General features: G+C 54.7%; 49 protein-coding genes (1 of these 49 cut by a window edge). 28 read left to right on the top strand and 21 right to left on the bottom strand.

The genetic code is table 11. The features are described from left to right. Nucleotides 1-286 carry the final stretch of a nicotinate phosphoribosyltransferase gene (locus FE784_RS26745; RefSeq protein ID WP_139605315.1) on the top strand. The gene continues 1,163 nt to the left of window position 1, outside the view, so only the last 286 of its 1,449 coding nucleotides appear in the window; its start codon lies beyond the left edge, outside the window; the stop codon is at nucleotides 284-286. A gap of 46 nt (nucleotides 287-332) precedes the next feature. Here the strand turns inward: FE784_RS26745 and FE784_RS26740 are convergent, their stop codons facing one another. After that, the gene (locus FE784_RS26740) at nucleotides 333-1,172 is read right to left on the bottom strand and encodes an SDR family oxidoreductase (RefSeq protein WP_139605314.1); all 840 of its coding nucleotides are present in this window, start codon (nucleotides 1,170-1,172) and stop codon (nucleotides 333-335) included. Nucleotides 1,173-2,184: 1,012 nt separating this feature from the next. Between FE784_RS26740 and FE784_RS26735 the strand changes: the two genes are divergently transcribed. Then, complete coding sequence (locus tag FE784_RS26735) at nucleotides 2,185-3,444, top strand: MFS transporter (protein WP_139605313.1); 1,260 nt, start codon at nucleotides 2,185-2,187, stop codon at nucleotides 3,442-3,444. Nucleotides 3,445-3,619: 175 nt separating this feature from the next. Next, entirely contained in the window at nucleotides 3,620-4,345 is a 726-nt protein-coding gene (locus FE784_RS26730; RefSeq protein WP_139605312.1) for a hypothetical protein, read from the top strand. A 44-nt stretch (nucleotides 4,346-4,389) separates the two neighbouring features. Here the strand turns inward: FE784_RS26730 and glsA are convergent, their stop codons facing one another. After that, nucleotides 4,390-5,328, bottom strand: a complete 939-nt coding sequence (gene glsA, locus FE784_RS26725; protein WP_139605311.1) for a glutaminase A — start codon at nucleotides 5,326-5,328, stop codon at nucleotides 4,390-4,392. Between the two features lie 473 nt (nucleotides 5,329-5,801). On the opposite strand from glsA, the gene FE784_RS26720 reads away from it, so the two are divergent. From FE784_RS26720 to FE784_RS26695, 6 genes are all read left to right on the top strand, one after another. Beyond that, entirely contained in the window at nucleotides 5,802-6,665 is an 864-nt protein-coding gene (locus tag FE784_RS26720) for an ABC transporter permease (protein ID WP_246132196.1), read from the top strand. A gap of 24 nt (nucleotides 6,666-6,689) precedes the next feature. Further along, a complete protein-coding gene (locus FE784_RS26715) occupies nucleotides 6,690-7,583 on the top strand; it encodes a carbohydrate ABC transporter permease (RefSeq protein ID WP_139605309.1) in 894 nt (297 codons plus the stop codon). Between the two features lie 39 nt (nucleotides 7,584-7,622). After that, entirely contained in the window at nucleotides 7,623-9,248 is a 1,626-nt protein-coding gene (locus FE784_RS26710; protein ID WP_139605308.1) for an extracellular solute-binding protein, read from the top strand. 318 nt (nucleotides 9,249-9,566) lie between these two features. Next, a complete protein-coding gene (locus FE784_RS26705) occupies nucleotides 9,567-11,135 on the top strand; it encodes a response regulator (RefSeq protein WP_139605307.1) in 1,569 nt (522 codons plus the stop codon). Between the two features lies 1 nt (nucleotide 11,136). Beyond that, a complete protein-coding gene (locus tag FE784_RS26700; RefSeq protein ID WP_139605306.1) occupies nucleotides 11,137-12,861 on the top strand; it encodes a sensor histidine kinase in 1,725 nt (574 codons plus the stop codon). A gap of 174 nt (nucleotides 12,862-13,035) precedes the next feature. Continuing rightward, nucleotides 13,036-14,292: a glycoside hydrolase family 18 protein gene (locus FE784_RS26695; RefSeq protein ID WP_139605305.1), complete on the top strand. Its 1,257-nt coding sequence runs from the start codon at nucleotides 13,036-13,038 to the stop codon at nucleotides 14,290-14,292. 265 nt (nucleotides 14,293-14,557) lie between these two features. Here FE784_RS26695 and FE784_RS42085 read toward each other — a convergent pair whose 3' ends face one another. Together FE784_RS42085 and FE784_RS42080 are read right to left on the bottom strand one after the other, a co-directional pair. Then, the gene (locus tag FE784_RS42085) at nucleotides 14,558-15,298 is read right to left on the bottom strand and encodes a sodium:solute symporter family transporter (RefSeq protein WP_246132194.1); all 741 of its coding nucleotides are present in this window, start codon (nucleotides 15,296-15,298) and stop codon (nucleotides 14,558-14,560) included. Continuing rightward, nucleotides 15,205-15,822 carry a sodium:solute symporter family transporter gene (locus FE784_RS42080; protein WP_246132193.1) on the bottom strand — a complete coding sequence of 206 codons (618 nt, stop codon included), beginning with the start codon at nucleotides 15,820-15,822 and terminating at the stop codon, nucleotides 15,205-15,207. Before FE784_RS42080 ends, FE784_RS42085 begins: the two co-directional genes overlap by 94 nt. Nucleotides 15,823-17,286: 1,464 nt before the next feature. Between FE784_RS42080 and FE784_RS26685 the strand changes: the two genes are divergently transcribed. Genes FE784_RS26685 through FE784_RS26675 form a run of 3 tightly spaced genes read left to right on the top strand, consistent with a single transcriptional unit; the run spans nucleotide 17,287 to nucleotide 20,278 of the window. Beyond that, nucleotides 17,287-18,210: a dihydrodipicolinate synthase family protein gene (locus FE784_RS26685; RefSeq protein WP_139605304.1), complete on the top strand. Its 924-nt coding sequence runs from the start codon at nucleotides 17,287-17,289 to the stop codon at nucleotides 18,208-18,210. Nucleotides 18,211-18,267: 57 nt separating this feature from the next. After that, the gene (locus FE784_RS26680) at nucleotides 18,268-19,344 is read left to right on the top strand and encodes a sialidase family protein (RefSeq protein ID WP_139605303.1); all 1,077 of its coding nucleotides are present in this window, start codon (nucleotides 18,268-18,270) and stop codon (nucleotides 19,342-19,344) included. Further along, nucleotides 19,328-20,278, top strand: coding sequence for a hypothetical protein (locus tag FE784_RS26675; RefSeq protein ID WP_139605302.1), 951 nt, complete (start codon nucleotides 19,328-19,330; stop codon nucleotides 20,276-20,278). Before FE784_RS26680 ends, FE784_RS26675 begins: the two co-directional genes overlap by 17 nt. A gap of 197 nt (nucleotides 20,279-20,475) precedes the next feature. On the opposite strand, the gene FE784_RS26670 is transcribed toward FE784_RS26675, so the two are convergent. The 4 genes from FE784_RS26670 to FE784_RS26655 form a co-directional block, all read right to left on the bottom strand. Further along, nucleotides 20,476-21,309, bottom strand: coding sequence for a carbohydrate ABC transporter permease (locus tag FE784_RS26670; protein ID WP_139605301.1), 834 nt, complete (start codon nucleotides 21,307-21,309; stop codon nucleotides 20,476-20,478). Nucleotides 21,310-21,320: 11 nt separating this feature from the next. After that, on the bottom strand, nucleotides 21,321-22,268 hold the full coding sequence (locus tag FE784_RS26665; protein WP_139605300.1) for a carbohydrate ABC transporter permease: 948 nt from the start codon (nucleotides 22,266-22,268) through the stop codon (nucleotides 21,321-21,323). 78 nt (nucleotides 22,269-22,346) lie between these two features. Further along, nucleotides 22,347-23,672, bottom strand: a complete 1,326-nt coding sequence (locus tag FE784_RS26660) for an ABC transporter substrate-binding protein (protein WP_139605299.1) — start codon at nucleotides 23,670-23,672, stop codon at nucleotides 22,347-22,349. Nucleotides 23,673-23,924: 252 nt separating this feature from the next. After that, entirely contained in the window at nucleotides 23,925-25,010 is a 1,086-nt protein-coding gene (locus FE784_RS26655) for a phage baseplate protein (protein ID WP_139605298.1), read from the bottom strand. Nucleotides 25,011-25,605: 595 nt separating this feature from the next. Between FE784_RS26655 and FE784_RS26650 the strand changes: the two genes are divergently transcribed. Both FE784_RS26650 and FE784_RS26645 read left to right on the top strand, forming a co-directional pair. Next, nucleotides 25,606-26,397 carry an IclR family transcriptional regulator gene (locus FE784_RS26650; RefSeq protein ID WP_139605297.1) on the top strand — a complete coding sequence of 264 codons (792 nt, stop codon included), beginning with the start codon at nucleotides 25,606-25,608 and terminating at the stop codon, nucleotides 26,395-26,397. 96 nt (nucleotides 26,398-26,493) lie between these two features. Beyond that, entirely contained in the window at nucleotides 26,494-27,465 is a 972-nt protein-coding gene (locus tag FE784_RS26645) for an N-acetylmuramoyl-L-alanine amidase family protein (RefSeq protein ID WP_218103818.1), read from the top strand. A 618-nt stretch (nucleotides 27,466-28,083) separates the two neighbouring features. Here the strand turns inward: FE784_RS26645 and FE784_RS26640 are convergent. The 6 genes from FE784_RS26640 to FE784_RS26615 all read right to left on the bottom strand — a co-directional run bounded on the left by FE784_RS26640 (nucleotide 28,084) and on the right by FE784_RS26615 (nucleotide 31,557). After that, a complete protein-coding gene (locus tag FE784_RS26640; RefSeq protein ID WP_139605296.1) occupies nucleotides 28,084-28,758 on the bottom strand; it encodes a hypothetical protein in 675 nt (224 codons plus the stop codon). 272 nt (nucleotides 28,759-29,030) lie between these two features. Beyond that, nucleotides 29,031-29,708: a hypothetical protein gene (locus FE784_RS26635; RefSeq protein WP_139605295.1), complete on the bottom strand. Its 678-nt coding sequence runs from the start codon at nucleotides 29,706-29,708 to the stop codon at nucleotides 29,031-29,033. 137 nt (nucleotides 29,709-29,845) lie between these two features. Next, entirely contained in the window at nucleotides 29,846-30,283 is a 438-nt protein-coding gene (locus FE784_RS26630; RefSeq protein WP_139605294.1) for a LytTR family DNA-binding domain-containing protein, read from the bottom strand. Continuing rightward, nucleotides 30,280-30,399 (bottom strand): cyclic lactone autoinducer peptide, encoded by a 120-nt coding sequence (locus FE784_RS26625; protein ID WP_139605293.1) that lies wholly within the window; start codon nucleotides 30,397-30,399, stop codon nucleotides 30,280-30,282. The genes FE784_RS26630 and FE784_RS26625 overlap by 4 nt, the downstream gene beginning before the upstream one ends. 2 nt (nucleotides 30,400-30,401) lie before the next feature. Beyond that, on the bottom strand, nucleotides 30,402-30,920 hold the full coding sequence (locus FE784_RS26620; RefSeq protein WP_139605292.1) for an accessory gene regulator ArgB-like protein: 519 nt from the start codon (nucleotides 30,918-30,920) through the stop codon (nucleotides 30,402-30,404). Beyond that, a complete protein-coding gene (locus FE784_RS26615; protein WP_139605291.1) occupies nucleotides 30,913-31,557 on the bottom strand; it encodes a hypothetical protein in 645 nt (214 codons plus the stop codon). Before FE784_RS26615 ends, FE784_RS26620 begins: the two co-directional genes overlap by 8 nt. 507 nt (nucleotides 31,558-32,064) lie before the next feature. Between FE784_RS26615 and FE784_RS26610 the strand changes: the two genes are divergently transcribed. Continuing rightward, nucleotides 32,065-33,153: a Gfo/Idh/MocA family protein gene (locus FE784_RS26610; RefSeq protein ID WP_139605290.1), complete on the top strand. Its 1,089-nt coding sequence runs from the start codon at nucleotides 32,065-32,067 to the stop codon at nucleotides 33,151-33,153. A 70-nt stretch (nucleotides 33,154-33,223) separates the two neighbouring features. Beyond that, nucleotides 33,224-34,192: a sugar phosphate isomerase/epimerase family protein gene (locus tag FE784_RS26605; RefSeq protein ID WP_139605289.1), complete on the top strand. Its 969-nt coding sequence runs from the start codon at nucleotides 33,224-33,226 to the stop codon at nucleotides 34,190-34,192. A gap of 84 nt (nucleotides 34,193-34,276) precedes the next feature. Here the strand turns inward: FE784_RS26605 and FE784_RS26600 are convergent, their stop codons facing one another. Next, nucleotides 34,277-35,101 (bottom strand): AraC family transcriptional regulator, encoded by an 825-nt coding sequence (locus tag FE784_RS26600; RefSeq protein WP_139605288.1) that lies wholly within the window; start codon nucleotides 35,099-35,101, stop codon nucleotides 34,277-34,279. Nucleotides 35,102-35,388: 287 nt separating this feature from the next. Between FE784_RS26600 and FE784_RS26595 the strand changes: the two genes are divergently transcribed. Next, on the top strand, nucleotides 35,389-36,402 hold the full coding sequence (locus tag FE784_RS26595) for a permease (RefSeq protein ID WP_176706540.1): 1,014 nt from the start codon (nucleotides 35,389-35,391) through the stop codon (nucleotides 36,400-36,402). Nucleotides 36,403-36,429: 27 nt separating this feature from the next. After that, nucleotides 36,430-37,461 (top strand): TIGR03943 family putative permease subunit, encoded by a 1,032-nt coding sequence (locus FE784_RS26590; RefSeq protein WP_139605287.1) that lies wholly within the window; start codon nucleotides 36,430-36,432, stop codon nucleotides 37,459-37,461. A gap of 835 nt (nucleotides 37,462-38,296) precedes the next feature. Here the strand turns inward: FE784_RS26590 and FE784_RS26585 are convergent. Further along, complete coding sequence (locus FE784_RS26585) at nucleotides 38,297-39,292, bottom strand: CobW family GTP-binding protein (RefSeq protein WP_246132191.1); 996 nt, start codon at nucleotides 39,290-39,292, stop codon at nucleotides 38,297-38,299. A 580-nt stretch (nucleotides 39,293-39,872) separates the two neighbouring features. Here FE784_RS26585 and FE784_RS26580 point away from each other — a divergent pair. The 5 genes from FE784_RS26580 (at nucleotide 39,873) to FE784_RS26560 (ending at nucleotide 45,675) form a co-directional block, all read left to right on the top strand. Beyond that, on the top strand, nucleotides 39,873-40,880 hold the full coding sequence (locus FE784_RS26580; RefSeq protein WP_139605286.1) for a radical SAM/SPASM domain-containing protein: 1,008 nt from the start codon (nucleotides 39,873-39,875) through the stop codon (nucleotides 40,878-40,880). A gap of 131 nt (nucleotides 40,881-41,011) precedes the next feature. Further along, the gene (locus FE784_RS26575; protein WP_139605285.1) at nucleotides 41,012-41,362 is read left to right on the top strand and encodes a DUF1002 domain-containing protein; all 351 of its coding nucleotides are present in this window, start codon (nucleotides 41,012-41,014) and stop codon (nucleotides 41,360-41,362) included. A 491-nt stretch (nucleotides 41,363-41,853) separates the two neighbouring features. Then, nucleotides 41,854-43,068, top strand: coding sequence for a GTP-binding protein (locus tag FE784_RS26570; RefSeq protein WP_139605284.1), 1,215 nt, complete (start codon nucleotides 41,854-41,856; stop codon nucleotides 43,066-43,068). Nucleotides 43,069-43,325: 257 nt separating this feature from the next. Beyond that, nucleotides 43,326-44,024, top strand: a complete 699-nt coding sequence (locus tag FE784_RS26565) for a GntR family transcriptional regulator (RefSeq protein WP_139605283.1) — start codon at nucleotides 43,326-43,328, stop codon at nucleotides 44,022-44,024. Nucleotides 44,025-44,247: 223 nt separating this feature from the next. Continuing rightward, entirely contained in the window at nucleotides 44,248-45,675 is a 1,428-nt protein-coding gene (locus tag FE784_RS26560) for a HEAT repeat domain-containing protein (protein WP_246132190.1), read from the top strand. Between the two features lie 593 nt (nucleotides 45,676-46,268). Here the strand turns inward: FE784_RS26560 and FE784_RS26555 are convergent. The 4 genes from FE784_RS26555 to FE784_RS26540 form a co-directional block, all read right to left on the bottom strand. Further along, nucleotides 46,269-46,880 (bottom strand): TVP38/TMEM64 family protein, encoded by a 612-nt coding sequence (locus FE784_RS26555; RefSeq protein WP_139605282.1) that lies wholly within the window; start codon nucleotides 46,878-46,880, stop codon nucleotides 46,269-46,271. Nucleotides 46,881-47,116: 236 nt separating this feature from the next. Then, the gene (locus FE784_RS26550) at nucleotides 47,117-48,052 is read right to left on the bottom strand and encodes a dihydrodipicolinate synthase family protein (RefSeq protein ID WP_218103817.1); all 936 of its coding nucleotides are present in this window, start codon (nucleotides 48,050-48,052) and stop codon (nucleotides 47,117-47,119) included. Further along, nucleotides 48,049-49,464: a hypothetical protein gene (locus FE784_RS26545; protein ID WP_139605281.1), complete on the bottom strand. Its 1,416-nt coding sequence runs from the start codon at nucleotides 49,462-49,464 to the stop codon at nucleotides 48,049-48,051. The genes FE784_RS26550 and FE784_RS26545 overlap by 4 nt, the downstream gene beginning before the upstream one ends. A gap of 50 nt (nucleotides 49,465-49,514) precedes the next feature. Then, nucleotides 49,515-50,855: an extracellular solute-binding protein gene (locus FE784_RS26540; RefSeq protein WP_139605280.1), complete on the bottom strand. Its 1,341-nt coding sequence runs from the start codon at nucleotides 50,853-50,855 to the stop codon at nucleotides 49,515-49,517. A 281-nt stretch (nucleotides 50,856-51,136) separates the two neighbouring features. On the opposite strand from FE784_RS26540, the gene FE784_RS26535 reads away from it, so the two are divergent. The 5 genes from FE784_RS26535 (at nucleotide 51,137) to FE784_RS26515 (ending at nucleotide 56,302) form a co-directional block, all read left to right on the top strand. Further along, entirely contained in the window at nucleotides 51,137-52,000 is an 864-nt protein-coding gene (locus FE784_RS26535; RefSeq protein ID WP_139605279.1) for a helix-turn-helix transcriptional regulator, read from the top strand. 93 nt (nucleotides 52,001-52,093) lie between these two features. Next, nucleotides 52,094-52,519, top strand: a complete 426-nt coding sequence (locus FE784_RS26530) for a VOC family protein (protein WP_139605278.1) — start codon at nucleotides 52,094-52,096, stop codon at nucleotides 52,517-52,519. Between the two features lie 152 nt (nucleotides 52,520-52,671). Next, nucleotides 52,672-54,621, top strand: a complete 1,950-nt coding sequence (locus FE784_RS26525; protein ID WP_139605277.1) for a stalk domain-containing protein — start codon at nucleotides 52,672-52,674, stop codon at nucleotides 54,619-54,621. A 77-nt stretch (nucleotides 54,622-54,698) separates the two neighbouring features. Further along, on the top strand, nucleotides 54,699-54,902 hold the full coding sequence (locus FE784_RS26520; protein WP_139605276.1) for a hypothetical protein: 204 nt from the start codon (nucleotides 54,699-54,701) through the stop codon (nucleotides 54,900-54,902). 500 nt (nucleotides 54,903-55,402) lie between these two features. Continuing rightward, nucleotides 55,403-56,302: a LysR family transcriptional regulator gene (locus tag FE784_RS26515; RefSeq protein WP_139605275.1), complete on the top strand. Its 900-nt coding sequence runs from the start codon at nucleotides 55,403-55,405 to the stop codon at nucleotides 56,300-56,302. Nucleotides 56,303-56,808: 506 nt separating this feature from the next. Here the strand turns inward: FE784_RS26515 and FE784_RS26510 are convergent. After that, nucleotides 56,809-57,552: an ABC transporter ATP-binding protein gene (locus FE784_RS26510; protein ID WP_139605274.1), complete on the bottom strand. Its 744-nt coding sequence runs from the start codon at nucleotides 57,550-57,552 to the stop codon at nucleotides 56,809-56,811. Between the last annotated feature and the right edge of the window lie 119 nt (nucleotides 57,553-57,671).

Raw genomic sequence — 57,671 nt, 5'->3', positions numbered from 1 at the left:
TCTCGGGAAGCGGATCAAGCTGTTCGATCCGGTACATCCGTACATTCACAAATATGTGGAGAATTACGATGCCATTCCGCTGCTGCAGCCGGTGTTCGAAGACGGGGAGCTCGCGGGCGGATTGCCGACGCTTGCGGAAATTCGCGAATATCATCGCAAGCAGCTGGAGCTGTTCTGGCCGGAATATTTGCGTAAGCTGAATCCGGAAACGTATCCGGTCGATTTGAGCGTCGCCGCTTGGGAATTGAAAATGAGCCTGCTTCATCGGTATACGAAGCAGGAATAGTGCAACGCAGGCCCTCCGGTATCCGGGGGGCCTGCTCGTCCGGCTCTCAGAGGCCGACTTCGCGCTCGCTCCATGCCCACAGCCGCTTGGCCGATGCGGCATCCCGGGCGTTGGCCGAGATGGGGGCGGATTTGCCGTCATAGAAGTACTGTCCCGTCATTCCGGTTACTTCATCCGACGTTGCCAAATAGATGGCGGTTGCGGCACCTTCGGCCGACGTCCGGAAAAAAGGACGGAGCATCTTATAGACCGATCGGCCGAATCCGGTTCGGCGGTCTACCCCGAAATTGGTGGCGACGGCTCCCGGATGAACCGCGTTCACGGTGACCGTGCCGCCCTGCAGCCGTTCGGCCAGTTCGCGCGCGAACAGCACATTGGCCAGCTTCGACTGGGCGTATCCTTTGACGGCATTGAACCTCCGGGTAAGATGCGGGTCCTCGAAATGGATTTTCCCCGCCTTATGCGCCCCGGACGACACGACGACGATACGGCCTTGCGGAGAACGACGGATAGCGGGCAGCAGCAGATTCGTCAGCAGGAAATGGCCCAAATGGTTTACGCCCATCATCGCTTCGAATCGATCCGAGGTCGTATGCCGTTTGACCGTAATGACTCCCGCATTGTTGACCAACACGTCCAGCACGTCGTGGATGGCGAGAAACCGCTCCGCGAACTGCCGGATGGCGCTCAAGGAGCCAAGATCGCAGCTCATCAATTCGATATCCGCGCTGCCGCTCTCGCGGATCGCTTGCTGCCGGGCCGCTTCGCCGCGTTCCAAGCTTCTGCACGCCATGACGACGCGATATCCGCGCCGCGCCAGCTCGGTTGCCGTCGCGAGTCCCATTCCGGAATTGGCGCCGGTGACAAGCGCCGTTTTACGTGACATGACCATCCCTCCCTCTTCCTAATCTCTATTATATAAGCTGAACGTACGAACTTCTATCGGGCTTGTCTCATGCCGAATCATGCAGCGAACCGCCGGAATGACGGCAAAATTGCGGATTGCGGCGTCTCTGTTCCATTTCTCGACAATGTTCTCCGGCCGCAAAAAAATAGTTCGACGGTACCGGAATTCGGGAATGTCGAATCCGTTGTCGGACCGGGATCGTCAAAATGACCGGGCGGGTGCGTTGCGACCGACATTCGGGCGACTTGAAGAATCTTCAATATGGAAAAAGTTCGACATGAATCGAGCGTTTTTTGCGCTTTCTGTTATGTCCTGACGCATGGACGTTTCCCAGTCGCGATCCGGGCACCCGATGCGGGAAGGTTGTCGGCAGGGATGTGCGCCAAACCGATATATTTAGACAAATATCCTTCTATGATCCTAGTTCTTTGGATGCGAAAGCGGTCCGATTCGCTAGTTCGGGTAAGCTGAAATCATAAATCCTGTAGGGCTTGATGCGCAAAAATTAAAGAATTCTTAGTGTAATTTTATATGAAAATTTAAACAGGACTTCGACATGGTTTTACAGCATTCACATGCCGTTCATGCGATAACTAATGCATGGGAATTTTTCCCGTGGGAATGGAGGGATTAATTGGGATGAAGGAAGCAGCAGGGAAGGTGCTCCTCGATATCCGGGTCATTATGGTGCAATTGGGCATGAAGCCCGATCACGGAGTAGAAGCCGCAAAATTGGAAACTGTAAAAGCCGGATAGGAGGCGAGTGAAGGAAGTTTACATATGGAATAATAGTCAACATACAGAGGGGGCTTGTAAGAGGCTTTTACATCCGGCATGTGCGTTCGCTAACATGATATTGCGTCGTCCTGGAGACGGACGTTTATATAAAAAATGGTTTTAATTGAACCTTCATTTGCGTAATGCGGAAACGATCGGTATGCTGGAAGGTGTGATTTTCCGCAAGACGGATTTACGTGAAATGGGGGATAGTATGACAACTGCGGCACCGAAAACTTCGATGGCGGACCTGTTCCGCAATCGGGTCGTACGGACCATTCTGATGTCCGCTTTGTTTCTGCAAATCGGCATATGGGTGCGCAATTATTCGATTTTATTGTATGTGATGGAGCAAACGAACGAAGATCCGGTCGCCGTGTCGCTGATCTCGGTCGCCGAATTCGCGCCGATCTTCTTGTTCTCGTTCATCGGAGGAACGTTTGCCGACCGGTGGCGGCCGAAGCGGACGATGGTCTGGTGCGATCTGCTCAGCGCCGTATCGATCTTCGTCGTGCTGCTGACGCTCATGCTGGGCAGCTGGAAGGTCATTTTCTTCGCGACGCTAGTCTCGTCGATCCTGTCGCAGTTTTCCCAGCCTTCCGGGATGAAGCTGTTCAAGCTGCACGTCTCGGATGAGCTGATGCAGATGGGGATGTCGGTGTACCAGACGCTATTCGCCCTGTTCATGATACTCGGCCCGGTTATCGGGACGTTCGTGTACCAGCACTTCGGCATTAACGTATCGATCGGGATTATGGGAGTCGCTTTTATTTTGTCGGCGGCGGTACTCGTCTTGCTGCCTCCGGATAGACGCGAGGAAACGAGCAAGGAGAAGAGTACCATTTGGCAGGAAATGAAGGACGGGATCCGTTATGTGCTGAGAAGCCGCTCGCTCACTTCTCTCGGCGGATGCTTCGCGGCGGCCGGGCTCGCGATCGGCTTGACGCAGCCTCTCGCCGTGTTTCTCGTAACCGAGCGGCTCGGCTTGCCGAAGGAGCAGTTTCAATGGCTGATGGCGGCGAACGGAATCGCCATGATCGTCGGAGGCGGGCTCGTGCTCACGCTGGCCAAGAAGGCGGCTCCGCAAAATCTGCTCGTCCTCGGCATGTCCGTCAGCGCGCTGGGCTTTCTGGTCATGGGGCTGTCGACCAATCTGTGGCTGACCTTGGCGGCGGAATTCTTGTGCGGACTCGTCATGCCGTGCATCCAGATCGGGATCAACACGATGATTTTGCGCAATACGGAGGCCGATTACGTAGGGCGCGTCTCCGGAACTCTGACCCCGCTCTTTATGGGAGCGATGGTCATTACGATGAGTTCGGCGGGCGCGTTGAAAAAAGCGTTCTCGCTCGTCGCGATTTACGAGATCGCGGTCGTGCTGTTCATCGTCGGCATTGTGGTGATGCTTCCGCTGCTGAAGCGGTCATCCGATAAGACAGGCGGGAACAACGAGCCGGGAGAAATGGCAAGCTGAAGCTGAATGGAGAAGGACGTCTGCCGTGCGCGGGCGTCTTTTTGTTCGATAAGAGACGGATTCATCGGCGTTTGAGGGCGGCATCGGGCGGTCGTCCGGCAACCTTTCGCGCTCGGGAAGCGTCTATAGGGGGAATAACGGCAGTGCAGGTTGCCGCATCCGGGAGGAATGGATCATGAAAAGGTTCGGTTCCAGCACTTTATTCGGCATAGGAGCGGCCGTCCTGCTGGTCGTCATGGCCGGTTGCGCGGACTCGCCGGCCAAGCAGCCCCAAGATCAAACGGATGGAAGGGCGCCTACGGAGCAAACGCCGACGAAACCGGACGGCAACGGCAACGGGTCCCAGGGTCAATCGAATGGGGGACAGCCCGACAAACAGCCGGAGAAGCCGGCGGCACCTGCCGTCGAGGAGCAAGGGAAAGCCGCCGTGCAGGCGTTGAAGGATAAAGACATGAACAAGCTGGCCCAGATGGCGCATCCGGACAAAGGCATCCGCATCTCGCCGTACGGATACGTGGATACGGATAAAGATTTGACGTTCAAGCCGGCCGCGGTCGGTAAGCTGTTGACGGACGACAACGTATACGAATGGGGATCGTACGACGGCTCCGGCGAACCGATCAAGCTGAAATTCGCGGACTACTACGCCAAGTTCGTTTATGACGCCGATTTCGCCAAAGCGCCGCAGACCGCGGTCAACAAGACGACCGGCAAGGGCAACATGGCGAATAATATGGGCGAGGTTTATCCCCCGGAACGGTACGACTTCGTCGAGTATCATTTCAGCGGATTCGATAAAAAGTTTGAAGGGCTGGATTGGAAAAGCTTGCGGCTCGTCTTCGAAAAAGACGGAGGCCGGCTTCTGCTGGTCGGCATCGTTCACGATCAATGGACCATTTGAAGGAAGCCGGCTTGTCCGGGGAGTGCGGGACGCTTGTATCGTTTCTAAAACATGCTCCAGTCGTACTGCTCGGACAAACGCTTGAGCAGGTGGACGCCGGCGGTGCTGTTGCCCTTGTCGTTGAGGGCCGGCCCGATGATGCCGATGCCGAGCTCTCCGGGAACGACGGCCAGAATTCCTCCGGCGACGCCGCTCTTCGCGGGAATGCCGACCTGGATGGCGAACTCGCCGGAGGCGTTGTACATGCCGCAGGTGACCATGAACGATTTGGCGATGCGCACGTATCGTTTCGGCAGCAATTCCCGTCCCGTCGACGGATCTACCCCGTCGTTCGCCAGTACGAGCCCCATGCGGGCGATATGGGCGCAGGTCACTTCGATGGCGCATTGCTTGAAATATACATCAAGCGTCGGCTCCACGTCTTCGTCCAGCACCTTGTTGTCTTTCAGAAAATAGGCGAGCGAGCGGTTGCGGTTGGCCGTCGCCGCTTCGGACCGGTACACGCTTTCGTTGAACGAAGGGCGGTCGTCTCCGGCCAGCTCGCGGATAAAGCTTAAAATGCGCCCGGACTTCTGTTCGGGCGTATCTCCGCGTATGAGCGAGGAGATGACGATCGCTCCGGCGTTGATGAGCGGATTGAACGGCTTGCCCGGTTGGACGAGCTCCAGCTTCAGCATCGAGTTGAATACGTCGCCCGTCGGCTCCATGCCGACCTTCTCGAATACGGCTTGCTCGCCTCGATCGATCAGGGCGAGGAGCAGCGTGAACACTTTGGATATGCTTTGCAGCGTAAAGGGCATGCCGCAGTCGCCGGCGGACGCGGTGAGGCCGGACTTATGGTGCAGCGCTATGCCGAGCGCCTGCTGCGGCGCGTGGGCCAGCTCGGGTATGTAGGTCGCGACTCGGCCGTCGGCGGCGTATGCGCGGCATGCTTGCACCCAGTCGGGCAGCTGTTCGGACAAATGGCGGAAATCGGTCGGCATCGGGTTAGGTCTCCTTTATCGGACGGGTTGTGAACATTTGCCTGTAGTGCAAACGGTCAGGGTACAATGGGTTAAATTCGCGGAAAAATTGCTGCTGAATCGCGGTCTCGCTGTCGCTCATCCAATAAAATACGCCGATGGACGTTGTTCCTATTATACACCAGTCTGTCGCCCGGAGTGAATCCGTGCCGTGCCGCCGACCGAAAGCTTCGGCTGCCTGCGGCCCGCCATAATCGCGACGATTATGGCGGGCTTTTCGAGTTGTAGAGGGCGCTGCCGCGACAACTTCTTTGCAAAGTAACATTTTTCGTTGGACGGTCTCGTAGAATGGAGCGGGTGCACGCCGGTATGATGAATACGGGAAGGTGATGCGTTTGAGGTCGGAAACGGTTGAAGGCGGAGAGGCGCGAAAAACGGGCGGGGCCAGCAAGTCGGTCTGGAGAAGGCTGGCCCGGCAATGGGACGTCCAGCTGATGGTCGTGCCGGCGCTGCTCTTCATATTCGTGTTCATGTACATTCCGATGTACGGCATCCTGATGGCATTCCAGGATTACGACTTGTTCAAAGGGTTTTTCGGCAGCCCGTGGGCCGGGTTCAAACATTTCCGGATGTTCTTCGAAGCGCCGGAGTTTTGGAGCGTCATGCGCAATACGGTCGTCATCAGCGCGCTGAAGCTGCTCGTCGGCTTTCCGGCGCCGATCGTCCTGGCGCTCATGCTGAACGAAGCGCGCCATATGGCGTTCAAACGGATCGTGCAGACGATCAGCTATTTGCCGCATTTCTTGTCGTGGGTCATCGTCTCGGGGCTCGTCATCTCTCTGCTGTCGGTCGACAGCGGCAGCTTGAATATCGCGCTGCAGAAGCTGCGTCTGATCGCCGAGCCGATCAACTTTTTGTCCGTCCCCGACTATTTTTGGGCGATTCTCATTACGACCGGCGTCTGGAAGGAGGTCGGATTCGCCGCCATCGTCTATTTGGCCGCGATCGCCGGAGTCGACCCGCACCTGTACGAGGCGGCGGCCATCGACGGAGCGAGTCGCCTGCAGCAAATGATTCTCGTGACGCTTCCGTCGATCTCGCCCGTCATTATCATCTTCTTGATACTCGCGGTCGGGAATGTGCTGAATGCCGGCTTCGAGGACATCCTGCTGCTCGCCCGCAATCCGGCGCTGCGGGACGTTTCCGACGTCATCGACACGTACGTATACCGGGTCGGCATTCTCGGCTCGCGGTATTCGTACGCGACGGCGGTCGGCTTGTTCAAGGCGGTTATTAGCGTCGGCCTGCTGACGATCGCCAACGGCATCGCCAGAAAGTTCGGCACCAGCTTATGGTGATCCGCATAAGGAGGTGAGTTCCGCATGAAGCCGAGCCGGGGGGACCGGATGATGCAGGCATCGATTTACGCGCTGCTGGCCGCGTTCGGGGCCGCCACCCTGTATCCGTTCTGGAACGCGCTCGTCATCTCGTTCAATACGGGCGCGGATACGGCATTGGGCGGGCTGACCGTATGGCCGCGGCAGTTTACGCTGGAAAATTACGCGATCGTCTTTCAGGACAAACGGCTGTCGAACGCATTTCTCGTCTCGGCGACGCGAACGGTCGTCGGCACGGCGCTTTCGATATGGTTTACGGCGATGTTCGGCTACGGCATGTCGGTCCGGGGGCTGATCGGCAAAAAAGGGTATATGGTGTTTTGCATCGTCACGCTGTATTTCAGCGGCGGGCTCATCCCGTTTTTTTTGCTGAACCGCGAGCTCGGCATGATGAACAGCTTCTGGGTAATGATCGTCCCGTCGTTGATCAGCGTCTGGAACATGATCGTATTCCGCACGTTTTTCGCGGCGCTTCCGGCCGGTCTCGAAGAGTCGGCGAAAATCGACGGTTGCGGCCATTTCGGCATTTTTTTCAAAATCGTCGCTCCGCTCTCCGGCCCGGTCATCGCCACGCTATCGCTGTTTACGGCGGTGTATCATTGGAACGATTGGTTTACGGCCGGCATTTTCATCTCGACGCCGGAGCTGCTGCCGATCCAGACGGTGCTTCAGCAAATCATGAACTCGAACATTATGTCCGAGCAACTGATGCAGACGAACGCGGCGGCCCAGGAGCATATGGCGAGAATGGCGGGCGTCACGACGAAGTCGCTGACGATGGCGACGATGATGGTCGCGACGATTCCGGTCGTCCTCGTCTATCCGTTTCTGCAAAAATATTTCGTCAAAGGCGTGCTCGTCGGCTCGTTGAAGGAGTGAATTTTATAATTGCGGGAATTTGCGATTGGAGGGAACGGCATGAACGTCTCGAACGGCAAATCCGCCCTGCTCGCGGCGGCGCTCGGCCTCGCCGTGGCCGCAGCCGGCTGCGACAAAGGGGACGGCGGGGACACCGGGCGGTCGGACAATGCGGAAGGCAAGTTCGCGTTCGGCGAAACGCCGCTATCGTTCAGCTTTTACGGCAGCTATGACTGGTACACGATGCAGCCGTGGGGGGGAGATATGGCGACGAAATGGATCAAGGACAACAAGAAGGTGAACGTGACCGCCATTCCGTCCGGCGGCGCGGCGGCGCAAAAGCTGAACACGATGATCGCCGCAGACGAGCTGCCGGACGTCATTTTCACCGAGCGGGGACCCGATGTGGAACGGCTGCGCAAAGCCGGCAAGCTCGTGGCGCTCGATCCGTATTTGGAAAAATACCCGAATTTGAAAAAATGGGCGTCGTCTGCCGCGATCGGCCTGCTTCGGTCCGAGGACGGCAAGCTGTACCAGTTTCCGAACTGGTACACGAAGCTTCCGACCGGCAACGGCGGCTATATTGTCAACAAAAAAATATACAAGGAGCTCGGCTCGCCGAAGCTGGAAACGTTCGACGACCTGTACGCCTACCTGAAAAAGGTGAAGGAAAGCTACCCGAACGTCGTCCCGTTTGAGGTGACGATAGCCGGGCAAGGGATCGACGTGCTGTACTCCGGCTTCGCGGCAGACCATCCGACCCAGTTCCTTTCCCAACTGGCGGTGCCGCAAGGCGGTCAGCTGACGTCGCTGTTCGTCGACCCGGTCTACAAGGAGACGATGCAGTTCGCCAGCAGGCTGTACCGCGAAAAGCTGATGACGCAGGACGCGCTGACGCAGACGCTCGACCAGGTGCGGGAAAAAGTGACGGCCGGACGGGTCGCCGTCGCGGCGGCGTTTAACGTAACCGATCTCGGCAAGCGCGGCACCGTCGCACTGATGGCGAAAGATGCGGAAGCGGGCTATTCGATCATTTGGCCGCTACGCAAGGAAGCGGTGGACAAAAACAAAGTATGGGCGACGGGGTACGACGTGCTCGGCTGGAATGTGAATGTCATTACGACTCGCGCCAAAAATCCGGAAGGCATATTCGCCTACTTGGACTGGCTGACCGGGGAAGAAGGACAGCGGCTGATCAACTTCGGACCGGAAGGCACGTACTGGCAAGGAGTCGACGAGCTCGGCACCCCGAAGCTGAAAAAGGAATATTTCGATCATTCGGAGGAGGTGGCGCGGCTGCTCGGAGTGTGGGATACGTTTACATGGGCCGGCAACTCCTCGTTTTTGAGCGGGATTAACGATCGGGTCATGCAGCAGTATCCCCCGGGCAAGGAAGATTGGGGAGCGGCGGCGCAAAGCGCGGTTACCCGCAAAACGTCGTACAACGTAACCGAGTTCATCAACCTTGACCCGGCGCCCGATTCGGAGGAAGGCATTATCGCCCAAAGGGTGCAGGACATTTACGCCGAAGCGAGAGCGAAAATGCTGTACGCGAAAAGCGACGACGAAGTAAGCGTCCTGCTCGACAAGGCGAACAAGGACGCGAACCAGGCGGGCTACGCCAAGCTGTTGAAATACAAGACGGACAAATGGCGGGAGAACCTGAAAAAAATGGGTGCGAAATAGCGAGATTGTTCGTTGTATAGATCGGTGATACTTGCCGCATCGCCGAAGTCGTCAGGGAGATTTATGTCGAAGCGAGGGCGAAAGCGATTGCGGCCGCTACCGACGCCGATGCGATCTTATCCTCGACCGGGCGGACAAAGAGGCAAAGGTGGCCGGGTGCGGCAGGCTTCTGCAGGATAAGACCGCCAAACGGCGCGAAAATCGCGCCAAAATGGGCGTCAAGTAGCAGGATAACGGGGCCGGGCCGTACGTATAGATGATACGGGGCGGGGAGCGGTTCTCCGCCGCCGATCACGCTTCGGAAAGGAACGACCGCGCATGTACAAAGTGTTGCTCGCCGACGACGAGCAGCTCGACCTGGACGGGCTTCGCCGCTTTACGCCGTGGGAAGAGCTGGGGATGGAAGTCGCGGCCGCGGTGAACAGCGGCTTTGCGGCCCTGGACGTGATGAGCCGGGAGACGATCGACGTACTCGTGACCGATATCCAAATGCCGAATATGTCCGGCCTGGAGCTTGCGAGGCAAGCGGCCGCGCTGCGTCCCGGGCTGAAGGTCGTATTCGTGAGCGGCTATGCCGATTTTCAGTATGCGAAGCAAGCGATCAAGATGAACGCCTGCAGCTATGTGCTCAAGCCGGTCGACGACGAAGACATGGCGCAGGCGCTGCGAACGGCTGTGGAGTCGCTCGACCGGGAACGGCTCGGCGAAAGCTTGGAGCGGACGTTTCGGCAGTCCGTGCCGTATATGCAAAACGAGCTGCTCGGCCGCCTGCTCGAAGGAAGGACGGACGGAGAGCCGGCCTTATCGCTCCTGCTGCAATACGGCCTCGACCGGATTCCGTTTCCCGCGGCGGTCGCCTTGTTCGAAATCGACGATCTCGACATCAGGCTGCACGCCTGTCGGGAGGAGGAACGCGCCGCCACGATGGAGCGATGGTTCGACGCGCTGCTCGGCATCGTCCGCTCGTTCGGAACCGAATACTGCCGCAAGGCCGAAGGGCGTCGCATCGCGCTGCTTCTGACCGGGCCGGAGCAGCTCTCCTTGCCCGAACGCATTGTCGCGGACATGCAGGCGCGGACGGGCGTATCCGTGACGGCGAGCCTCGGGGAGCCGGCCGCCGGACTTGCGGAATTGCACCGTTCGTACGCGCAGGCGGCGGAGGCGCTGGCATGCAAAATGTTTTACGGCAAAGGCCGCTTGATCGGGCCGGGCGACCGCGACCCGGGCGTCGCGCGGGACGTCGCGGAGTTGGGCGCCGTTTTGGACGACATGTTCGCGGCGATATCGCGCTACGAGCTCGTCCGGCTCGACGACGCCACCGGCGATTTGTTCGCGCTGGCAAGCGGCGTAGGCACGAAGCACGCGGTGTATCATTTCGTCCTGCACGCGATCGCCAAGCTGGACGATTATTTACGCGAGTTCAACGAAAATTTTTACGAGCTGACGGACACGGAGCTGCAGAGCATGGAGCTGCTGTTCCGTTTCGAAACGGCCGAAGACGTGAGAAGCTGGCTGCGGCGCAAAGTGTTCGAAATTTCCGAGAAGCTGTACCGCAAACGGGTCAAAAAAAACGGTCGGCTCGTCGAGGAAATCAAGCGGTACGTCGAGGACCGTCTCGACGGCGCCGTTACGGTGCGCGACGCCGCGAACCGGTTTTCGTTCGCTCCGAACTATTTGGGCCACCTGTTCAAGGAAGAAACCGGGATCAATTTCAGCGATTATGTCATCGCCAGACGTCTGGAAAAGGCGAGGCTGCTGCTGCAGGACCCGAAGCTGAAAGTGTACGAGGTCGCCGGCCTGGTCGGCTACCGCAGCCTTCCGTATTTCAGCCGTCATTTCAAGGAAACGTTCGGCATGACACCGGGCGAATACCGGAGGCGGTGCTGACATGCGGTCCGGGACGATCTCGTTCGGACAAAAGCTCGTCTTGTCTTATTTGGCGTTCGTGCTCATTCCGGTCGTGCTGATCGGCACGTACGCGTATACGTCGACGCGGCGGTCCGTCAAGGAGCAGTTTTCCGCGGGCATCCAGGGGACGCTGCGGCAAATGAAAGACAACGTCGCCTACACGCTGGAAGATTTGAAGCGCGTCTCCGGCCTGCTCTATTACGACCAGAAGATGCAGCAATATTTGCGCGGCTACGAGGAAGGCTGGTCGAGCTACGAGGCGACGACGAACTATTTGAAGCCGAAGCTGCTCGGCACGGTGAACGCGACCGGCGTCCCGATCTGGCTGTCCGTCTACGTCGCGAGCGGCACGCTGCCGGAAATTTACTATGCCCAAAACCAGGACTCCGACCCGCTGCAAACGAAGGTCGGCAAGTTCGAGCTGTACCATATCGGGAGGATCGCGGACCGCTCCTGGTACGCCGGGCTTCCGGGCGCGGAGGGGAAGCCCGACGCGAACGCGCGCTTCATGCAGATCGAAACGGATACGGCATTCCGCAACATTTCGCTCGTGCGCCGGCTGAACGACGAATACCGGCTGACCCCGCTCGGCTTGATCCGCATTACGGTAAAAATCGGCGAGCTGTTCAAGACGATCGACGCGCAAAAAATCGGCGACGCGAGCTACATCGCCGTCCTGAGCGAAAAGCGCGAGCTGATGTACGCCTCCGGCGATCCGCCGCCGCAAAGCGGTAAGACGGGGCGCTTTTTTACCGTCGAGGAGACGGTTACCGAGCTTGGCTGGACGATCGCGGCCTACGTCCCGAACCGGCTCGTCGAGAGCGGGGCGGCCAAGGTGCGCAATTTGACGCTGTTCGTCTGCATCGTCAGCTTTCTGTTTTTGGCGATGCTCGGCATTGTCGTCTCGCGGTTTTTCGCAAGCCGGGTCGCGAAAGTCGTGGCCGTGCTCGAAGCTTTCCGCGAGGGCGACTTCCGGCGGCGGACAGTCGATTCCGGCGGCGACGAATTCGCCCGCATTTTTCGCGCGTTGAACGAGGTGGGGGAGCATACCGACATGCTGATCCGCGACGTGTACGTCGCCAATTTGCGCAAACGGGAAGCCGAGCTGGCGGCGCTGCAGGCGCAAATCAACCCGCATTTTTTGTACAACACGCTGTCCTCGATCAGCCGTCTGGCGAAGTTCGGGGAAATCGGCAAGCTGCACGACATGGTGATGGCGCTTGCGAAGTTTTACCGGCTTACGCTGAGCGACGGGCGCGCGATCATCCCGATCGAGGATGAGTGGCAGCAGGCGCGGGCGTATGTCGACATTCAGCGTATCAAGCATAGAGACCGGCTTCGCTTCAGTTTCCGGATCGACGAGGGGTTGTTCCGGTACGATACGATCAAGCTTATTTTGCAGCCGTTCATCGAGAACGTGCTGGAGCATTCGTGGTACGGCGGCGAACCGATTTGGCTGAAAGTATGGGGCTATGCGCAGGACGAGTCGATCGTGTTCCAAATCATCGATGACGGCGTCGGCATGCCGCCGGGCAAAATCGAGAGTATTTTCGCCTCTTCCGGCGTCAAAGCCGGCTACGGCATCCGCAACGTGCACGAGCGCATCCGTTTGCAGTTCGGGGAGCCGTTCGGCGTCTCGATCCGGAGCGGGCGAGGCATCGGCACCTCGATCAAGATCGTGATCCCGAAGTTTACGGAGGGATAGCGCCGTTCAAGCGGAAGAGCCCGAGCCCTTTTTGTCTCCATCGGTGAAAAGTGCAATTTTTCGTTGATCGGAGTGCTAAAAATTTCCTTGAAAGCGCTATAAAATGGAGGAGAAAGGAGGTCCATCTTATCATGCTTTGGCATCAAGATACTGGCATCAAGGAGAGGATAAGCGATGATCAAGCGCAAATCGGCAATGTTGTTCATGCTGGTCGCCCTGTTGTCGTCCTTGTTTACGTTGACCGCGTACGGGCAGGAACAGACGGACGCTCAGACGATGACGGATACGGGTCAAGGCGGCAGCGTGGAATGGACGGTGAAACGGACGGAGGAGCTGATCTGGAAGCAGACGGAAGAAATTACGTACAAAGCGAGCGTCGTTGGCGGCACCGGCAGCGGAGGCGACAAACCGGGCGTGGCGCGGCAAGCGAACAATACGGCCTATTTGAACTCTTATTGGTTTAGCGGGGTCGAGCCTTTGACGGATGCGCAGATGAAACAGCGCGTGCTGGAGCTGCAAAAATATAAAATCAAATACCAGCTGGCGGATATCGGCATTCTCGCGAACAGCAATGACGCCTACAACGGCACGCTGCCGGAGGAAGGCTACGCGCAGCTCGGCCGCTGGATGAAACTTTCGCGGGAAACGGACCCCGGCCAAAAAATTATCGCCACCGTCAATTACGGCCAGCGGTATTTTTGGCAAAACGGCCAGCGGGTAAGCAATCCGAACTTCGGGAACGCCGTCTTCAACGACAACCTGCGGGCATTCGCCGACAAAATCGTCAATCAAGGCGTACTATACGAAGGGAAATGGTATAAGGCGGACGGCATTCAGCTCGACATCGAAGGATTCCTGCCGAATGATCCGGTGCTTATGGCGACGGCGCAGCATGTGCGGGGCGCGCTGAACGAGACGGCCATTTATTCGATCGCCTCTCCGGCCGATCCGGCCGTTTGGTCCGACGCCTACGTAACGGAAATGGCCGGCATATTCAACATGCTGAACCCGATGATGTACGATCAGATGGGCTGGGGCTCCCCGGTCGTTTCCGCGGAAACGTACCAGCAGCTGTGGAAATCGACGATAATTCGGTACGCGCACGCCATCGCGAACAGCAGCCGGCCGACCACGATGCTGAATCCGACTATGCCCGCTTACGAGAAAAAAGTGGCGGAAGACGGCACGGTGTATCACGATCCCGCGGTCGAAAACATTGTCAACGCGGCGAAAGGGCTGAAGATGGCCCGGGAGCAGCTGGCGATCGACCGGGGATCGGACCCGAGAATCGTCAAAAACGGCGTGAACGGGGCGGGCATTTTCTGGTGGAGCAAATTTATTTTGGTCGGCCCGGATCCGAACGACCCTTACGGACACGATTACGCGCCGGACCGGGAATGGTGGATGAAGGAGTGGGTAGGCCAAAAGTAAGGCGCAGCGCAGCAGGAAGCGCGGCGGAGCGCCTCATATAAGGAAAACATCCGGTTTCGCCTCAGGGCGCGGGCCGGATGTTTTCTCTTTATCCGCATGTAAAAGCTCTTCGTGCATCCGATCCAAAACGGCAACGCCCGATACTTCGCTTTTTTCACGCGCAACGAATCGCTTCTTCGGCATTTGCCGCGCCGTTCGCCTCGCCGCCGTGCGGGTGCGCTGGATCAAACGGCGTTTTCATGGAACCGGCAAGCAGCCTGCCGCCTCATTTCATATCTTCGTTCAGCGAGTCGACCAGCTCGTCGACTTCGGCCGGCACGCTGTGCTTGTGCGTAGCCATGCCGAGGCCGATGAAGAGCACGGCCGATACGATTACGGGCGAAGCGACGAGGGTGGCGGTAGAGGCCGCCTCCATTATATATTTCACATAGCCGAACGTCAGCAGTCCGCCCGCCCAAGAGACGATCGCGGCCGCCGATCCGCTGCGCTTGAATGCGGGAAGGAGGCCGAGCAGCATCGGAATCGAGATCGGCCCGATGAGCGCTCCGAACCATGTGATGAGCAGGCCGAGAATGCCGCCGAAGTCGCTCTGGTTGACCGCGACGAGAAGCGTCAGCGAGGTGAAGACGACGAGGGTGACGCGTGCGGCGAGCAGCGACGCTTTGCCGTTCAGGTTGCGGAAGCGGGCAAACAGTCTGGGCAAAATGTCGCGGGTGACGACCGACGTGATCGCGTTCGCATCCGACGTCGTCATGGCCATCGTATGCGCGAACATCGATGCGAGCACGAGCCCGATCAGGCCGGGCGGCAGCAAATCCATCGCCATCATCGAGTAGGACTGGTTCGGGTCGGCGAGCGACGGATAGAAGATCGGAGCGGCCCACATCGGGAAAAACAGGATCAGCGGCCATATCAAGTAGAGGGCGGAGGACAAGTAAGCGGCCTTGCGCGCTTCTTTGCCGTTGGGCGCCGCGAGTGGGCGAAGTCGGTCAAGGCATCCGCCCATAGTCCGCCGATCGTAATATACAAGAGCGACAAGGCACCGGATACGATAATGCCGGTCGTCAGCGGAACGTCGGCGAATACGTTCAGAATGACTGCGATCGCCGCCCACTTCGCGCCGACGTCGAATAGCTTCAGCAGCACACCGCTCCATGCCATGATTTGCTGGGTCGGGACGTTGTACCGTTTCGCCAAATATTCCGTCGGCGATTCGATGTTCAGCCGCTGCCGCAGTCGGGACCAGCGGGGGGCGATCCACCTGGCGCCGACGAAGACGGCGATCGCCACCGGAACGGCCCACCAGATGTACAGTGTGAAGCCGTACTTGTAGGCGACGCCCGCATAAGCGACGAACACGGCCGCGCTGTATCCGGACATATGGTGCGAGATGCCCGACAGCCACCACGGCATGCGGCCTCCCGCCGTGAAAAAATCGCCCGTGCCCTTCACCTGCCGATACGACCAGACGCCGATGCCGATCATTAGAAGGAAATAGAGTCCCATGACAACCCAGTCGAGTACGTGCATGCTGTTCCTCTCCTTTGCGGAATAGTTGTCGCTTAATCTGAAAGCGCTTTAACGATTCGGAATGTTAAGTTCGATTAGGGATATAGCTGAAAAGTGATGCTTCGATCAAGCGGACTGCGACATTCCGAACCAAGAAAGCTTCCGCCGAATCGCGGCCGCTCTTCTTCGCAAGACGTCGATGAATGGTTTTCTTACTAAGAGCATATTTCGATCGGGGACATTCATGACAGGTTTATCGGGACCGGTATCGAAGGCTGAAATCCATGATCGTCGCGACAGCTGCCCGTATCCGGAAGCCGGTATGGGGACGGATGCCGGTTTTGGACTGACGCACCAGTCTACCGGTGAAACCGTGAACCAAATTTGCTTATTAGTGAACCCCATTGCTACTACTCGGGTGAAGGAGCCCTTACCCAAGCATGGCCCCTAGCAAGTGGTCCGCCGGATGGGGAATGCAGCAGTCAACTGTCGCCCGGGCTAACGAACAGGAGTGACGCTATTGGAGTGAATGCCCCTATCGATCCGGTAACGGTCAGGAGAGCCTTTATCGGCTCGGAAACGGGCCGGAAAGCGCCTCGTTTCACGAAATAAGGTCTCCGGTGTCCGTTCGCTTACGAAGTCGCCCCTTTTTCGCCCGATAAGGTCCTTGGTTGTCCGTTATCTTGAGTGTCGGCCGGCTGTCTCTACCTAAGCAGTAACACCTCATTGCGGTATTTGGTCCAATTCTTGGGCAAATAGATGGAGGAGCAGGTGCAACATGTTGCGGTAAATAGAGGAACTGTATTCCGCTATTGTCCCGAATTCCGTCACGCTCTTGAGGATAGCGGAACAGACTTCCGTTATCTCGATCTTTCGGGATGAAAATGATCGTGAACGGTGGAATAGCGGAGCGGGTTTCCGTTATTTGCGACCGACATCGGTACTCGGGGTAAATAACATACGCCAGTTCCGTTATTTGATGGATTCGCGGTCTCGCGGTCCTGCAAACCCCTGCAGAGGTCGTTCGCCTTCACCGATTATGCGGAACATGTGCTTCTGTTCGCGAATTTTCCGTTATTTGCGACCGACATCGGTACTCGGGGTAAATAACATACGCCAGTTCCGTTATTTGATGGATTCGCGGTCTCGCGGTCCTGCAAGCCCCTGCAGAGGCCGTTCGCCTTCACCGATTATGCGGAACATGCGCTTCTGCTCGCGAATTATGCTACTGCAGTTTTTTCGCGATGCGAAGCTCGCTTCGCGCGGTATGCTTTGTGAGGGGGATCCGACCAATATTCGAACCTCATATTAGAGGATGGCTGGAAGGCGCTATATGTGGGGTATGATGGGCAAACAGTAAATGAAATATAAAATTATATTGTGTATTATGAAAGTAAATACTATAATTCGATATATAAATATGTTTTTTCTTCCTTCATTCGTGAATATGCAATCACTCATCCAAAATGAGCTTGGAGGTTTTCCATGGTACAGCTGTATTCGAACAAATTCTCGGGCGTACACGTCGCGATGAATTCCTGCTACGACGAGCAAGGGGACATCGCTCCCGAAGCGGCCAAACGGCTGACCCGCTTTCTGATCGACAAGGGTGTGAGCGGCCTGTATGTCGGAGGAGGAACCGGAGAAGGCATTCTGCAAAGCGTCGAGGAGCGGCAGATCATGCTGGAGGCGGTGCTGGAGGCGAATGCCGGACGCGTGACCGTAACGGCGCATATCGGGGCGAACACGACGAAGGAGAGCGTGCAATTGGCCCGGCATGCGGAAAAGGCGGGAGCCGACGCCGTATCCTCGATTCCGCCGTTTTACTATGCCTATACCGAGGAAGCGGTCCAAGCGTATTGGGACGCGATGATGGACAGCTGCTCGCTGCCTTTTATCATCTACTACATTCCCGCAGCGACCGGCTTTCATATGTCTCCCGCCATGCTCAAGGCCATGCTTGCGAACCAGAAGCTGCTCGGCATGAAGATGACTACGTTCAACGTATACGAGCTGCAGCAATTCAAAGCGATCGGCGGCGAGCGCTTCCTGCTGTTCAACGGCCCGGATCAGCAATATTTGGCAGGGAGAGTCATGGGGGCCAGCGCGGGTATCGGGGGAACGTACGGCGCGATGCCGGAGCTGTTCGTCCGCCTGGAGAACGAGTTCCTCGCTGGAAATATCGCCGAAGCGCAGCGGCTGCAATTCGTCATCAACGAGATCATTACGGACATTCGAGCGATCGGCTTATTCGCCGCCGTCAAAGAGCTCGTCAAGCTTCGGGGCATCGATTGCGGCAAGCCGCGCTTGCCGCTGCCGACCGCAAAGGCGTCGGACGGTCCGGCCATCCGCGATATATACGAGAAGATCATGAAGCACGTCCGGGAATGCGAGCCGAGCGTTACGTAACATTAAGGGGCTTGCCGATAACGAGGCGGTTCGAAATGATAGAAGGGGGCGACGAGCATGCAGCGGTTAAATAGGAAACATAAGCAAATATTGGTCGGCAGCGAAGGGGCGTACGAGGAGCAGCGGTACTACGCGTTTCCTTCGATGCTCGAACTTAAGCGGACGGGAACCCGCATCCTGATCGCATACAAAAACGGGGAGAAGCATTTTCGGGAAGCTGGGGCGCCGCTCGAGGTCGTCACGCTGGACGCCGTATCGAAGGACGTATCGGCGGTGCGCGTCGTGGACGCGGGACTCGACAAGGTGAACCAAAATCCGGAGCTGATGCGCATGCCGGACGGCTCGATCCATATGTATGTAGACGTTCAGCATGGCGGCTCCAAGGAACGGGCGGGGCTGCGTCTGTATCGGTCCGTCGATGAAGGAGAGACGTTTGCGGACGAAGGCGATTTTCCGGAGGTCGGCGGCTATCGGTACGGCTATTCGTTCGACGATGCGACCACTCCCGACGGATCGATGAGCATGCTTGTCATGTCATTTGCCGAGCTGACCGGAGGCGTCAGGGCGGTACACGCGATTCGAACCGCGGATTCGGGGAAATCGTGGACCTATTTGAAAAACTTGAACGCCGAATTCGAGTTCGATTTTAACGAAAGCACGCTGCTTGCCTACAAAGAAGGATTCGTCCTCATAGCGCGAGGGTACGACCGCAGGACGATGGCATTTCTTACGGATGCGCATTTCAATAAAATAGCCTCGGCCGTATTGTCCGACCGGCACGCTTCGATCGATTATGTCGGCAGACCGAAGCTGTTCGAGCGCGACGGCGATATGTATTTGCTGTGCCGCAATATTCCCGCCGGACAATCGCGCGGTACGCTCGAGCTGTACCGGTTCGATCCCGATGGTCTGAAGCTGGGGTCGAACGTGCTATTGGACACGAATGACAATGAGGCGGGCGATTCGTATTACCCGGAGCCATATTTTATCAGCGAGAACGGACGGACGATGTTTAATGTGATTACGTATGCGCCTCATGCGACCGGGGATAAGCCGGATATCGTCAGGCTGGAATACGATTGGACCGAGCTGCGAGGTCGGCTTGAGGAGAATGCGTATGTCGACGTCGGATGAACGGGCGGCTTCGTTCGGCGGGAAGGCCGCACCGCCGCTCGGGAAAGCGGGGGATGTGCTCGTCTATCGGTTCGGCGGAGAGGGCAACGATTTGTGCTTCGTGCGTCTGCCGTACGAGTACGACCCTAACGGAAAGCCTCATCCTTGGATCGTGTGCAATCACGGCAACGGATGGATAATGGACGGAACGGAGCGCACGGCAAGCTGGACCGGGAAGACGCAGTACGGCGTCGATGCGCAAAACGGTGGAGCCTATTTGCGCCGGGAGGCGCCCGGTTACCGGCGGTATTCCAACCCGACGATCGAAGCTTTTTTGCATGCCGGATACGTCGTTTGCGGCGCGCAAAATTACGGAGATCTGCTGTATGGCAACAATCATAGCCGGCTCGCTTGCGTTTCGTTCTGCGACCATATGACCGCGACGTACCGGCTGGAGCCGCAAGGCTTCATGCTCGGAGCATCCAACGGTTTTATGACGACGGTAGGCGCGGTGCGAGCGTTGGGAACCGGTCGGGTGCTCGGCGTGATCGGCCAGTACCCGCTTTGCAATCTGCGGCATGCCTATATGCACACTCATCCGGATGGCGTAAAGCGGGCATACGGCATCGGCTCCGACGATCCGGCCGAGTTCGAGTCGAAGGCCGGGTATGCCGATCCGTGCCGCGAACCGGTACCGGAGAAGGCCGGTTCGGACAACAGAATCGGGTACAACTGGCCGCCGACGCTGCTAGTCTGGTCGTCGACGGATCAGGTGCTCCCGATGGAGGAGCATGCGGTCAAGTACGCCTCGCTGCTTCGTTCTCACGGCATAGCCGTGGACGATATCCGGGTGGACGGGGATGGGGAGCCGTGTCCGCACGGCCATTACCGGCATTTCATGCCGGAAACGTTCGTGTCGTGGTGCGAGTCGATTCGTTCGAAATCAGCCGGATGATTCGTGTCATTGCGGGGGGCGCAACGTATGCCGGGGGCCGCGAATGTAGCGATATTGTTAGGGAGAGCAAGACCTTCGTGTGTGCGAAGGTCTTGTATGCGTTGTGAAGCCGCGCAGGCGTTAATGTCGGTCCAACTCGCATCCCGACTTGACACAATTCCCACGTTGTTTGCGGCGATTGCGATAGCGGGTCGAAGCTACTTGAAGGTGGAATTCGACATTGCGGCAATAATATGCTTCTGGGCGAAGACGAACACCACTACGATCGGCACGATGACCGTAACGCTGGCGGCCATCAGCAGATGGATCGATAACGCCTCGTTGCCCCCGATGGAATCGCGCATCTTGGCCAGTCCGACCGTGAGCACGCGCATCTTGTCCGAATTGGTCATGACGAGCGGCCAGAAGTACGAATTCCAACTGCCGATGAAGCTGATCACCAGCAAGGTGACAACCGTCGGCATCGCCATGGGCGTCAAAATCCTGTACAAAATTTTCATTCGGTTCGCCCCATCCATCTTCGCAGCCTCGATAACGTCGTTGTTGATGGAGCGGAACATCTGACGCAGCAGGAAAATTCCATAGGCCGAGGCAGCATGCGGAACAATAAGCGCATAGTACGTATTGAGCCATCCCAGCTTGGACAGCAGGACGTACACCGGAACGAATATTACCTGGTCCGGCACGATCAGGGCGGCCAGCACGAGCAGGAACAACGGATCTCGTCCCATGAAATTCCCCTTGGCAAAAGCATAAGCGGCCATTAACGCCACATTGATCTGCAGCACTACGATGCCGACGGTCTGAATGATCGTGTTCAGGGCATAGCGGGCGAAAGGAATCGTTTCGAACACGTTCAGGAAGTTGGACCACATGAACGTCTCCGGCCAGAACGTCGGTACGGCCAATCTCAGTTCCTCCGGGGACTTCAAGGCGGTGATCAGCATCCAATAGATCGGGAAAAACATGAAAAGGGTAACGATAGAGGCTATGAGGGTACGGGTAGATACGAGCATCATCGTACTTTTCATGACGGGACAACCTACCCTTCGTAATGGACTTTTTTGCGGGACACATACATTTGCAGGATCGTCAGCAGAACAATGATCAGGAAGAAAATAATGACAAGCGCCGAAGCTCTGCCCGTCCTGAATTCGCCGAACGCCATCTCGTAGATCCAGTACACCATGGCCTTCGTGGCATCGAGCGGTCCGCCGTTCGTCATAATGTCCACGGATTGGAACACTTGCATGGAGGAGATGAAGTTGGTGATGAACAGAAACAGCGTCGTCGGGGACAGGAGCGGCAAAGTAATGCTCCAGAATTGGTGCCACTTGGTGGCCCCATCGATGCTCGATGCTTCATAGTAATCCAGAGGCACGCTTCTGAGGCCCGCGATGAAAATAATCATCGTAAATCCGACGCCCTTCCACACCGATACGACAATCAGCGCCCATAGCGCCGTTTTCGGATTCATCAGCCAGAGGACCGGCTCGATCCCCAGCTTCTCCAGCAGCTTATTCAATACGCCGTACTGACCGTTAAATATCCATAGGAAGATCATTGCGACGATAACCATCGAAATATAGTGCGGCATGAATAGAAGGGAACGCATGAAATTGAACAGCTTGGAGGTGCGATTGAACAATAACGCGAGCAGCAGACCGAGCGAGAGCGTCAGTGTCACGTCCAGCACCGTATAAGTAAACGTAATTTTCAAAACCTTGTAGAATGTATCGCTAGTAAGCAAATACGCATAGTTGTCTAATCCGACGAGCTTCTTGATCGGCCTCGTCATATTCCAGTTCGTGAAGCTCAAATAGAAAGAATTGAGTAGCGGGTAGTATACAAAAATAAATAGAGCAAGCAAGGCGGGCAAGGCAAAGCTAAAATCCTTGAACCCCTCGATCCAACGGAAGTTCGTTCGCGTGGTTCGGGTACCCGCGGACAGCGGCCGCGGATTTCCCCGCTGTTCCTTTATCGCCTTCATGGCAACACCTCTCGTCTGCGGCAGAACGGTCAAGAAGGCTTGATCTGACGGCTGCTTGACCGAATCGCCGCTGTCCTCTTACTGATAGTCTTTTATAATATCGTTCATTTCTTTAACGGAGTTTTTCAGAAGCGGAAGCGGGTCCGCATTCTCCAGAAGCATCTTGCCGACCACTTCCAAATACTTTTTGCTGAACTCCGAATAAGCGGGATGCTGAGGCCTTCCTACTACATAATCGAAGTTGTCGAAAATCACTTTGTATTGCGGCCATTTCTCGAAATACTTCTTGCCCTCGTCCGTGTTGATGACCGATTTATGCGTCGGCAAGTAGCCCGTGCCATCCGCCCACCGGATGTTGTTTTCCTTGTTGGTCAAAAATTGTACGAACTTCCATGCGGCTTCCTTTTGCTTATCCGGCGCCTTATCCATAATGACAATGCCGGCTCCGCCGATATGCGCCTTCCGCTCCTTGTCCCCGGGAATGAACGACATGCCGACTTCGAACTTGGCGTTGTCGAGGTATGTGGCCTTTAACGTCGCGGACGAATGCTCGACCATTGCGACCTTCTGATCCAGGAACATCTGCCGCATGTTGTCGGAGGCTCCGGGCCCGTAGCCCATATGTACCGAGCCCTCCAGCGTCCACTTGCGGAAGTTCTCGATCCATCTCCAGCTCTCCGGCTGGTCGAAGCCTACCTTTTTCTTATCCGCAGTCAGAATCATACCGCCGCCGTTCGTAATCCACGGATCGAAGTACCACGTATCCCAGCCGGGAACCGAGAAGGCATAACGCGTCGTTTTACCGCCTTCCTTCACCGTCACCTTCTTGTTGAACTCCTCGATTTCCGCCCATGCTTGCGGAGGCTTGACCCCGATTTGGTCCAGCATTGTCTTGTTGTAGATAAACACGCTGGAGCTGACGATTAGAGGGAAGCCATACTGTTTGTTGTTATAGGCATAAGCCTGAAGCATCCCTTTGGAAAAATCGTTCAGGTCGATCTTATCCCGCTCGATGAAAGGGGTCAGGTTGGCGAATGTACCGCTGTCCGCGAAGTTGGGCAGGGAGGCCACCTCCACGTTGGTCACCGCGGGTACGTCATTCGCGGCTACGGCCGCCTGGAGCTTCTTGTGCAGATCGGCATAGGCGCCTTGATACACCTGTTCTACCGTAATGTACGGGTATTTCTTCTTGAATTCCTCGATCATCGTATTGACGATCGGCATTTGCTTCTCGGCATGGGAATGCCAGTATTGAATCGTGATCGGCGACGTGTCCTCTACGAGCGGCTTGGCTGCCGCCGGGGTTGAGCCAGGCTCGGAGCTCTGGGAAGACGAGCAGCCGATTAACAAGCTTGACGTTAACGCCGACACCGACAGCAGAGCCGCAACTTTTTTGAATTTCATAGTGTTAAGTACCCCTCTCGATCATTTCCGATTTAGACAGCGGGAAGAGTCTGCCAATGTTCAGCTTGCTTGTGTACTTTTCCTTATACAAAGAAAAGAGACCATGGAAGCACAAAAAGACAACAGAATGGTTCGTATGCGCGCATACGACTTCTTTGTCTCCGAGGTGATCTCATGGTCTCCGCAACCCAGAGTGATGAAGTTGTCGAACTTGAGTAAGCGTTTTACTTGCTAGACGGTTATTGCCGCCGCTTAATAAAGGACGTCTTTGTAATAAATACTGGCTTGCTTGGTAGTGTCCGTCGATGAGACATAGCTGGCAAAACCGAACGACAAACGAGCAGAGCCGGGATTGCCGGGATTCGGGATCTGGATCGCCATGCCTTCCGGTTCCCGGTAAAGCAAGGAGTATCCGGCTTTTGTAAGCTTCGGTCCCTCTACGATCGCGCCCGTATTCAAGTCAATGGTGGTAATGTGCGTATTTCCGTCAGGTGGCACCGAATTCGCTCCGGCCTTGCCATAATAGGTGCCTTCCAGCAAATAGGCGTAGCTGCCATAGGTGGTATAGCCCTGGAATGAGGTGTTGGCGCTTACCCCAGGAAGCGTGATCGTGGATCGCGCCGTATAGTTGCCCAATTTCACTTGGGCCAGGTCGAACACGCTGAGCTTATACGACTCGTCCGTGGCTTTGTAACGCTGAACAATGTAACCATGCGCCATGTCGATGCTGACCGTCGTATTGGTAGCCCCTGGTACGAGCGTGTGCTTCTGCAGCCAAGGCGTATTGGGGGTTACGACCGCACCGTCCGTAAACGGGAATCTGGCGATCTTCGTGCCTCTTGCCCCGCTTCCCGTATCCACGCCGTCGGTCTCCATCCACAGATAAGCTACCGGCTGCCCGCTCTGCCCGATGCCCGGCTCGACGCCGATGGATACTCCGTGTCCGGCTCCCAATACGTACATGTAGCTGATAATATTGCCGGACCAATCCAGCTTCGTCACGCACAGATCCCCATTGGAGCTGCGGGTCGCCGCATTGGGCGCGGAAGTTTCGCCCGGAAGCTGTAGACCTCCGCCAATCAACTGGACCGTATACGTATGCTGATTGGTATTGTCGAAGGCGAACGATTGCAAGACGGTGTGTCTTTGCAAATTTTTCTTAAGCATCGACGGGTCCGAACTATCCGACAAATTGAACTTGAGCGTTACCGGAAGATTGCCGGCTGCCGACGCCTGATGATTCGACGGCAGGATCGGGAGCAGCAGCAGGGCGATCAGAAGAACGGCGCCCATCTGGACGAACAACCGACTGCCCTTGCGTGAAATCAAGCTTTTCACTGGACTTGACACCTCCACCTAGTATTTGCATACTCTGGCTATTCTCCGGCACCCCGGGGGAAGCAGTATGAGATACTATTCCGTGCCTATGTCCCAGCCCACCTCGCTTTCTTCAAGACCTGCCATTTCTTATTATCTAAGATCCCGCTCCCAACTTGCAGGAAAGAGATGTGGCGGCGTATTGAGTATGTACCAGGTTGTTCATGTAATCGCATACAACGTGATTTACTATTAATTATGCACATTTTTGTTTGTTTAACAATAAATATTTTGCTTTTCATTAATAAAATGTGTAAATTAGCGCATGTAACGAACATTTATAAACATATATGATCGGTAATGAGTAATCATCGTCGCTATGCCGTTCGGAACAAGCGGATGGACGAATCAAGATAATAATGGAATAGCGGCAAAGTGTACTTGCGCGAATATATGATTTTGAATTACGCTCGGAAATGAACCTCTGCTCCTACTGCTGATGCTTCTCCTTAACATTTTTGGACACGCTCTACATCCGAATATGGAAATCAATCATCGAATCCGATAGAATGGAAATGTGTATTATGAAATTGGCTTTTAATTGAGGAGGATCCTCTTGAAATCGGAACAATCCACCGCGATGCTGACGCAAAGCGTAACGCGGGCACTAGGAATACTGTCATGCTTTACGAACGAGTACCCCGAGCTGAGAGTTATCGACTTTGCCAAAATGCTCAATCTGACGCAAAGCAACGTATCCCGTCTGCTTACGACGATGGTCTCGCTCGGATACGTGATCAAGGACGACTCGACCGGCTATTATCGGCTCGGCAACGAGATTATTACGCTCGGCGGCATCGCCCTGAACCATTACGAGATACGGAAGCAGGCGCTGCCCGAGCTGTACGAGGCGGAGAAGAAGACAGGCTTCGACGCCAACTTGGCCATCCTGGACAGGGGCACCCTATTTTACTTGGCTCATGTAGACAGCTACACGTCCCCCAGAATGTACACGTTCATCGGTCGTCGCAATCCGCTGCATTGCACGGCTATCGGCAAAGTTCTGCTTGCATACGGCAATGCGGACGAAGCGGAGCAGCTGCTGTCGAACGAGCCGTTGAAAGCTTATACGGAGCGGACGGTGACGGACAAGGCCGTCTTGTACGAGCAGTTTGGGCAAATCCGCAAAAAAGGCTATGCGGTGGAAGAGGAGGAGCTTGCTCTGGGCCGCGCTTGCTTGGCCGCGCCCGTCGTCGGACGGACCGGGAAGGTCGTGGCCGGCATCAGCATATCCGGCGCTTTGTCCAAGATGAACTTGGCCGAACGCGAACGGGAGCTGGCATCCGTCCTCGTCGAGATGGTGGATCGCGTATCGATGAAGATGGGGCACATTTCCGCCACCTATTAACCTTAACCCCGTAAAGGATCGGTATGGACGATGAACGATACACGGAACGATACACGGAACGATACACGGAACAATACACGGAAAACGGTTAAGACCATGAACGAATGGACATCGCGGACCAAAGCGGTCCGAGGAGCCAAAACGATTGCCATGTTGCTCGCGATATTGTTGTCGGTGTCGATTGCGACGGCGCAGCCTCCTGTCGCCGCGGCGGGGGAGAATACGAATGCCGCCCCCGTCATCTGCATCGATCCCGGGCATCAGGAGAAAGGCAATAACGCCTTGGAGCCGGTCGGGCCGGGTTCTGCGGAGAAGAAGCCGAAAGTATCGTCAGGTACACGCGGTGTAGCTACCGGCAAACCGGAGTATGTGCTGACGTTGGAAGTGTCGATGCACATCAAGGATAAGCTGGAGGCGCGGGGCTATAAAGTGGTCATGACCCGGCAGACGCACGACGTCGATATTAGCAACAAGGAGCGGGCGGAGGTCGCCGGCAACGCCGCCGCCGACTTGTTCGTGCGGATCCATGCCGACGGCGACTCGTCGTCCAAGACGCGGGGAGCGTCGGTATTATACCCGGCGGAGTCCGTCTCGGCGACTGCCGAGCAGTACGGACTGAGCAAATCGGCCGCAGAAATCGTGTTGGCGGATATGGTGGCGGCGACCGGCGTAAAATCCCGCGGAACGGCAGCCCGGAGCGATTTGTCCGGATTCAACTGGTCTACGGTGCCGAACGTGCTGATCGAAATGGGGTTCATGACGAACCCCGACGAAGACAAGCTGTTGTCGACAGACGAATATCAAGAGAGCATGGCGGAAGGCATCGCTGGCGGTGTGGATCGTTACATAACGGAAATCGTGGGCAAATCGCCATGGAACCCCGAGCCTCATTACGAAACTATAGCGCTGACCGAAAATGCCGATCTGTACGTTCACGTGAACGGCAGACTCGTCCCCGTCGGCGCGTATTTGGGACCTCAAACGGTCACGGCCCGCGAGCGGGCCGGTGATTGGTATCTGATCGACACGTGGTTGGGCGGCAACTGGATCCGATTGCCGAACAACTGATCTCGATTGGCAGTGAAACGTTTCGTAAATTCATTGCTATGACCGCCAACGGCTTCGATCGTGTAGTCTACCATCCGGGATTTCCTTGAAGGGAACACCGTGTGATTAGAGACACGCCAGTGGCCGGAGTGAGCAGTCAGCAGTCAGGCATCGCAGACCGAGCGCCAGGGCGAACAGGGCGACCAGCGACGAGTCCGGTTGGGATTTACCTGCAAATATGCATCTTGTTTGGCCTCAACTCGACTTATTGACTCGTTTACCTGCAAATGTGCAGGCAGATCACACCATAACCCGCTAAAAACGGCTATTTCCGGGAATCTACCTGCACTATTGCAGGTTAGCTGCAGGGGCGCCTGTTCCGCGACCCCCCATCTGCCGCCTGGGGCGGTGATCGGTTCCAGCCGTTCCCGCCCAATCGGGTTCTCCCGTAGGGGCTTGATCGGGTGAGGATACGCCTCTGCAGTCGTTCCGGCCGGGCGATCTTCAGCGTCGCGTCCGCGTGACGACTCTTCGTAAAGGGAACGGCTTTCTGAAACGTTGTACTAGTGAAACGAATAAACCCCCGACTTTGTCCGAGATCGGACAGGTCGGGGGTTGTTTAACGTAGTAGATGTTTACTTATGCATCAATGTTATATTTCTTGTTCCTGCGCCAGAAGGCGGCTTCGTGTTCTTTCTTGAGCGTCCAATATTGCAGGAGGGCGAAGGAGATGGTCATGGAAAAAAGGACAATCAGCGGTTTGTGGGCTCCGAAGTACAGCATGTTATTGCTAGCTAAAGCCACATAACCTAGAATTGTCAATTGCAAAAGCTTTCGATTGACGCCTTGGAAAATCGTGCTTTTTCCATATTGCACAAAAGAATATCCAATTCGAAGTTTTTGAATACTCCAAGTCAAGATAAACACAAGAATTCCGGCGATAAACTGAATGAGATAGGTAATAGGTGTTCCGGGATAGCTTTCGACCCCTATATAATCTATACCTAGGTAGATGATCGAGGTTACTAACAAATAAGCCAAATAACCATTTACAACAATTAATCCCGCGTAAAAGACCGGGATCTTGAAGAGCAGCCAGAAAAACAAGAACACGACGATCGGTTGGATGAGAGTAGCGAACAGTGTTAGTTCAAGTACTATAAATAACATGAAGGAAAACAACGATAACAAAAAGGAGGCAAACAGCAGCTGGCCGATATGATCCCGAATTTCCAATCTAAAGAGAGCGAAAGTCAGCAAAATCAGGGCGAACCATTCGAGCATTGAAAAAAATAGAAAAATGATAACATCCATGTTTGTTTCTCCGTATATCGTGCAGTGGAATTGTACATTTGCTCTTATTACTATACGTAAGGTAAGCTTGGCATTCATTTATTTACCATGATTATAAGTTAGTTATGAAAGGGATGTCGGCGGGGGATATCTGCAAAAAAATGTTCGAAAAAACAGAATTTCGCGGAATCAATAAGTGACAAGGCGAAAATTTGGTTCGGATAATGGGGGACAGACGTCGATTGCTGTAAACGAGCAAGCCCGACTCTATCCGGTCGGTAGAGTCGGGGCACTTAAGAGTCCATACTATATTTCTTGTTTCGTTTCAAGAAGGCGGCCTCATGCTCTTTCTTGAGCGTCCAATACTGCATCAAGCCGAAGGCTACGATCATGGAAATGAGTACGATTAACGTTTTATTGGCTCCATAATATAATATGTTAAAGCTGGAAAGAGCGATATATCCTATGATGGTCAATATAAGAAGTTTTAAGTTAGTTCCCGATATGTTCTTGATTTCATGACCGTGCTGAACAAATGAAAATCCTAACCGATATTTGACTACCGCTCGGGCCAGGAACAACACGATTAGGCCTGCTATGCTTTGAGTAGCGAAGCTTGTTGGGGTAGAAGGAATAGATACAAACCCAAATTGCTTAATGAAATAAAAAATTACAGACGTTACGAGACAGTACGCTAAGTATCCGTTAACAACCACGAGTCCTGCATAAAAAATAGGAATTTTGAATAAAAGCCAAAAAAATAAAAAGACAACAATTGGCTGAATGAGGGTTGCGAATATTTTTAAATCGAAAACATTGAATACCATGTAGGAAAACAAAGCCAATAAAAATGAGGAAAATACAAGTTGACCCACGTAGTAACGAATCTCGAATCTGTAAAGGGCAAAAGCAAGCATAATAAGGGCAAACCATTCCCACATGGAAATAATAAGGAAAATCAAAACATTCATGGAACTTCTCCGTTATCCTGAAGTAACAACAAAAATCTTTTTATTAATCATACTACACGTAAACCAAATTGGCAGCAAAATTTCTTGTGAACTTGATCGCTCTCCTATGCAATAAATGGTACTGCTTATGTATTATATTAAAATTCGTTCGGCGATTGTTCCGTCCGCCTACTCATTTCCTTTTTCACTTTCATTTTCTCTCTGTTCGATATTGTAGCAAATTTGCTTTTTTTTGTAATTTCACGATCAAAAAAAACGAGCGCACGCTCTTCGTCGAAATGAGTAACTTTATTCATGTTCACTAAGTTGTTTCGGTCCAACCTGTGAAAGCCGTGATGCTGTAAATGAGGCTCTAATGTCGAGATAGTCCATACTAACGGATAGTAAACTTCTTCACGTGTATGAAAAGTAACGCTTCGATCATTGACTTCTATTTTCACTATTTCTTGCAAATCAAGCATAACGATATGTTCAAAGTTATCCGGATCGAGGGTAACTGGGTATTTCACGATACAGTCAACTCCAAAAGGGGGTAAGGCTGTCAGAATGTTCTGACAGCCATTTCTAAAAATCATTTTTTTAACTCTTCGGGAATTTCCGGTCGATGAGCGGATGGGGACGCAGTTTGAACAAAGTAACGAGCGATACCGGTCAAAAACGTCGACACCAATTTAGCGGCAGTGCGTGTCATGTTCACACCTCCTTAAACCCGAATAGTGAGACTCCCTGGATTGCAAAGACTAGCGCCATAACTTCTGAACCAATATAGAGATTGCTTGCAACAAAAATGACGGATGCAGTTTTCAAAAGCGGATAAAATTTTTCCGGCATTCTATTGTAACCTCGCATATTGGAGGGCGCTAGCATAGCCACAAGAATTAGACCAACTACAGTCAAGATTAAAGTCCAGTTTTCCGAGACGGGTACGAGCGGAGGGATTACGGCAATAACAATCATGGTAAGCATGCACACCATAGATGATTTGAAATGATAACCGCCGGAAGCCATGCGCAATATTACGAAAGAACTAATGGAAAGTGCAGTTTCAGCAAGGTTTCCCGTCATGGCTCCAATAAGTAGAGAAATAATAGTCGGTATAAAAAAGTTAAATAGAATGATCAGGGCAAACTTCATCAAAGGTACACTGGCCGTATGCTCTTCATTGGCGTTTTTAATGGAAATGGCGATTTTTTCCGACCATGCTTCAATCATCGTCTGAATACTCCTTCCTGAATACCCAGTATTGTAAAATCCCTAGCGTTCCAGTCGTGAGCAAAACTAGTACCACAGTATAGTCGCCGAGGTATAAGTAATTGAATCCTGAAATGGCTATATAGCCGATTATTGTAAATAAAAGAAGCCGTAGATTTATCCCTGTCAGCTTTACATTTGCCCGTTCGCCATGCGGAACGAATGTAAATCCGACTCTATACTTGTGGATTAACCATGCTATAAATAATGCTGCAAATGCTGAAATCAATTGAGCAATATACATGGGCGGTGTGCCAGGCAATAACATAATTCCAAAGAGGCGGTAAATTGAATAAACAATCATATTAATGAGCAAGTAACCCAGATACCCGTTTATCGCCATTAATCCGGCATAAAATACTGCAACTCTGAATATTTGCCAAAAAAACAAGAAAACGATCGGAGGTTGAAGAAATGTCGCAAGCTCGGACAATTTAAGTACTTCAAACAGTCTGTAGGAGAGCAGGGATAGAAGGAACGCGGAAAAAATAATTTGCCCCCGGTACCATCGGATTTGGAATTTGAATATGGTGAAAGACAAAATAACGAGCGCAAGCCACTCCAAAGTGGAAATAAGTAGAAAGATTAATACATTCATAATAAATCCCCAATCGACAACATACTCTGAAATTGCTTTCATTATACTATATGCCGATGGAACTATGAAGTGAAATATAAACAGGCAAATTATAACAGTTTGATAGCGAAAAATCAGAGGAAATATGATATAATATGTGTTTTTATGGAAGCTTTGTAGATGATGGGAAAGAGATTTGCCGGTTCGGGCAATATTGGTTGTCCGATCTCGTCAAACTTCGGGAAAATGCGCGATATGGGAAAGGACTCGAACAAGCGCGGATGTGATCGATATTCGTAATATTTTGACGACCGGGCCATGTGCCGCAAATAGATGGAGTCGCTGAACCCCTTGTGCGTGCTGGCATGTAATCGAATTGGAAATGATGTCCTCCAATAATCGTAGCCAAATAGTTCATCATAGTATCATATACTTCATGTTCAAAGAATAAGCTTTATGATTACATAGAACTGAAAGTTATACAGTCATGCCCATTCGTGAAAGCAAATAGTAGGAGGGTTCCAGTCAATGGCAAACGGGAAATTGAGAGTCGGTATTATCGGAACGGGCGGTATCGCCAACGGCAAGCATATGCCGGCTTTGGCCAAGCTTCCGCAAGTGGAAATGGTCGCGTTCTGCGACATCGAAGAAGAGCGCGCCCATAAAGCGGCCAAGCAATACGGCGTAGAAGGCGCGAAGGTGTATTCGGACTATCGCCAACTGCTCGAAGATACTACGCTTGACGTCGTGCACGTTTGTACGCCGAACGATTCCCATGCGGAAATTTCGATCGCCGCTTTGGAATCCGGCAAGCACGTTATGTGCGAGAAGCCGATGGCGAAGACGGCCGCCGACGCGCGCCGGATGGTCGAAACGGCGAAACGGACAGGCAAGAAGCTGACGATCGGCTACAACAACCGTTATCGTCCGGACAGCTTGCACATGAAGCAGGTTGCCGAGAGCGGACAACTGGGCGAAGTGTACTATGCCAAGGCGCTTGCAATCCGCCGCCGCGCGGTTCCGACATGGGGCGTTTTCCTGGACGAAGAGAAGCAAGGCGGAGGACCGCTCATCGATATCGGTACGCATGCGCTCGATTTGACGCTGTGGATGATGGACAACTACAAGCCGGTCAGTGTTACGGGTTCCGTATTTCACAAGCTCGGCAGCAGAGAAAATGCGGCGAACGCTTGGGGTCCGTGGGATCCGAAGAAATTTACGGTCGAAGACTCGGCATTCGGCTTCATTAAGATGGAGAACGGCGCGACGATCGTCCTGGAATCGAGCTGGGCGCTGAATACGCTGCAAGTCGGCGAAGCGAAAGCAGTGCTCTGCGGTACCGAAGGCGGTGCGGATATGGAGAACGGCCTGCGCATTAACGGCGAGCAGTTCGGCCGCATGTTCGATACGACGGTGAAGACGGATGTCGGCGGCGTAGCTTTCTACGACGGCAAGAAGGAATCCAGCGGCGATTTGGAAGCCCGTCTGTGGGTCGAAGCGCTTCTGAACGATACGGCACCGCTCGTCAAGCCGGAGCAGGCGCTCGTCGTGACGGAAATTCTCGAGGCGCTCTACGAATCCGGACGTACCGGTAAAACGGTTTACTTGAACCAATAATAGCAGCGGACGGATAAAACTACCGCTATACAGACATCATACAAACGGAATTCGGGAGGAGGAATTTGCCATGAAACTGGGTGTATTTACCGTATTGTTCGCCGGTCGTCCCCTGGAGGAAGCGCTGGACTACATCGCCTCCAAAGGGCTGGAGGCGGTCGAGATCGGAACGGGCGGATACCCGGGCAACGCGCATTGCGATCCGGATACGCTGCTCGGCGATTCGTCCAAGCTGAAAGCGTTCAAGCAGGCGGTCGAGTCCCGCGGGCTGACGATCAGCGCCTTGAGCTGCCACGGCAATCCGCTTCATCCGCAGAAGCCGATCGCCAAAGAATTCCACGATGCGTTCGTGAAAACGGTCGATTTGGCCGAGCGGCTCGAAGTGCCTGTCGTGAACACGTTCTCCGGCTGTCCGGGCGACCACGAGGATGCGAAATATCCGAACTGGCCGGTAGCGCCATGGCCGAACGACTATCAGGAAATTTTGACGTGGCAGTGGGAGCAGAAGGTTATTCCGTATTGGAGCGAGTGGGGCCGTTACGCGTCCGACCGCAATGTGAAAATCGGTCTCGAGCTGCACGGCGGATTTTCCGTGCACAGCCCGGGTACGTTGCTCCGCCTGCGCGAAGCGGCGGGCGAGGCGATCGGCGCGAACCTCGATCCGAGCCATATGTGGTGGCAAGGCATCGATCCGGTTCAAGCGGTGCAAATTTTGGGCCGCGCCGGCGCGATCCATCACTTCCATGCGAAGGACACGACGATCGATCCGATCAACGTGAACAAGCACGGCGTAACGGATATGCAGTCGTATTCGCTGATGCTCGACCGGGCATGGCAGTTCCGCACCGTCGGCTTCGGACACGATCTGAAGACGTGGGCGGACATTTTGAGCGCGCTTCGTCTGGTCGGTTACGACTATGTGGTCAGCATCGAGCACGAAGACGGCTTGATGTCGGTCGACGAAGGCTTTACGAAAGCGGTCGGCAATTTGCAGCAGGTGCTGCTGCGGGAGCCGCTCGGGCAAATGTGGTGGGTGTAAGGTAACAGCTGCGGCAAACGCTTCTCCGATTCGTTCGGGGGAGCGTTTTTTTCGGTACACAAACGCGCATGAGGTCCGCTCCGCTTAGTCTATCAAGTTCGCTTCTTCCTCGCGGTACTCCTTCGGGCTAAGACCATACCTGGCGCGAAACACGCGGAAAAAATACGTATAGCTGTTGAAGCCGGACATTTCGGCGATTTGCTCAAGCGACATTTTGCTGAACAGGATTCGTTCCCGGGCGATCGACAGGCGAATGTGCTGCACGTACTGCATGATCGTCTGGTTGAATACCGATTTGAACAGATGGACGGCGCGGGATACGCTCAAGTCCACGTGGGAGGCGACGTCCTCGATTTTAAGCGGCGACAGCGCATGCTCCTCGATATACCGTTTCATCTCGTAGGCGAGAAACGATTTTCCTTTGCCCGATACGTTCTGCTGCTCATGGCTCGCCCGTTCGACCGTCAGGCAGAATAGCCGCAAATAATATTCGGCCATTTCTTTGGCCGGCGCTTTGCCTCTGCGCTGCTCCAATATCGTTTGGCGGCACAGGTGCAGCACGTTCTCGTTGATCGGCAGCTTCAGCTTCTGCTGCTTGGCCGTCCGGCTCCACCATTCCTCGAGCCAGGCGCCACGGCAAAAAAAGTAATAATCCCCGCTCGTCACGCCGAGTTCCCCGTTCTGCTGCAGCTCCTCTTCGATCCGCAAATCATACTGATCCTTCGGCTTGAACAGCAGAAGATCTCCGGGAACGATCAACTGCACTTGTCCGTCCACGAGCGCCCGGCAGCACCCCTCGACTTGAAACCGGATCAAATAGTTGCGCAGCCCTCGGGTCGATTTGACATAAAACGGCTTTGAATGATGAGAGTAGCCCGCCGACAGTACTTCACAAGCAAGCGAGTTCATAATGGACCTCCGAATCGTAGGAAGGAACCGTATACAGGCTCCTGATCCTCTTCAACATAGCAGAATCGATTCCGGTCTGCAATTGCTGCGAAGCACGCTTGCGTTCGGCAGCGTATTATTCCGTGAGTTCCCATTTCACTTTCGCAATTTGCGTAAGTTTTCCAAGTCCAAGGTAGATATCAGTAATAATTACTGTTAAAATGGGAATTGCGGGACAATTGGATACCCCGTCGATCATTACGATGTCTGAACGGGAGGCTTGCAACTTGCGTTCTGCCCTTTCCCAAATGGCGCTTCACGGTTTTTTTCTGCTGCTGATCAGCTTTCTGATTATTATGGCGATGAATCCGGGCGTGCTGGTCAGCCTGGAAGATTTCAAGCTCCCCGCCGTGCAGAGCATTCAGTCGTTCAAGACGATGTTCGTCAGCATCGTGCTGGAAGCGCTGCCCTTTATCGTCATGGGGGTGCTCGTATCCTCGTTCGTGCAAATTTTTATCCCGGAAAGCTGGATTCGCCGATTTGCCCCGAAAAATCCGCTGCTCGGCATCTTGTTCGCCTGCCTGCTCGGCTTCCTGTTCCCGGTATGCGAATGCGGCATGATTCCGGTCATCCGCAGGCTCATCGTGAAAGGAATGCCGCTATATATCGGCGTCGTCTTCATTCTGGTCGGCCCGATCGTCAATCCGATCGTCTATGCGGCGACCTTCATGGCGTTCCGGAATCGCCCGGAGCTGCTGTATTCGAGAATGGGGCTGGCATTGTTCGTCGGCGCCGCAATCGGGCTTATCGTTTATTTTTTCGTGAAAAAAAGCGTGTTGAAGCACAGCGCGGCGACGCTTTACGGCTCTTCCGCCGACGATACGGGCGCCGGAGAGCATAAGCATGCCCGGGGCAATCCGTTTTTCGCGATGCTGGAGCATGCCGGATCGGAATTTTTCGATATGGGCAAATATTTGATATTCGGTTCGGTCGTAGCGGCCGCGATCCAGACGTTCGTGCCGCGCGCCGGCTTGCTCGAGATCGGACAGGACCCGCTGTTCTCGCACTTTTTCATGATGGGCTTGGCGTTTGTGCTGTCGCTGTGCTCGACGTCCGACGCTTTCGTGGCCGCTTCCTTCGCCAATACGTTCTCTGCCGGCTCGCTGCTGACGTTCATGGTGTTCGGGCCGATGCTCGATCTGAAGACGACGCTTATGCTTGGTACCGTATTCCGCGTTCGGTTTGTGCTTATGCTGTGCATGCTCGTCGCGGTTTTCGTGTTTTTGGGGGCGACAATCGCCGGGCAGCTTGCGCTGCGGTAAAGTTGCGGGTCAAAGGAGGAGTTCGATATGGTCGAAAACCGTTCGCTAACCGTTCACTATTTGTTTCGCGCGGTCATTATGGCGGGATTTTCGTTTTATGTGCTGCACCTGGTCAAAGCCGGGAGTCTGGTGTATTATATCGCTCCGCGAATGGAAGTGTACGTGAAGTGTGCAGCCATCGCCTTGTTCGTGATCGCCCTGTACCAGGGGTTTCTCGGGCTGCGTTCCTTTTTCGGCAAAGCCGAAGCGGCATGCGATTGCGAGCATGCGCCGCCTGCTTCGATCGTTCGGAACATTTGGCTGTACGGCCTGTTTTTGCTGCCGCTGACACTCGGCTTCCTGCTGCCGGACAAGCTGATGGGCAGTGACGTCGTGGCGATGAAGGGAATGAACTTGAGCGGAGGCAACGGGGCAGCGAAGGCGGGGGGACGGGCGGCCGGTTCCGGTACGGCCGCAGCAGGGCAGACGGCTTCAGCAGGGGCGGTTCAAGCTCCCGAGTCTGTGGCGCCCGAGCAGCCGGTATCGGCTGAAGAAGCGGCGGCTAAAGGGGGTGTGTCTTCCGCAGCCGGGACCGGGACGAGTCCGACGGCCGACGAGGAGCTGAAGCGGCTGTTCGAGGCCGATGATTTCAGCAAGCCGTTCGTTTCCCTCGGCATAAAGCTGTACAAGCAGGATCGGATCGTCATCAAGGAAAACGGCTTCATGGAGCTTTTGACGGCCGTGGATTTGTTTCTGGACCGGTATATCGGCAAGAAGATGGAAATTACCGGATTCGTCTATCGCGAACCGGACATGAAGGAAAACCAATTCGTCGTATCGCGGCTCGCCATGATGTGCTGCTCCGCCGATTCGTCGCCCTACGGCGTCCTGGTGGAAGGCGCCACGGCCAAGACGCTCAGCAAAGATGCGTGGGTGAAAATCGTCGGCACGATCGGCACGACGAAGTATAAGGACATCGAGATCATGAAGCTGGACGCGACGAGCATCGAGAGCATTCAGGCGCCGGAGACGCCGTACGTGTATCCGTACTACGAGGATTTCGAGAAGCTGGCGGATTAGCGCTCGAACATCGGTTTCAACCTTATTTCCTTTAGCGAGCCGGATTTCGACCGGAGTTCATCCGTCAACGCCGCAAATAAGGTCGGTTTCAGCACTATCCGCGTCGTTTTCCCGCTTCGTGCCGACTTTAGCGCTCGTTTCAACCTTATTTCCTTCAGCGGGCCGGATTTCGACCGGAATTCATCCGTTAACGCCGCAAATAAGGTTGGTTTCAGCACTATCCGCGTCGTTTTCCCGCTTCGCGCCGATTTTAGCGCTCGTTTCAACCTTATTCCTTCCAGCGAGCCGGATTTCGACCGGAATTCACCCGTCAACGCCGCAAATAAGGTCGGTTTCAGCACTATCCGCGTCGTTTTCCCGCTTCGGGCCGGCAATAATGCCGGTTTCAACCTTATTTCTGTCTTCCCGCTTCATCGTGGGCCAAGCCGGCCTATGCGGTAACTCGAACATACCTTTTTTGTAATCCGGAAGGAGCGTTTGGAGCACATACCTTCCGGATTACAGCCAGTAAAGTGCCACGATAGCAGTCTTTTGCACCTCTAAATTGATGTTTTCGATATGACTGGCCACAAATAGGAGGTGCGGGCAGCTCTTATTTGTGGCGTATTGCCGATTTTGGACCGACTACTCGTCAAATATCAGTCCCGAATCGCTCTTATTTCGCCGAAATGACCACCCTTATTCGTCGTCTGCCGGCGCCGAGAAACCCGGTCAGCTCCGTAACCGGAATTCGCGTATCGACTAGTCCCGCATCGGACAGGACGGATTGCTACTTAACCACCGAATTAATACGTAAATATTACAATTTATACAATAGATTCCCGCAAAAACGATGTCAATCGAAGATCCGGTGCCATTGCTCCGTCAGCCGTTCCGCGTCCAGATCGAGGCCGATAAACACGACATACGGCTCCCCGTCGTAACGGGACCTCTCCCATACCGTCCGTCCGCCGGCAAATTGCATCAAATATACGGAGTCGTCGCCCTCGAAGCGCAAATACCCTTTCGCCCTCAGCAGACGATCTTCCCAAGCGCGCAAACATTTTTCCACGCGGGAGCGGGAGGTGCCGCCTTCTCGGGGCCAAGGGAGCGAGATCGTCTGGATGCGCGAGAACGATTTCGTTTCCTGCTGCTTCACGACCGTCGCTACTCCGCGAATCGCCACCTTTGGCGTTTTGGGCACCTGCGTCGACACTATGGCAGAGGTTGCGGATTCGATATCGGCAAACAACGGGCTCATGTCGAAACGGCTTTGCGTCGTCGGATAGATCGGGGCGCGATCGTTGTATTTGCGGATCGTTTTCTCGATTTTGAGCTGTTTGGCGGACGGGATCAAATCGGTTTTGTTGAGCAGCAGCCGGTCGGCGACCTCGATTTGCCGCCTCAGCGTGCGCACGAGCTGCTTGTCGGCGGCGAAGATGCTGTTGTAGTCGAGAATATGCTCGCCGTCCAGCACGGTGACGACCTGTCTCAAGTACAGCTCATCTAGCAGCCCGGGCTCGGTGATCGTCTCGGCGATTTCCTCGGGATTGGCGACACCGGTCAGCTCGATTACGATCAGGTCCGGCTTTTGGGCCGACAACGTCTTCAAGGCGTCGAGCAGCTCTCCTTTTTTGCTGCAGCAGACGCAGCCGTCCAACAGCTTCTGCACCGAGGCGTTCGCATGCTCCTCCAAAATTTGTCCGTCGACATCGAGCTTGCCAAGCTCGTTCATCAGCACGCCCGGCCGCAAGCCGCGTCCTGCCGCCTCCTCCAGCAGACGGAGCAGCAGCGTCGTTTTGCCGCTTCCGAGAAAACCGCTGATGATGAGGGCCGGTATTCGCACATTCATATCGATATCATTCCTTTCGATGGCTTATGTAGTAAATTTTACGATTTTTTATCGACTGTTACAAATGGGTACAACAAGGAATGTATATGACGGGGAGCGGGGAAGCATGCATGAACGGCCGAACGAGCCTGCAACGAATGAGGTTCAACCCGTGTCGTGCGGCGACCCAGGCGCGGTAAGCTGCGCCCGTTGCGAGAGTGGCCGCAGTCAGGCGCTTTACAGCGGTACGCTTGCAGCATTTGTCGGATCCGAGTAGTGCGGAAAGCCCTTTCAATCGATTCCATATAGTTCCATAATCATTCGAAGTCTGTCGGCGGAAATGGATCGAATGGCATACGGATCGGGAGAAATCGTGCGTTATAACGCACGATTCCGCAGCATAAATTACACCGAAATGCTTATTACGGAATAGTGAGTAGTTCCCATGACAGCCTTTCGAGCAGCTTGTTATAGTGAAGGTGAATCATGCATGTTTCATTTTATACATGGATGTAGTTCACCGATCATGCTTCGTACATAAGGCATTCCTACATACGGTCGTCTCATTTTTCCCGGGAAGGAGGAGATTCGGATTACGCTGGTGGAGGAGCTGCAGCTGACGGAAACTAGCCTGCGGGGACACGTTCGCATACAAGATCTCGTTTTCAGCTTGACGAGGCAATGCAACGCGTTCTGCGATATTTGCTGCAATGACGATGGCCCTTCGAAAAGGGGCGTGATCGACATTAGCGGCGTCAGGCAGTGGATACACGATTTCTCCGAATACGTGCCTTATTGCAAAACGGCGGGCTTTACGGGCGGGGAAGTGTTTCTCCGTTATGACGAAATGCTGGAGATCCATAGGCATTTGTACGATTACGGCTTTCTGACCTCGATTACGACCAACGGGTTCTGGGGCAACAATCCCGAGCTCGCACGCCGTCGGCTGCAGGAGCTGCGGGCGCTCGGCTTGGTGGAAGTGGCCGTATCGATGGACGAAAGCCATTCGGTCTGGGTCAATCCGAAGCACGCGGCGACGGCAGCGAAAACGGCGCTCGAGGTCGGCCTTGCAGTGTCCATAACGAGCAATTTCACAAGCCCGGGCAAAAGCGCCAAAGACTATTTCGAGCCGGAATGGCACGAGCGCCTTATATGGGACGAGAACTGCTACGTGCTGCCGGTCGGCAGGGCGAAGCAGCTCCCGCGGCTCGTCAACACCCGGATTCCGCGAGACGATCAGCTGTTTTGTCCGCGCGTACAAATGGTTATCCAGCCGAACGGCGACGTAGATCCATGCTGCTCGGTCTGTTTGGACGACGGCGTGTTCGTGGTCGGCAATCTGTACCGGCAGACGATGCCGGAGGTGCTGACGAACATGCTGGGCGACGTTTATTTGAAGGTCATTACCCATCGCGGCCTCGAGGAGCTCGAACGGATCGTCCAGCGGTACCACCCCGAGTGGAAGCTGCCGCCGCGGGAGCATTCGGTATGCCACATGTGCAACGGCTTGCGCTCGCAATCCGATTTCTGGATGGTGGAGGATGCCATGCGCCGATACGGTATGGAAATTTTGCTGAACAACTTGGCTGCCGCCAAAAAGACCTCATAGCTGCTGTACACCTCTGACGGCACTTCCCGCAAATGCCGGACTCTGCTTCGCGCCTCTCGACACCTCTTGCCCAATTCCGTCATATTGCGACCCTAGCGACATCATGCAATTATAAAATGGGAGGAATACCAATGTCCGATAAAGGAATGGATGAATTGGGAAAGCTGCTCGCCTCGGATCCGGAATTGCAGAAAGCGGCTTTGTCCGGCATGCAGAAGGCGGTACAGGAGCAAATTAACAGCAAAAATTTGCGGGTGAGCACCGAGGCTATGCAGAGCTTGGGCCAGATGGCCGCGCTCCCGTCCGGAAATCCCGTAGCGGACGATTATGTAGCCCGGGTAGCCAGCAGCGTAATCGCCGTCGTCAAGACGAAAGTCATCGATCTGGCGCACGATATGGCGCAACTGCACGAAATTCAGAACCGCATCAACGATAAAATAGGCGGAATGAATTTGAATATCAATAATAAAATCGGACGGTAGTATAGCGCGTCGCGCCACGACTTCCAGACGATCCGAATCCCCTCGGACTATGCAGTCCGGGGGATTTGTTCGTTCGCGAGAATCGGAAGCCATGAAAGGAGAGGCGTACTTTTTCCGGAGGGCGGAGATGGGGGAGGAATGGGCATTCTGCGGATGGCATTGACGTAGACTCGCTATGCTGATATAGTTTAATTGTAATAATTACTTATAAGACTCCAAGGCGCACGGCAAGTCCGAATGCAAGGGATTGCGTACGCAAAAAGCGCCGAAGGCGGAAAACCGGACAAAACGCGTTTGGTTACGTCCGAAGTGAACGATAGCTATGAATTTCCGCCAAGGAATCGAACAACCGGTAATGTCCAATCAAAAGGATTGGAAGCCGTGATGAAACGAATGACGATTCCCGCCATGGATAAATGGCGAATGGTCCAGTAGCCGCTTTTTCCACCTTATAAAATCGTAAAAATTACTTTTAAAGGAGAGCTTGAAAGATGAATAATGCCGACAAAATACCCGTAACCGTCCTGAGCGGATATTTGGGAGCGGGAAAAACGACCGTATTGAACCATGTGCTGAACAACCGCAACGGGCTGAAGGTTGCCGTTATCGTCAACGATCTTAGCGAGGTGAACATCGACGCCGGATTGATCAAGGAAGGCGGCGGCTTATCGCGTACGAACGAGAAGCTGGTCGAGATGTCGAACGGCTGCATTTGCTGCACGTTGCGGGAGGACTTGCTGCGGGAGGTAGAGAAGCTGGCCAAGGAGGGGCGTTTCGACTACATTTTGATCGAATCGACCGGAGTGGGAGAGCCTGTGCCGGTAGCCCAGACGTTTACTTATATAGACGAGGAGCACGGAATCGACCTGACCCGGTTTTGCCGGCTCGATTGCATGGTCACCGTCGTCGACGCGTACCGGTTCTGGCACGACTTTTCTTCGGGCGAGACGCTGCTGGAGCGCGATCAGGCGGTAGGGGAGGACGATACGCGGGAAGTGGTCGATTTGCTGATCGATCAGATCGAGTTTTGCGACGTGCTCCTGCTGAATAAATGCGATAAGGTGGACGAGGACGATCTGGTCGAGCTGGAGGCCGTGCTTCGCAAGCTGCAGCCGAGAGCGAAACTGCTCCGCACCGTGCAAGGTCAAGTCGACCCGTCGACAATCCTGAACACCGGCCTGTTCGATTTCGACGAAGCGAGCTCGTCCGCAGGCTGGATCAAGGAGCTGGAGAAGCCGGTCCACACGCCGGAAACGGAGGAATACGGCATATCCTCATTTGTGTACGAGCGCAACAAGCCGTTCCATCCCGAGAGATTGATGCAATGGATGTCCGATTGGCCGGAGGAAATCGTCCGGGCGAAAGGCATGGTATGGCTCGCCACCCGCAACGATATGGCGCAAAACTTGAGCCAGGCGGGACCTTCCATCCAATTCGGGCCGGCCGGCTACTGGGTCGCCGCGCTGCCGGAGGAGGAGAAGCGGCGGCTGATGGCGGAGGATGATGCATTGCGGAACGAGTGGGACCCGGTATACGGCGACCGAATCAACAAAGTCGTCCTGATCGGCATCGGGATGGACCGGGCGCGTCTCTCCGCCTCGCTGGACGGCTGCTTGCTGACCGACGACGAGTTGGATGCGGATTGGAACGCCTTTCCCGACGAATTCCCGAATGCGGCGATGGAAGAGGTCGAAATGCTACACTAAAGGAGGCAGAGGGCAGCCGGACGGTTCACGGAGTTGGAGAGTGAGGAGAGAGCTCCTTATCACGGCATGCATGCCATAAATATAATGAAACAAGGGTCGCGTTCGCGCGGCCTTTTTTGCATATTCAAAATAAGAGACGCGATCCGTTCAGCCCTTCACGATCCGCGGCTTTGTTGTTGATCCTCTCTATTTGCTATATAATATATATATGTTATATATAATGAATAATACTCCATACTTCCAAAGGTGAACCGACCATGAATGAAACTAACCGTGCGGCATCGACCAATAAGCAAAACTTAAGTGCAGATATCGTGAAGTTCATCAAACAAAAGATTATCGTCGGCGAATTAGACCCGGGCGATCGGATCGTGGAGACGTCACTGGCCCGCGAGCTCGGTGTCAGCCAAACACCGATTCGCGAAGCGATCCGCCAGTTGGCAGGAGAAGGGATAGTCACCCTGGTTCCGAAAAAAGGACCGGTCATTAACACGTTAAGCGAAAGAGACGTGTTCGAGCATTATTCGTTCCGCTCCGTTCTGGAGGGAATGGCGATCCGATTGGCCGTTCAAAATGTGTCCAATAAAGATATCAAACATTTGGAACAATTTTATGAGGATATGAAAAAGAAGCTTGACGACGACACGATCGAATCTCTCCAGCAGGATTCCGGTTATATTCACCACTATATCTACATGCTTTCCAAGCACTCCGTCTTAGTGTCCATGCTTCATATTATTTCCTTTCGAAATCAGTTGGTGAACCGGATCGTCGGACGCAAGTTCAGCAAAGAAAAGGAAGTGTCCGAGCACGGGGAGCTGATCGAGGCTCTCAAGCAGGGCGACCCCGATCATGCGGAAAAAGTGATGAGGGAGCATATCCGCCGTGCCTATAGGGATTATATGGACATCGGTCCGGTTACCCGGTTGGAGCTTGCCCAGAACGAATGGATCTGATTGCAGGTGTCCTTCAAACAAAAATTGGAACCAAAAGCCGTCGGCATGATCATGATGCCGTACGGTTTTTTTTGTATAACGGTACCGTGCTCATCAAGTGGATTTTTTATTTTATATAATAACAATAAATATTATATAATCTTATTGAATAGTGTAAAATCGTATTGTATAATCACCTTGTGATCAAATATTATATATAATATTTTATGGGAGGTATCATGCATTGATCGATACCAAATATTTATTGACCGACGAACAGATGGCCCAATTCATCTCACACGGCTATGTACAGCTTCAAACCGATTTTTCGCAGCAATTTCATCAAGCCGTATTGCAGAAAATGAATGAGGTATATGCGAGCGAAGGAAATCTGGGTAACAATCTGGTGCCGCGTATACCGGAAATCCAACAGTTTTTCGAGCATCCGACCGTTAGAGGAGCCCTGACCAGCATCTTGGGACCCGACTACATCATGCATGCCCACCGGCACGGCCATTTTAACCGCGCGGGAAGCAAGGGCATAGCATGGCATAAAGACAACTACTGGGGGAACGAGAAAATACGAAATCATCATCCTTGGTCGGCTATGATCTTTTACTACCCGCAGGATGTAACGGAAGATATGGGCCCCTCCAGCATTATGCCGGGGACGCATAACCACTACAAACTGTCCGATGACGGTTCCGAGTATAAGCTCCCCATAACCGGAAAAGCGGGGACAATGGCGTTGATCGCCTATGACATTTGGCATACGGCAATGCCGAACACTTCCGCAATCGACCGGTATATGCTGAAATTTCTGTTTTTCCGTCTGGAAGCGCCCAAGCATCCGAGCTGGAACAATCGGCGGAAAGTATGGGAGCCATCGTCGAACAAGCTCCCGATCATGGACCATAGCCTCATGTGGGAGCACGTCTGGAGTTGGCTATCCGGATCATCGGCCTTGAAACGTTCCACAAATGAGGCTGCCCGGGCTCACGGAGAATCGGACGGCAGATCCATCCAGCAATTGGCCGATTGCTTGTCCTATGAATCCGATGAAGCCTCGTCTCTGGACGCTGCATACGCTTTGGCATCACTAGGGCAAGATGCTATTTCGGCTCTTATTGGCGGGTTGCGGCACCCTTCCCCAACGGTCGTCCGAACTTCCGCGTACGGGTTGGCTGCCGCAGGAGCTGAAGCGCTTCCGGCGCTCGTCGAAGCTTTGGATGTTCCGAGCGAGAATCGTGATGCCCCCGGGTATATCGCCTATGCACTGGGAGAAATCGGGGAATCGGCTTCCCATGCCGTACCGAGACTGATCGAACTGCTGCAAGACGATTCCGCATTCGTCCGAATGCATGCCATCGAAGCATTGGGCATGATCAGACAGCCGGCGGAGCTGCTTGTTCCCGCATTAGGTGAAGCGCTGCAGGACGAAGACGATTACGCACGCTTTACGGCAGGATTATCTCTCGCTCGACTTGGGGCGGAAGCAGGTGATGCGGTTCCTGCATTGAAAAGGGCGCTGGACGATCCGAATCGTTACGTATCGGCCATAGCGTCCACCGCCCTTCAACGCATCCGAAGCGACGAAGCATTAGACGTCCTGCTTCCATTTTTGCAGACGGCCCGGTGGTGTCCGAAAACAACGGTAAAAAGCATGTACTGATCGGACACGCCCGGGAATATTTCCGGCGCATATTCTTTCTGACACCTGGAAATCCGGACTCCCAGGACAAGCGGGGTTAACGTGGTTAAAGTTAGGGGTTAACGTGGTTAAAGTTAGCATAGTTGAAGATTAGTGCAGTCTGAGGATATTGCGTGTCGCTAACTCAAGCGTGGTTTGAGCATATTGGGCGGTTTACGCGCCTTAGCGGAAGTTCTGATTCCGCTATGTACGGGCGTGCGGAAGGAATAGTTCCGCTAAGGCTCGCGACAGGGGCGTTCGTGGGGGGAAAGGGAACATTTATTTCCGTTATTGGGTGAAAACAGTCGCAGGTCAGCTGTATTTTTGAGAATAGAGGAAAATATTGTTCCCTTACGCCCGGGTTGGACGGCTTTCAAAAGAAATAGAGGAACTAATTGTTCCCCGTGGCATCCTGCCATATCGGCACGAGGGTCGGCCATCGAACCATCAGCCATCGAACCATGAGCCATCGAGCCATCAGCCATCGAACCAAAGCCATCGAGCCATCAGCCGTCGAACCATTAGCCGTCGAACCATCAGCCATCGAGCCCATCCGCCTTCGCGCCGCTCTCGCACTACGCTCTTCTCGTCCAGATGCGGTAACCGATCCAGCTGCATGCCAGCAGGACGGCATAGACGCCGATGACGATCAGCGCGTTATGGAGATTGACGAAGAGCTGATTGCCCAAGTAAGAGAACAGCAAAATGCTCGGTATTTTCCCCAAAGCGGAGGCGATGGCGTAAGTGGGCATCCTTATCGACAGGAAGGCCGGATACACATTCACTAGCGCCTGAGGCAGAACGGGAATCAAGCGCGCCGCCAAAATGATGGCGAACGGGTGCTTCTCCATCAGCTTGGCGATTTTGTCCATGCGTTCGAATTTTGCCAAGTATGCCCTGCCCCGCTTTTGAAAGCCGGCTCGCACGAGCATATACAGCATGACCGACGCGACCGACGCCGCGGACCAGCTGACCAGAAAGCCGAGCAGCGGACCGTACATATACCCGAATGTGCCGATGACGATTTTATACGGCAGCACGGGAAAGAGGACGAAGCATAAGGCGACTCCGAAAGCGACGAACGGGGAGGGCTGATGATGTGCCATCCAATCGGCAATTTCATCTTTATACGCAAAGAAGCAGGCTATCGCGATCGCGTATGGGACGGCCAGCTGCCATATTTTCATAAGTTCCCACCAATCTGATGCAAAATTCGCGCCGTCTCGAACGCCGATACGTCGGACCGACCGCCGCAGCCATGAAATGCCGCCGCTCGACGGGAGGGAGGCGCATGTACCCGGCAGCCGTCCAAGACGAATGCGTCCAAGCTTACGATTAGTATACAGGCAAAAGGAAGCCGACGCGAAAAAACCTTCGCCGCGGCTGCACGGCCGTTCGACGAAGGCGTATCGGAAGCACCGCGCTACGAAACGATGGTGCGTTCCGCTTTGACGTTCCCGGTATACTCCATTATTTTCGCTTTCAGCGCCGCCGCCCGTTCCATGTCCGACTCTCCGAGCGGCAGCAAAGGCAGCCGGGGTTCCCCGCAGTCCAGTCCGCGCAAACCCATAATGGCTTTGCAGGCGCCGTACAGAGAAGGGAAGGACAGAAGCTCGACGATGATCGCATTGACCCGGGTCTGCCATTCCAGCGCTTCTTCCATGCGGCTATCGACGAAGCATCGCTCGATGTGGAGGAACAGCTCCGGCATGACGCCGTACGTGCCGCCGATCCCGCCGTCGGCCCCGATGCTGCGCCCGGCCAAATACTGCTCGTCCGGTCCGTTCAGGACGAGGAAGTCCGGACCTCCGGCGGCTTTGAACTGCTGCAGCTCGAAGGCGCTCTCGGACGATATTTTTACGCCGATCACTCGTTCATGGGCCGCCATCTTGGACAGCAGCGACGTCGTAAGCTGAAAGCCCGTCGTTTGCGGAATATGGTAGATGATAAAAGGCAGCTTCGTGCTGTCGATCATCGCTCGCCAATGCCGTTCGACACCGGCCGGGGGCAGCCGGTAATAAATGGCCGGTACGGCCGAGATCGCATCGGCGCCTACGGACTCCGCGTGAATGGACAGCTCGACGCTGTCCCGGGTGGATGGAGCGCCGACGTGAACGATCACCGTCAATTCGCCTCCGACCTCCTCCATGACGGCTTCGAGCGCGAGCTTGCGTTCCGCCACGCTTTGCAGTATGCCTTCGCCGGTGCTGCCTCCGACATAAAGCCCTTTGACGCCCGTACCGGCATAATGGCGGGCAAGCCTCTTGACCGATTCCGGGCATACGTTGCCGTCCTCATCGTAGCATGCGTACATGGCGACGATAATACCTTTGAATTTGTTCAGGTCATAGGTGCTCACCGTTGTCTCATCTCCCCTGCGTAAAGCTTGGCGTTTTTCACCCGGAAGCGGATCGTAAAGCCTGCATCCGGCATGCCTATTTCGCCGTTCTGCTCCCACGATGCCGTTCCGCCGGTCGTCGTTTCCGTTATTGTCCGGAACTGCTCGAAGCGATAGCCGTCCACAGGCTTTCCGGACCGATCGCGGATCTCCGCCTTCACATAGCCGTTATCCCATACGTCGGCCGTCAAGTGAAGCCGTCTGCTGCCCGTCATTTTCAGCACCGAGGTTTCCAGACAGCCCTCGCGCGAAAGGTCGCTCGGCTCGTACCCGGCAAAACGGTCAAGGCCGATCGAAGCGACGCATAGGCCCGTTTCCCGGAAATTCGTATGCTGTCCGTTGCCGCCCATGTAGTACAGATCGATCCGGTCCGGATGGAAGACGGGAACGCTCGGGTAGATGCAGCCGCTATCGCAGTCGCCGTCGGGATATTCGCCCGCTCCGCGCGGAATAAACGGCGTTCCCGGACATATCCGGTTCCATGTAATCGTATCGCCGCTATAGGTCAGCTCGCAGTCGACTTTGTCCCAATGTGCAAGCTCCCGATCCCCGTCGCGATAAATGGCGGCGAGTCCGATATATAGATTCCCGTAACGGAAAATCGGCATCGAATAAATTTGGTCGTCCGAACCGATTCCCCGATACACTTCCGCCGGCTTGCTCCAATGGATGAAATCGTCGCTTTCGCTGCGGACGACGACGCGCACTCCTTGGTTCCAGTGGCGGGAAATCAAAATATATTTCCCGGAATGCCCGTCCCGGAAGGCGAAATTGTGCGTATCGGCTTTAATGAGCCGCTCTTTCGGCTCCCACGGGATCGGTTCGCGCCAATGAATGCCGTCCGCCGAGAAAGAGGCGGCGAGCAATCTCGGCTCGTCGTCGAGACGCAGCATCATTTTGTACCGTTTGCCCGGATCGGTTTCCCGCTCGTCCCGGAATACGGATGCCCCATGGGCGTTGCGCATGATCAGGTTATTGTCCGAATCGCCTGCGAACTGGACCGTGCCGAGAGACGGCTTGACCCATTCCGTGCCGTCCTTGGAGTAGGCGTACGCGAGAGAGGTTTCGCGTCCCGGCTTCGGTACGTATTGGCTGCCCCGGCGCGCTTCCGGCGGTGTGTTTGCCGAAACGTCATCTTTGCTGAACAACGTATAATAGCACCGGTACAACCCATACTCCGCATCGTAAAATACGTTCGGATATCCGTTGTCGTAGCGCGCTTCCCATGGACGCGGCGGCTCGGAGAAAAAATCTTCTTTAAACAGCGGGTTTTGGGGACTCTTCGCGACATCTCCGGGCTTTAGCGACATATTCGTAATGGACTTCGTAACGGCCGTATCGAAAAATAAAAACTTGTCATCCGTAATCAGCATGAGCTTCCTCCGCGATCGTGTAGTGTCCGCCATGTTGTCCACGGCATCGTTTATTTGCTGTTTTTGCCGCGTATCGCCTGATTCGCCTGCTCCTCGGCTTTGCGCAAGGCGGTGTTCGCGTCGGTTTGCAGCAGCGCCATTTCCTCGACGGCCGTTTTGATGAACGGAGCGATATCATCCTTGTACTTGGAGTAGTCGGAAGGGACCAGCGGCGCATTCGGAACTTTAAAAATGGCGGCTATGTTCTTTCCCCGGAACACGCCGGAATCTTGGGCGAACGCCTGCTTGACGGCGGTATCCTTCAGCACGCTGATTCGGCCTGCTTTGCTGATGGCCAGCTGCGCTTCGTCGGTCAGCAGCGTCTTCATCACCCAGTACGCCGCCTCCTTATGCTTGCTCGACTGGGACACGACGAGCATATGGAAATCGACGGGATTGCCTACGTTCGGGCGATCTTTATACGTCGGATAGGCGGCGAGATCCCATTTGAACACGGGCTGCGCGGCTCGAATCTGGGTCAAGTGCGAGGCGATATAGCCCGTATACATCGCAATATTTTGATCTTTGAAAAAATCGTCGTTCCCATAAGCGTATTTGCTAGGTTGTCCGGGGGCTTGATTTTGCTGGATGAGCCCGGGTATTTGATAAAATTTTTGCAGCAGGGCGGCGACATGCTTGAAGCCGTCCGAGGTCAGCAGCGCATTCTCGCCTTTCGCGTCCACGCTGGAGGCTCCATATTGCCGGAACGCGTTCACGATCGTCCAAGCGGGAGCGCCGCCGACATACTGGCGACCCTGCTCATTGCGGGTCAACCTTTGGGACAATTCCAGAAAATCTTCCCACGTCATCGTATCTTTGGGGTAGGGAACTCCGAATTTATCAAAAAGATCTTGATTGTAAATGGTCGCCCCGTGGTTCATCCCGAACGGCAAGCCGAAGATGGCCCCGTTTTGGCCGAAGCCCCGGATAGCCCCGACTACCGCCGGTTCGATCCGGTTCAAGTCGATCCGGAACGTTTGGACCATCGGGCTTAAGTCGCCCGGAACGTCCAGCTCCAAATATTTCATCAATGCGCTGTGGCTCGTCGCTACCAGATCCGGAGGCGAGCCTGCGGCGAGCAAGCTTTCGATTTTGTCCTTCGCGAACGTTAAACGGATATCGGGATGCTTTGCTTGAATCAGCTCTACAATCGCTTTTTTTATTGCCTCGTCCGTGGCGATTCCCGAATTTTCATCTTTGATGACGAGCTCCACGGGGCCGCCCGTATACGTATCGGCGGCTGCCTTCTTGGCGTCTTCGGCAGGCCGGGCGCGGTCCGGGCCGCAGCCCGAAACGGCGAAAGCGATTGCAATGGCCGTTGCCGTCAGGACATGCTTGCTTATGCCGGGCATGGAACGTTCCCCCTTATTTCATCGTTGCAGAAAGCGATAAATTCGATAAGACGTCAAGCGAATTTACGGCTTCCTGTACCAAGAATGCCTCCGCTCAATCGCGTTTGCTTGTTCTTGGAGGTACTCGATTCATGTTTTTCTATTGTCGGCGCCGACATCTTTATTGTATGGTGAAGACAGCTTCGATAAAATGCTAAAAGTGACTATTATATTGCGTTTAGTGATTGGGAGAAGAAGACGATACCGCTTGCGCATGCAACAGATTACAGGAGGACCGCACGATGGATATCCCAAAGCGAAAGCCCCGATATGCTTCCATTTCGTCCGACTTTATGATTTTTCACCATTACGACGAGCGGATCAGTAAAGCGGGGCCGCATCGGCACGATTTTCATGAAATCTTCCTGCTGTTGTCCGGCGAAGTTTCTTATGTCGTCGATGACCGGAAATATAAAATGTACCCGGGCGATATGCTCCTGATCCACGCGGGCGTTACGCATTACCCGATCATTAACGACGACCGGAAAGTGTACAATCGCATGGTGCTGTGGATCAAAAAGGACTATTTGAATTCGCTGTGCACGGAGGAAACCGATCTGCGCTCCTGTTTCACGGCGGACAGCAGCATCCGGATCATTACGCCGGACGTCACGACGTACGGGAGCATAAAGGCTGCATTCGATTACTTGTACCAGCATGTCCATATGGATTTCTACGGCAAAGACATTATGCTGCGCTCTTATTTGGAGCAGCTGCTCGTGTTGATTAACGGGATTAACCGTCATTTCAGCGTGTTGTTCGAGACGGACGATATCGAGAAAGATTTGCTGATCGATTCGGTATTGAATTATATTTCCCGAAACTTCCAGAACGATCTGTCTCTCGATCAAATCGCGGAAAGATTTTATTTGAACAAATACCATCTGAACCGCAGATTCCGCAAATTTACGGGAGTGACGATGTACAAATTCATTACCGAGAAACGTCTGGAATACGCCAAGGTGCTGATCGTACGCGGCATTCCGATCACGGAAGTATACAAGCATTGCGGCTTCGGCGACTATTGCAATTTTTACCGGCTGTTCAAGAACAAGTTCGGGATCAGTCCGAAGCGGTATTTCGCCATAGCTTTTCAGGAGGAATAGGCGACAAGACTTATTGACACGGGAACGCGCGTTCGGTATGGTGGAGATGTAAATATTATGCAGACGCATGCGAAAGAGAGGCGAGTGACCCGAATGAACGGTACTGAGACGAAGAAGGCTTTGTTGAAGCGGATCGATTGCGCCTATGTGCCCGTGTCCGATGCGGCGGCCGCTGCAGAATGGTACGGGCGGGTGCTCGGCTTGAAGCTGCGTTCCGCGGTGCAGCCGGGCCGTGGCGCGATAATGATTATGGGCGACGGCCAGTGGCTGTTCCTGCTGCCTAGCCCGGGCATGACTCCGCTTACGTTCGACACGACCGGCTGGGGGGAAGAGGGGGAAACGTTCGAGATGTTCCCGCTCTGCTTCGAGACGGAAGACATCCGGTCGCTTCACGATTCTTTGCAGGCCTCCGGCGTCTGGGTGGAGGACGGGATCCGCGACGAAGGCGGCTGCGGATTTCAGATCAATTTCAAAGATCCCGACGGCAATAAGTATCAAGCCTGGCAGCAGCCGAAGTGACGTGCGGACGATTCTGTCGATTTGAGTAATGCCAAGCCCCCATGGTTCGCTCATGAGGGGCCGTTTTTGGCGTCCGCCGGAGCGGAAGTGCAACCTTTTGTTTCCAGTCGAGTCAAATGATTATATACAATTTGCAAAGGAGAGCTGTATAGATGTGGAGGAAAAGGATGCTTCTCGCGGCCGTTGCGGTCATTCCCTTGCTCGGCTTCCCGCTGGCGGGGAATGGTTCTGCTTCTGCGGAAGCGGCTGGAGCGCGCGTGTTCGAGCCGGACACGCTTCGTATCCCTGCAGTCATCTCTCTCTTGGCCGGAACGCCGACGTACGCCGATCCGGCAGGAGAATCCACGGGCTGGCTGGAAGCGCAGGACGGCGTTCGCGTTATTCGCGGCGAATACGGCTGGTCCCGGGGATACAGCTGGTGGCTCGTCTCGACTCCGGGGGGAGAGACGTGGATTCATCCCGAACCGTGGAACGTCGATGTTCCGCCGCCCGGGAAGCTGACGCTATTCGAAGAAACGCCGATTTACGCGTCCCAGGACGAGTCGGCGGGGCCTACGGCCGTTCTCGCTCCGCAGGAAGTGGAGGTGACCGGCGCGCAGAAGCAATGGTTTTACGCCAACGGTCCGCAAGAGAAGCGCTGGGTCCGGATTCGCACCTCGTGGCTCGGCGACCAATGGGTTCATTTGCCGGTGAAGCGAATCGGTTATGTCAAGCCTGCGGACTACTACGTCTATCACTTGAGCGAAGTGCTGCTGGACGATCCGAACTACGAAGGACCGATGGGCTCGATGGCCGGTCCCAAATTCGAATCGGCGCTCAACCGTACGATGCGCGTCACGGGCGAATTCGTGTCGGCCTATGACAAACGGTACCAGGTCGAGACGGAGAAGGGGCCGAAGTATACGCTGGCGCAAGGAAGGCCGGTCGTACGGGTGGACGAACCGGTTACGCTGAAGTCCGATACTCCCGCCTATGGCACATTAGGTTATCAGTCGGGGTGGATGACGGTGTTGGGGCCGCAGACATTGACCGCCTTCGAGAAGCTGGAGGGCTCGACCACGTACCATGTGCATACGGAGCTGGGAGACAGATGGGTCGACACCGCCGATTCGGAGCCTGCGGATACGATCGAAGCGGACTTTGCCATAGAGCTGAGCGGCCCTCACGAGCTGTTCCGATTTCCGGGCGGCCGTTTCCAGATCGCAGGCGCCACGTTGAGCGACCGAATCGTGCGGCCATCCGCATATTGGGTCGACAAGGAAGAGACGTTGTGGTTTGTGCTGCGGACGGGAACCGGAACCGCGTGGTTCAAGCTGAATCCGGCCCGCGACCGGATCCGGCCGTTGACGGGCGTGCCGACGGCGCAGATCGCGTTTCGGGAAACCGTCCTCGATACGGTGAAAGTGAACGGACAGGAGCTGTCGGTCAGAGGGACCGCCATTGGCTATCTGAAGGAAGGAACCCCTTATTTGTCTCTGCGTTATTTGGCCGAACGTTTCGGTTTCCGGGAGGACAGGGAGGAGAGTTCGCGCTCGGTGACTCTCGCAAGCGCAAGTGAGCCGTACTCTTTCCGATTGGAGCCGGGAAGCACGGAAGCGGCGACATATTGGGACGGCAAGGAGGAGGATCGGCTCCAGCTGCGGGAAGCGCCGGTAGAGGCGGACGGGGACATTTGGTTGAACGGGGAAGACGCGCAGCATATGGCGGGATTGTCGATCGACTGGTTCGAGGGCGGGCAATTTTTCTACTTGTTCCGGGACGAGTACGATGTGGAGCTGCCGGACTTGCCGGCGACAGCACGCGGCACGACACTGGACATATCCGCTTACCGGTACGAGCGTTGGATCGGTCCGAACTATGCGAAGCCGAAAGCTTCGCCGCTGCTTACGATCCGCAGCCGGACGACCGGAACCGATGGCGCCGTCCCGGACGGTACAACAGCAGCGAATATCGGCAAACCGGACTACCAGATCGCGCTTGTGCGGCAGTTCGCATCCGCAGCCTTGGCGCCGGGAGCGAATGCTTTTATCGTAGAGGTTAAGGTCGGCTCCAGAATATTGGCGCGGCAAGATGCGGAGGTTGCCGCAGAGTCTGCCCGCTGAATCCGATCCTTTGCAACAGAAACGTATCGTGCGCTGTCACGTATAGCATCGCATAGGAATTTCGGGAGGTGCAAGGTTTGGGCAACAGCTTTTACCACAAAGTCGGCGCCGCCTTCCTGTTCGCCGCCGCTCTGATCTACACGACGGAACGAATAGGGCATAAAATGGCGGGACTCGCCGTTAGCGAAATGCCTGGTTTTTTCGGCAATGTGTTCGTACCCGTTTTTTCGCTCATCGGCATCGTTATTTTCGTATTCGGATTCCCCGGCGGCAGACGTTAATCGTTAATCGGGAAGGAGGCGTTAACCGATCATGATCCTGATTCTGAAAGCGGCGTTTATTCTGCTAGGAGCGGCGGTTCCGGCGTATGCGGCCTTTAAGCACCGATTGTGGAGAAGCATGTAGGTGCTGTTACGCAATAACGTTTCTGAATACAGCCCCGATTTGCTCGCTGCTTTCTGCGGTAGACGAATACGGGATAGCTCCACTGCTTTTTTATGGAGAAAAGTTCGTTCTATGGAATACGGCCATCCTCTCGCAGGGTGGCTGTTTTCGTTTGGATATCTCGAGCGAGTCCGGGAGGCCAAACGGAACGATTAGTTCCTTTACCCAGGCCCCCCAACTACCCAACCTCCCACATTCGACTACCAAACCCCACCAACCGCCCACCCAATCGATTCATCTATCGACATTCTAATTGACAATGATTATTATTTTCATTAAACTTTTTTGTGAAGAGATTGCTCTGCTCTAACAAGCCGGATAAGCGAGGTGAGTTTACTTGAAGACGCTGGAACGGCTGGAAACATTTCTGGTTGTCGCCGAATGCGGTTCTTATACGGAAGCGGCCAAACGGCTGTACTGCTCGCAGCCGACGATCAGCCACCATATTCAGCAGTTGGAGGAGCAGTTTCATGCCGACCTGTTTCATCGGGCGGGCAAGCAGGTGCGGTTGACGGAACAGGGCGAAATCGTACTGGACTATGCGAAGCGGATGACCGGTCTCGTACGGGAAGCCTCGATAAAGGTGAAGCAATCGCTCAGCCGGCAGGAGCGCATATTGTCCGTGTACGTCAGCAATTACATTTCCGGCTACTATTTCCCCGGTATTTTGACTCATTACCACCGCTCTTTTCCCGAACAGCTGCTGGAAATATACACGTACTGCTATGACGATCTACGACGTTCGTTGCTGGACGGAAAAACGAATCTGGCGTTTCTGCCCATTTATCCGGAGGATAACCAGCTCCATACTCAATTCGATGCGTTCACGTTGTTCGAGGAAGAACTAGCGCTCGTCGTTCCGGCAGGACATCCTTGGACGAGCCGCAAAATTTTGTATATGAGAGATTTGCAGGGCGAGACGATTTTGCTGCCGCAAAGCCGGTATATGTGCCAATACATCGAAGACCAATTGCGGCGGCATGGCGTAACGGTACGGTTTTTGCAAATGAGCAATTTCGGCATGATCAAAGAATCGGTCAAGGCGGGGCTCGGCATCGCATTTCTGCCGGGCGAGGTGATCAAGGCGGAGATGGACAGAGGAGAGCTCGCTCCCGTCCGCGTGTCGTCGCTGGCGATCAAGCGCAAAAACGGCTTCGTCATCCGCAAACAAAAGCAGCTTACCGAAGAGGAGCTCACGTTTTGCCGCGAGGTGGAGACTTATTTCCGCGCGCAATAGGCATGTAAGAGCCTTGTGACGAACGCCATGAAGCGCTGAGACGAGTCTTGGAGAGAGTCGAGTCTACCGGGAGTCGGGTCTGCGGCGAATGTCTAGTCAGTGGCGAGAGTTGCAGATCGCGAGTGAAAGTCGAACTGCAGTTTGCACCTGTAGCTTGTGATCGATAGAGGAACTCCATTCCGCTATATGTTTCATTTTCCGGAATTCCCCGCAATAAAGGAACTGGCTTCCGTTAAACTGCCGACTGAGCGGTCCAAAAGCTCGGCAGACGCCATATAGCGGAACGCAGTTCCTTTATTGTTAGACCAAGCTACCCATTCGAGCGTATAGCGGATTTCCGGTGCGTTAAATCCGCAGCACAGTCTTCTATTATGCGGGGGATGGATAAATGATCCGCAGGACTGCTGCCCGTAATCGGGATCGGTGTTCATAGCGGAAGGATTTCTTATTGCTCGGATTGCTTGGCAACCGCCCATTTATGGATTGCATATATGCGTTGATGTGGATTAGGAGTAAGAACAGGCGTCCAGCAGCGCTCTCGTGTAGTCCGAGTTCGGCGCTCCCAGTACGGACTCCGTATAGCCCTCCTCCACGACGGCCCCGTCCTTCATGACCGCCAAGCGGTCGGCGAAGCCGGGAATCGTCTCCAGCCTGTGCGTAATGTACAAAATGGACATGCTCTGCTCGCGCTTCAAGGCGAGGAGCAGGTTCAATATATCCCGCTCCGTCGTCGGATCGAGCGCGGACGTGATCTCGTCGGCGATCAACAGAGCCGGCGACATCGAGAGCGCCCGCGCGATCGCGATGCGCTGCTTCTGGCCCCCCGAGCATTCGGAAGGGCGCCGTTCCAGCAGTTCCCGCGGCAGACGTACCCGCTCCAGCAGCTCGCCGGCTAACCGGAACGCCTCGGATCGTTCGACGCGCTGGAGCAGAAGCGGCTCGGCTACGATTTCCTTGACCTTCCAATACGGGTTCATCGAACGATCCGGATTCTGGAATACGAGCTGCACTTGCCGTCGCCTATCCGCCGCCGCTTGCCCGGACCCGTCCCAGTGCCACACGACCCGGCCTTCCGTAGGCTTCTGCAGCCCGACGATCAGCTCGGCCAGCGTCGATTTGCCCGAGCCGCTCTCCCCGATAAGCGCGAAAATTTCATCCTCGAGCAGGGAGAGGGAGACGTCGCGGATGGCGGTGACGATCCGATCCCGGTCGCCGAACCGTTTCGTTACGCGCTGCAAGTCCAGTATCATAAGACCCTGTTCACTCCTTTATTTTCAGTTTCAATCCCCGTGTTCGTACGCTTTGACGTTGTTGCCGCAAATGCTTCAGCTGCTGAGAAAAGTCGATCCGGCTGCGTTTTGTGCCATCG

Origin of the sequence: Paenibacillus hemerocallicola (assembly GCF_006265175.1) — a bacterium.
GTDB lineage: Bacteria > Bacillota > Bacilli > Paenibacillales > NBRC-103111 > Paenibacillus_AB > Paenibacillus_AB hemerocallicola.
The sequence above is the reverse complement of the archived record's forward strand: the minus strand, read 5'-3'. Positions and strand labels throughout refer to the sequence as shown.

What these genes read in the sequence shown, in the direction of transcription:
- FE784_RS26530 (WP_139605278.1), top strand. Translation starts at nt 52,094, where the DNA reads ATGAACGGTACTGAGACGAAGAAGGCTTTGTTGAAGCGGATCGATTGC.
- FE784_RS26640 (WP_139605296.1), bottom strand. Translation starts at nt 28,758, where the DNA reads ATGGATGTTATCATTTTTCTATTTTTTTCAATGCTCGAATGGTTCGCC.
- FE784_RS26570 (WP_139605284.1), top strand. Translation starts at nt 41,854, where the DNA reads ATGAATAATGCCGACAAAATACCCGTAACCGTCCTGAGCGGATATTTG.
- FE784_RS26625 (WP_139605293.1), bottom strand. Translation starts at nt 30,399, where the DNA reads ATGACACGCACTGCCGCTAAATTGGTGTCGACGTTTTTGACCGGTATC.
- FE784_RS26705 (WP_139605307.1), top strand. Translation starts at nt 9,567, where the DNA reads ATGTACAAAGTGTTGCTCGCCGACGACGAGCAGCTCGACCTGGACGGG.
- FE784_RS26605 (WP_139605289.1), top strand. Translation starts at nt 33,224, where the DNA reads ATGAAACTGGGTGTATTTACCGTATTGTTCGCCGGTCGTCCCCTGGAG.
- FE784_RS26525 (WP_139605277.1), top strand. Translation starts at nt 52,672, where the DNA reads ATGTGGAGGAAAAGGATGCTTCTCGCGGCCGTTGCGGTCATTCCCTTG.
- FE784_RS26700 (WP_139605306.1), top strand. Translation starts at nt 11,137, where the DNA reads ATGCGGTCCGGGACGATCTCGTTCGGACAAAAGCTCGTCTTGTCTTAT.
- FE784_RS26740 (WP_139605314.1), bottom strand. Translation starts at nt 1,172, where the DNA reads ATGTCACGTAAAACGGCGCTTGTCACCGGCGCCAATTCCGGAATGGGA.
- FE784_RS26590 (WP_139605287.1), top strand. Translation starts at nt 36,430, where the DNA reads ATGGTCGAAAACCGTTCGCTAACCGTTCACTATTTGTTTCGCGCGGTC.
- FE784_RS26635 (WP_139605295.1), bottom strand. Translation starts at nt 29,708, where the DNA reads ATGAATGTTTTGATTTTCCTTATTATTTCCATGTGGGAATGGTTTGCC.
- FE784_RS26545 (WP_139605281.1), bottom strand. Translation starts at nt 49,464, where the DNA reads ATGCTGATTACGGATGACAAGTTTTTATTTTTCGATACGGCCGTTACG.
- FE784_RS26670 (WP_139605301.1), bottom strand. Translation starts at nt 21,309, where the DNA reads ATGAAAAGTACGATGATGCTCGTATCTACCCGTACCCTCATAGCCTCT.
- FE784_RS26660 (WP_139605299.1), bottom strand. Translation starts at nt 23,672, where the DNA reads ATGAAATTCAAAAAAGTTGCGGCTCTGCTGTCGGTGTCGGCGTTAACG.
- FE784_RS26585 (WP_246132191.1), bottom strand. Translation starts at nt 39,292, where the DNA reads ATGAATGTGCGAATACCGGCCCTCATCATCAGCGGTTTTCTCGGAAGC.
- FE784_RS26645 (WP_218103818.1), top strand. Translation starts at nt 26,494, where the DNA reads ATGAACGAATGGACATCGCGGACCAAAGCGGTCCGAGGAGCCAAAACG.
- FE784_RS26615 (WP_139605291.1), bottom strand. Translation starts at nt 31,557, where the DNA reads ATGAATGTATTAATCTTTCTACTTATTTCCACTTTGGAGTGGCTTGCG.
- FE784_RS26715 (WP_139605309.1), top strand. Translation starts at nt 6,690, where the DNA reads ATGAAGCCGAGCCGGGGGGACCGGATGATGCAGGCATCGATTTACGCG.
- FE784_RS26680 (WP_139605303.1), top strand. Translation starts at nt 18,268, where the DNA reads ATGCAGCGGTTAAATAGGAAACATAAGCAAATATTGGTCGGCAGCGAA.
- FE784_RS26565 (WP_139605283.1), top strand. Translation starts at nt 43,326, where the DNA reads ATGAATGAAACTAACCGTGCGGCATCGACCAATAAGCAAAACTTAAGT.
- FE784_RS26675 (WP_139605302.1), top strand. Translation starts at nt 19,328, where the DNA reads ATGTCGACGTCGGATGAACGGGCGGCTTCGTTCGGCGGGAAGGCCGCA.
- FE784_RS26665 (WP_139605300.1), bottom strand. Translation starts at nt 22,268, where the DNA reads ATGAAGGCGATAAAGGAACAGCGGGGAAATCCGCGGCCGCTGTCCGCG.
- FE784_RS26600 (WP_139605288.1), bottom strand. Translation starts at nt 35,101, where the DNA reads ATGAACTCGCTTGCTTGTGAAGTACTGTCGGCGGGCTACTCTCATCAT.
- FE784_RS26695 (WP_139605305.1), top strand. Translation starts at nt 13,036, where the DNA reads ATGATCAAGCGCAAATCGGCAATGTTGTTCATGCTGGTCGCCCTGTTG.
- FE784_RS26540 (WP_139605280.1), bottom strand. Translation starts at nt 50,855, where the DNA reads ATGCCCGGCATAAGCAAGCATGTCCTGACGGCAACGGCCATTGCAATC.
- FE784_RS26620 (WP_139605292.1), bottom strand. Translation starts at nt 30,920, where the DNA reads ATGATTGAAGCATGGTCGGAAAAAATCGCCATTTCCATTAAAAACGCC.
- FE784_RS42085 (WP_246132194.1), bottom strand. Translation starts at nt 15,298, where the DNA reads ATGGGCGGATGCCTTGACCGACTTCGCCCACTCGCGGCGCCCAACGGC.
- FE784_RS26730 (WP_139605312.1), top strand. Translation starts at nt 3,620, where the DNA reads ATGAAAAGGTTCGGTTCCAGCACTTTATTCGGCATAGGAGCGGCCGTC.
- FE784_RS26735 (WP_139605313.1), top strand. Translation starts at nt 2,185, where the DNA reads ATGACAACTGCGGCACCGAAAACTTCGATGGCGGACCTGTTCCGCAAT.
- FE784_RS26685 (WP_139605304.1), top strand. Translation starts at nt 17,287, where the DNA reads ATGGTACAGCTGTATTCGAACAAATTCTCGGGCGTACACGTCGCGATG.
- FE784_RS26535 (WP_139605279.1), top strand. Translation starts at nt 51,137, where the DNA reads ATGGATATCCCAAAGCGAAAGCCCCGATATGCTTCCATTTCGTCCGAC.
- FE784_RS26720 (WP_246132196.1), top strand. Translation starts at nt 5,802, where the DNA reads ATGGTCGTGCCGGCGCTGCTCTTCATATTCGTGTTCATGTACATTCCG.
- FE784_RS26595 (WP_176706540.1), top strand. Translation starts at nt 35,389, where the DNA reads ATGGCGCTTCACGGTTTTTTTCTGCTGCTGATCAGCTTTCTGATTATT.
- glsA (WP_139605311.1), bottom strand. Translation starts at nt 5,328, where the DNA reads ATGCCGACCGATTTCCGCCATTTGTCCGAACAGCTGCCCGACTGGGTG.
- FE784_RS26555 (WP_139605282.1), bottom strand. Translation starts at nt 46,880, where the DNA reads ATGAAAATATGGCAGCTGGCCGTCCCATACGCGATCGCGATAGCCTGC.
- FE784_RS26710 (WP_139605308.1), top strand. Translation starts at nt 7,623, where the DNA reads ATGAACGTCTCGAACGGCAAATCCGCCCTGCTCGCGGCGGCGCTCGGC.
- FE784_RS26630 (WP_139605294.1), bottom strand. Translation starts at nt 30,283, where the DNA reads ATGATTTTTAGAAATGGCTGTCAGAACATTCTGACAGCCTTACCCCCT.
- FE784_RS42080 (WP_246132193.1), bottom strand. Translation starts at nt 15,822, where the DNA reads ATGCACGTACTCGACTGGGTTGTCATGGGACTCTATTTCCTTCTAATG.
- FE784_RS26510 (WP_139605274.1), bottom strand. Translation starts at nt 57,552, where the DNA reads ATGATACTGGACTTGCAGCGCGTAACGAAACGGTTCGGCGACCGGGAT.
- FE784_RS26610 (WP_139605290.1), top strand. Translation starts at nt 32,065, where the DNA reads ATGGCAAACGGGAAATTGAGAGTCGGTATTATCGGAACGGGCGGTATC.
- FE784_RS26575 (WP_139605285.1), top strand. Translation starts at nt 41,012, where the DNA reads ATGTCCGATAAAGGAATGGATGAATTGGGAAAGCTGCTCGCCTCGGAT.